The following is a 54,406-nucleotide window of genomic DNA, read 5'->3' as shown; positions in this document are numbered from 1 at the left end:
GCCCGGCCAATATCAAAAGCTACATGGCGTTGAAAAATGTGATGTGCGTGGGTGGCAGTTGGATGCTCGATCCTGAGTGGATCAAGAACGGCGACTGGGCCCGCATCCAGGAAGTCACCGCCGAAGCGCTGGCACTGTTGGATTGATCTGATTTATCGAATCGTTGTTGCTGTGCTTAACGGCATTTTTGCGGTGCACTTGGTCGGTGTGCCGCTTTTTTTTGCCTGCAGAAAACCTCAAGAACACTGATGTTCAGATGTGGGAACTGGCAAGCCAGCGCCCATATTTTTAATCTGCGTTCAGTTGGGTAATTGCTTGGACCAACACATTGATATCTGCCGATGAAGTCAGCAACCCCGGCGTCACCCGGATACAGGTGCCAAATGTTGCGCCGGTGCGGGTAGTGGTAAACAAGTCATAGTCCTTGAGTAGCCTATCCACCATCACCTGCTGATCCCGCCCGACAAACTTGAACGCCGTAATCCCGCAATACAGCCTCGGATCATCCGGTGTCAGCACTTCAATCCCCGGCAACGCCCGCACCTGGCTTACCCACCGATCCCGCAGGTAGTTCACCCGCGCACCCTTGGCCGCCGAGCCACCCAACTCCCGGTGCTCTTCAAACACCAACGGCAAGGTCATCAGCGCTGGAAAGTTCGGCGTGCTGTAGGACGTGCGTGCGCGTACGTCGGTAGCCGGGTAGTGAAACTCGCCCATGTCCGTGTCGATATCGCCCAGGCGCTCCGGGGCGATGTACAGAAAGCCCAGGGTCAACGGCGCGCCGATCCATTTGTGCAAGTTGAAGCCGGCAAACTGAATGCCCAATTCGGCGAGGTTGAACTCGATCTGGCCCAGCGCGTGGGCGCCATCCAGGATCACATCGATTTCATGCGCGCGCGCCGCCTGGGCAATCGCTGCAACGGGCATGACCAGCCCGGTGCGGTGGGTAACGTGGGTCAGCGCCATCATTTTGAGGCGTGGGTACTTAACGAACGCTTCGCGATAAGTGTGCACCAGACTGTCGAAACTGGCCGGGTGCGTGTGGGACAGTTCGATCACCTCCACGCCACGATAGCCTGCCAGCCAGCGCATGGCGCCTTTCACGGTGTCGTACTCCAGGTCACTGATGAGCACTTGATCGCCCGGTTGCAGGCGGTTGTAGTTGCGGATCAGCGATTGCAGGGCTTCAGTGGCGTTACGGGTAAAGGCCACTGACGCTGGGTCGACATCCATTAGCCCGGCCAACTGCCGACGAATCTCGACGTTTTCGCCTGTTTCGAACGTCTGACGCACATAGAGCGAGTTGCTGCGGTTGATAAACGCAACGTGTTCCAGATACTGCGTTTGCACCGCTTGGCTCATGTGGCCGAAGTAGCCGTTTTCCAGATTGATCGGGCCGGGTTCCAGGGCGTAGCGCTGGGCGATGGTCAGCCAGTGACGTTCGTTGTCTGCACTGCGTGGCATAGGGCGCTCTTAATGACGAGGGGCGGGTTTACCGTGTTTAGCGCGCAGCGGTTCAAGCAATTCAGACAATCCGTTGCTGTCAATTTCCTGCATCAATGCCAGCAACCCGCCCAATTCGCCGTGAGGGAAGCCTTCACGGGCAAACCAGTTCAGGTAGGGGCCTGGCAGGTCGGCGATGATCCGTCCCTTGTATTTGCCGAAGGGCATTTCGCGGGTGATCAGTAGTTCGAGTTTTTCGGGGTTCATGGGCGCTTCGTGAAGGTCAGTCGTAGCAGTGGAAAATACAGGCATTCTGCATGAAGGCCAAATGACAGATCATGCAAAAAACGCAAATACAGAAGGTTCAAGAATTTTTAAGCTGTTGATTTACAAGGATAAATAGTTTTTAAAGAAGCTGGCACGGACGCTGCAATTCTTATTGCAACCTTCTAACCTGCCAAAGGAATTGAAAAATGACTGACATCAATAAAGAATCCATCTCCGTACTCAACGACCTGATCGAGACCAGCATTGACGGTCAAAAAGGTTTCAAAGAGTGCGCTGAAGACATCAAGCACCCAGAACTCAAAGCACTGTTTGCCAAACGTTCCACCGATTGCGCGACAGCTGCAGCTGAACTGAAAACCGCCGTACGTGCCCTGGGTGGCGATCCGGAAGATTCCGGCAGTGTTTCTGGCGCCCTGCACCGCGGCTGGGTCGATGTTAAATCGATGGTGACTGGTAAAGACGAAGAAGCTGTGCTGAATGAGGCCGAGCGCGGTGAAGACCACGCACTGAAGGCTTATCGTGAAGCGATTGAGAAAATCAACAAGCACAACCTGCTGGGTATTCGTGATCTGGTTGAGCGTCAGTACCACGGCGTACAACGCAACCACGACCAAGTAAAAGCCCTGCGTAACCAGGCTCGCGCTCAGTCGTAAGCTTCGGGCTGTAAATGCTGTAAACAATGTGGGAGCGGGCTTGCTTGCGAATGCGGTTTTTCAGTCTCATCTTTATTGACTGAACTATCGCTTTCGCGGGCAAGCCCGCTCCCACATTTGTATTGCGTGAATCTTAAGATCTGGGTCAGCCGATGCTGATTGGCGGCAGCTCGGTCAAAGTAACAACCTGCTGCTTACGCGGCGCCAAAATCTCCGCCTCACCGTCCACCACCAATTCATCACGCTGGTTGAACACACGGGTGGCAATGCGTACACGAAACTTCGGCAACTTCTCGAGAATTTCCAGGCGCACGGTCAGGGTGTCGCCGATCTTCACTGGCTTCTGGAAGCTCATCTGCTGGCCAATGTAGATCGTGCCCGGCCCAGGCAACTCGCAAGCAACCGCCGCGCTGATCAGGGCGCCGCTGAACATGCCATGGGCGATACGCTCCTTGAACATGGTGGCCTTGGCGTATTCGGCGTCCAGGTGCACCGGGTTGTGGTCACCGGACATGGCGGCGAACAGCTGGATATCGCGCTCTTCCACCCGCTTGCTGTAGCTGGCGGTCTGGCCGACTTCGAGGGCTTCGTACGGGGTGTTGGTTACCTGGGTCATCTAAAGGTGCATCCTGTGGCTAATCGGTAATTTAATTGGCTGATTTTAAAAGGCTGATTTTCACAAAGAGGTCATTCGCAGCGAGTTGGCCTGCGTAATGTCAGGGCCTGGTCGAGCCACGTCAGCACATCCGCTGTAACGTGATCACGGTTGGTTTCATTGAACACTTCATGGCGCGCCTGCGGGTAGATATTCAGATGCAGGTGCTGGCAGCCGGCTTCACGCAACGCATGGGCCAGGCTTTTGAGACGCTTGCCTTCACTCACCGGATCACATTCGCCGCCCATCACCAGGATCGGCAGGCCCGGATCGATCTGCGCGAGATTGGACGCTTTGCTGATTTGCTGCAAGCCGCCGAGCAGGTCGATCCACAGTTGGTTGGTGCAGCGGAACCCACACAGCGGGTCATTGATGTAATTGTCAACTTCCGCCGGGTCACGGCTGAGCCAGTCGAAAGCGGTGCGATTGGGTTTGAACGCCTTGTTGAACGATCCAAACGACAGGAATTCGATCAGCGCACTGCGCCCGCGCAAACCCTGGCGCAAGCGTTCGGCCCGGGCAATCACGCGTGCGGCGCGATACAGCGCCACCGGCTGGAAATTCGAACCGCTGAGAATCACCCCATGCAGGCTGGCGCTATGGTGCAGCAAGTACGCCTGGGCGATATAACTGCCCATGCTGTGGCCCAGCAGAATGATCGGCAGCCCCGGCTGCTGTTGGCCGATATGCTGGTTGAGGCTGGCGAGGTCGCCCACCACTTTGTTCCAGCCGTCCTTTTCGGCGTAGAGGCCCAAGGAGCCTTCATCGGCAGTACGGCCATGGCCCCGCTGGTCCAGCGCATATAAACCGTAGCCGGCGCCGCACAAGGCTTCAGCCAGGCGTGCATAACGACCGCTGTGCTCGGCCATGCCATGGGACAGCATCACCACGGCCTTGGCGCAGCCGTCGGGCATCCATTGGTTGACGTACAGGCGGCTGCGGTCATTCGCGGTCAGCCAGAAGGTGCTGTGGTTCATGGCGGTTCCTTTGCTCACGTTCTGCTCAAGGTCTGCGTTGCAGTGTATAGCTCATCCCACGCAAGCGTCTGATCAGTGCGGGCACGTGTAGGAAGATTCACGCAATCAATGAAGCGCCGTCCTGTATTTGCCTGTTTGGCCATAGCTGCTAACGTCCCCAAAGCTCCGCTTTTTATCGCTGTACACTTTTGCAGCAGCAGCGGCCGGACACACTCAGGTAAGAGGACAAGAATAATGCAACCTGATTTCTGGAATGACAAACGCGCGGCGGGCGTTCCCAATGACATCGACCTGGGGGCCTACAAGTCGGTGATCGAAGTCTTCGAGCGCTCGTGCAAGACTTTTGCCGACCGTCCGGCATTCAGCAACATGGGCATCACCCTGACCTACGCCGAGCTTGAACGCCAGAGCGCGGCGTTTGCCGGCTACCTGCAACAGCACACCGACCTCAAGCCGGGCGAGCGTATCGCGGTACAAATGCCCAACGTGCTGCATTACCCGATTGCCGTGTTCGGCGCACTGCGCGCCGGGCTGATCGTGGTCAACACCAACCCGCTGTACACCCCGCGCGAGATGCGTCACCAGTTCAAGGACGCTGGCGTGCGGGCGCTGGTCTACCTCAACCTGTTCGGTTCGCGGGTGCAGGAAGTGTGCAGCGACACCGAGATCGACTACCTGATCGAAGCCAAGATGGGCGACTTCATGCCCGCCGCCAAGGGCTGGCTGGTCAATACCTTGGTCGATAAGGTCAAGAAGATGGTCCCGGCCTACAGTCTGCCGCGCGCCGTCTCCTTCAAGCGGGCGTTGCGCATGGGCTCGGGCCTGGGTCTTACCCGTCACCCGATGACCCTGGACGACATCGCCGTGCTGCAATACACCGGCGGCACCACCGGCCTGGCCAAGGGCGCGATGCTCACCCACGGCAACCTAGTGGCCAACATGCAACAGGTGCGCGCCTGCATGTCTCAGACCGGCGAGGACGGCCACCCGCTGATCAAGGAAGGGCAGGAGGTGATGATCGCGCCGCTGCCGCTGTACCACATCTATGCATTCACCGCGAACTGCATGTGCATGATGGTCTCCGGCAACCATAACGTGCTGATCACCAATCCACGGGACATCGGCGGCTTTATCAAAGAGCTGAAGAAGTGGCGGTTTACCGGGTTGTTGGGGCTAAACACGCTGTTTGTCGCGTTGATGGACCACCCGGACTTCAAGACCCTGGATTTCTCCCACCTCAAGCTCACCAACTCCGGCGGCACTGCGTTGATCAAGGCCACAGCTGAGCGTTGGGAGCAAATCACCGGCTGTGCGATTGGTGAGGGCTATGGCCTGACGGAAACCTCCCCGGTGGCCAGCACCAACCCGTACGGCAACAAATCCCGGCTGGGCACCGTGGGCATTCCGGTGCCGGCCACGGCGATGAAGGTGATTGATGATCAGGGCGTCGAGCTGCCGTTGGGCGAGCGCGGCGAGCTGTGCATCAAAGGCCCGCAGGTGATGAAGGGCTACTGGCAGCAACCGGCCGCCACCGCCGAGGCCTTGGACGCCGAGGGGTGGCTGAAGACCGGTGACATCGCGGTGATCGATGACGATGGCTTCGTGCGCATCGTCGACCGCAAGAAAGACCTGATCATCGTCTCGGGCTTCAACGTGTACCCCAACGAAATCGAAGACGTGGTGATGGCCCACCCGGCCGTGGCCAACTGCGCGGTGATCGGCGTGCCGGATGAGCGCACCGGGGAGGCGGTGAAGCTGTTTGTGGTGGCGCGCGCGGAGGGTGTGAGCCTTGAGGAGTTGAAGGCGTACTGCAAGATCAACTTCACGGGGTACAAAGTGCCTAAGCATATTGTGTTGCGCGAATCGTTGCCGATGACGCCGGTGGGGAAAATTCTGCGGCGTGAGCTGCGCGACATCGCCTGATTTGAAACAGGGTAAAAGATGCGGGAGCGGGCTTGCTCGCGAATGCGGTGGATCAGTCACCAAATGTATCGACTGAACCACTGCATTCGCGAGCAAGCCCGCTCCCACATTCTTATTTGTCGCTCTGTAGCGCGCATTCCAGAGCCATTTTCTAGCTTATAGAATCTTTGCTCTAAAAATGACCACTGGCTATTCTTGAGTCATGTTTATGACCGTAGGGCCCTCGTTTGGCTCTAGGCGGCCCTTGGCAAAGCTGCTACTCTCGGCGCGCTTTGTGACGTCTCGGCCTGCTTTAAAGCGCCAGATTCACCTAAAAACACACACCAATAATAATTGCATCAAATGCGATGATGAATTCGCGTCGCTGAGGAGTGGGCTTCCATGAACGAAGACTTTTGGAAGGATAAGTACCCCGCCGGGATTGCTGCAGAAATCAATCCAGACGAGTATCCGAATATTCAGGCGGTACTGAAGCAGTCCTGCCAGCGCTTCGCCAACAAACCGGCTTTCAGCAACCTGGGCAAGACAATCACCTACGGTGAATTGTACGAACTGTCCGGCGCCTTCGCCGCCTACCTGCAACAGCATACCGACTTGAAGCCCGGCGATCGAATCGCCGTGCAACTGCCCAACGTCCTGCAATACCCGGTCGCGGTGTTCGGCGCCATCCGTGCCGGCCTGATCGTGGTCAACACCAACCCGCTGTACACCGCGCGGGAAATGGAACACCAATTCAACGACTCCGGTGCCAAGGCCCTGATCTGCCTGGCCAACATGGCGCACCTGGCGGAAAAGGTCGTGCCCAAGACCGCCGTCAAACATGTGATCGTCACCGAAGTCGCCGACCTGTTGCCGCCGCTCAAGCGTCTGCTGATCAACAGCGTCATCAAGTACGTTAAGAAAATGGTCCCGGCTTACCACTTGCCACAGGCGATCAAGTTCAACGACGTACTCGCCAAGGGCCATGGCCAGGCGGTCAACGAAGTCAGCCCGGCCAGCAGTGATGTGGCCGTGCTGCAATACACCGGCGGTACCACCGGCGTGGCCAAGGGCGCGATGCTCACCCACCGCAACCTGGTCGCCAACATGCTGCAATGCAAGGCGCTGATGGGCTCCAACCTCAACGAAGGCTGCGAGATCCTCATCACGCCGCTGCCGCTTTACCACATCTATGCGTTCACCTTTCATTGCATGGCGATGATGCTGATCGGTAACCACAACATCCTGATCAGCAACCCGCGTGACCTGCCGGCGATGGTCAAGGAACTGTCGAAGTGGAAGTTCAGCGGCTTTGTCGGCCTGAATACCCTGTTCGTGGCGCTGTGCAACAACGAAGCGTTCCGCAAGCTGGACTTCTCTGCGCTGAAAGTCACCTTGTCGGGCGGTATGGCCCTGCAACTGGCGGCGGCCGAGCGTTGGAAGGCCGTGACCGGCTGTGGCATCTGCGAAGGTTACGGCATGACCGAAACCAGCCCGGTGGCGACGGTGAACCCGATCCAGCATATCCAGCTCGGTACCATCGGGATTCCGGTGCCGTCCACTGTGTGTAAAGTCATTTCCGACGACGGCACCGAGCTGGCGCTGGGCGAAACCGGCGAGCTGTGCGTCAAGGGCCCGCAAGTCATGAAGGGTTACTGGCAGCGCCAGGACGCCACCGACGAGATGCTCGACAGCGAAGGTTGGCTGAAGACCGGCGACATCGCGATCATCCAGCCCGACGGCTACATGCGCATTGTCGACCGCAAGAAGGACATGATCCTGGTCTCGGGCTTCAACGTGTACCCCAACGAGCTCGAAGACGTACTGGCGGGCCTGCCGGGCGTGCTGCAGTGCGCAGCCATCGGCGTGCCGGACGAGAAGTCCGGGGAGCACATCAAGCTGTTTATCGTGGTCAAGCCGGGCGCAACCCTGACCAAGGAGCAGGTGATGGAGCATATGCGCGCCAACGTCACCGCCTACAAAGTGCCCAAGGCGGTGGAGTTCCGTGATGCGTTGCCGACCACCAACGTGGGCAAGATCCTGCGGCGTGAATTGCGCGATGAAGAGTTGAAGAAGCTCGGTCTGAAAAAGTAACCCATAAAAAACCCCGCAAATGCGGGGTTTTTATTGGGCTATCGCAGGCAAGCCTGCTCCACATTTTTAATCCGGTGTTTACAGGGCGAACGGGGCGAAGCTCACGCCTGCACCCGCCGGGCGCACGTCCTTCAAGAACGAATCCTTATCCGCACTCAGCTCCAGGGTGATCTCCGGGCTACGCTTGCCCGCATTACGCACCACCAGGCCTTCGACCTTCTCACGCAAAAACACCGTCGGCACCTTCAGGTGCAGCAACTGGTCAGTCTCGGCGTTGTGCATCAACAAGTGAATCCACTCGTACTGGCCCACGGCGATACGGCCCAGCGGCAGGTCGAACCACCAGATGTTGCGTTTCTGGTCCAGTTCGGTGAAGTGGCAGTTGTTGACGCCGAGTACGGCACCGCCCAGTTCAGTGTTTCTGCGGGCGATAGCCTGTGCTTTATTGAGTTTCATAACCTTCCTACGGGATCTGTTATTCAGCGTTGTAGCCTGAATGTGCCGGGCATTCTCGTGGGTTGGCCACAAAACATAAAGCCCAACCTGCGGATGGCGATGAAATGCACAGGCAAAAATAATTGAAACTCTGCCAAACCGCCTCGGGTCAATCTTTACGTGATGACCAAAAACCATCGATTGTTCCAGGAGAAATACCATGAGCAGCACATCGGATAAGGTAAAAGGTGTAGCGAACGAAGTGGCCGGCAACGTGAAGCAAGGTGTCGGTAAAGTGACTGGCGACGACAAACTGCGCGCTGAAGGTCTGGTACAAGAAAAGAAAGGCGAAGTGCAGAAAGCGGTCGGCGATACCAAAGACGCTGTGAAAAAAGCGACCCAGTAATTTCGAATCGCTGGCTGGCTTTACGCAGCCCGACGGCCATCCACGGATGGCCGTTTTTGTATCCGCCGTTGCAACTAAACTTTCGAAATTGTTTCAAAGTCGCCAAATGGGCTACTTTGATGTAGAAAACGGCCCCTGAGTCGCCCACGAACTCAACCTTTTGCGGCGAAAGGAGACGCTATGCTTTTTCCGGTATTACAAGGCCTCAAACTGCACAAAGTGCTGGTGCGCACCGTCACGGAATTCGTCGATGACGAGATGCCCACCTACGCCTCGGCGCTGGCCTACCAGATGCTGTTCTCGCTGTTTCCCTTTCTGCTGTTCCTGATCGCGCTGATCGGTTTCCTGCACCTGCCGGATTTCTTCTCCTGGCTGCGCCTGCAGTCGGAGCTGGTGTTGCCGCCCCAGGCGCTGGAGCAGGTCAACCCGGTCATCGACCAGTTGCAGCAATCCAAGGGTGGCCTGCTGTCCGTGGGTATCGTGATCGCGCTGTGGACGGCTTCGGCCGGCGTGCGCCTGATGATGAGTGCGATGAACGCCGCCTACGACGTGGTTGAAGGCCGGCCGATCTGGAAGCGTTTCCCGCTGTCGATTCTCTATACCATCGGTATTGCCGGCATGCTGTTGGCCGCCGCCGCGCTGATGGTGCTTGGCCCGCAGGTGATGGAGTGGATCGCCGCGCAGATCGGCATGCAGGAATTCGTGGTCACCCTGTGGACCATCCTGCGCTGGCCGCTGATCGTGATCCTGCTGATGTTCGCCGTGGCCCTCATGTACTACGTGATGCCCGACGTCGAGCAGGAATTCCGTTTTATCACGCCAGGCTCGGTGCTGGCGGTGGTGGTGTGGATCGTCGCGTCCCTGGGCTTTGGCTATTACGTCAAAACCTTTGCCGACTACAACGCCATGTATGGCAGTATCGGCGCAATTATCGTGCTGCTCCTGTACTTCTATATTTCCGCCGCGGTGCTGCTGCTGGGTGCGGAGATGAATGCAGTGATCGAACACATGTCCGCCGAAGGTAAGGAACCGGGTGAAAAAGAGTTTGATGCGCCGGCTCATACCACTGAAAAACAGCACGTCTCAGGCCTCGGCCGGGACCATTCCAAGCCCACCCCTGACGAAGTCTGATCGATGATCCGTGAAATCCTGAAAATGGGCGACGAGCGCCTGCTGCGTATCGCGCCGCCGGTTCCGCCGGAAATGTTCGACAGCCCCGAGCTGTGGCAATTGATCGATGACATGTTCCAGACCATGGAGCATGTGGGTGGCGTCGGCCTGGCCGCACCGCAGATTGGTGTCGACCTGCAATTGGTGATCTTTGGTTTCGAGTCCAGCGAACGCTACCCGGACGCGCCGCCGGTGCCGCAGACCATCCTGATCAACCCGCTGATCACACCACTGAGCCCAGCGCTGGAGGAGGGCTACGAAGGTTGCCTGTCTGTGCCGGGCCTGCGTGGCGCGGTGAGCCGTTACCAGCAGATTCGCTACGAGGGCTTCGATCCGAAGGGTGAGCCTATCGTGCGTTTTGCCGATGGTTTTCATGCGCGGGTGGTGCAGCATGAGTGCGATCACTTGATCGGCCGTTTGTACCCGTCACGGGTTACGGATTTCAGTAAGTTCGGGTTTATTGACGTGATGTTCCCGGAGCTCGAGCCCACTGCTGACGAATAGCTTTCAGATCCAATGAGGTCCAAATGTGGGAGCGAGCAAGCCCGCTTCCACTTTGAGCCTGCGTTCTGCTCAGGTTATTTAGCAGGCTTTACGAGCCGCAACGTCCTCCCATCCTTTTTCTTCAGGTTTTCTTCGGATGTGCGTGCGTAAGCACTGCTGCTTGCGGCCTGCACGGCGGCGATGGATGGCGATAGCCGTCGCGGGCGCTGTTGGCCGGGTCGCGCCAACTGCCGGCGAGCACGTTCTGGTATTGCTTGGCGCTGATCGGTGCCTCGGCTGCCTGGCTCAAGACCGGAGCGAGCAGGGCGGTGAGGGAGAGAACTGCAAGCGTCGTGTTCATGATCATCCTGTAAAGCGCCACTGTGCCACCGAGGCTAGCATGGGGCTCGCAGGCGCTGATCACACATTATCCGGGGTCGACGTCACCAAACGATCCAAGCCCATCGCGATCATGGGTTTGTTGCGTTTGTAGCGCACCAACCGCTCGCTAAGCGATTGCGGCAGCAGCGTGTCCTGAGTGAATCCCATGCGCTGGTATAGCCCTTCCAGATCCGGATGACACAACAACCAAACGGTTCCCTCGCAAGCAGTCAGCGCCGTAAGAATCAATCGCGCCGCCAACCCCTGGCCGCGATACGCGGGTGCCACACACACACCGCTCAACCACTGCCCACCCACCACCGGCGTGAGGCACAGCCCCGCGACGATCTCACCCTCCCGGGCCACCCACAAACGCCCGCCCTTGAGCGCCTTCATCGGCGAATTATGGCTGCGGTAAAACTTGTTCAGCAGCGGCCACAACGGCTCTGCCAGCGGTTCGATGTGTAATTCGGGCATGGTGTTCAGGCAGCGTTATCAAGGGCTGGGGATTATAAGCGCCTTCTACGTCGTAATAGGTGGTATACCCAGTGCTACATCCCCTGTTCAGTGGAGCACGCATCATGGCCAAAGGTATGGATTCAAAGAAAGCCGCGAAGAAAAAACCGGCAAAGACCGCCGATGAAAAACGCGCTGACAAGAAAGCCAAGAAAACCGAGACAGGTCTGTTCGGTCACTGAGACCCGTTTTTGAATGAACTCAGCTTTCGGGGGATTCGGCGGCCAGCGAGGCAATCACTGCTGGCCGCTCACCGACCCGCTGCTCAAATGCCGCCAGCGCCGGCCACTCGCTCAGATCAATCGCGTGAAAGGCCGCCCAGCGCAGCACCACGAACAGGTACGCATCCGCGACTGAGAACTGCGAACCCAGCAAGTAATCCTGGCGTTCCAGCGTCTGCACCAGCACCGCAAAACGCTTGAACAGCGTCGCCTGGAACATGGCTCGCACCTCGCCCTGAATCGCATCATTGAAGAACACCGCCAACCCACCATGCACTTCGGTGGCGATAAAATTCAGCCATTCCTGCAAACGCACACGCTCCCAGCGGCCATTGGCCGGCGCTAGATTTGCTGTGGGTTTCAGGTCAGCCAGATACTGCAGGATCGCGCTGGCTTCGGTCAGCACCTGGCCGTTGTCCAGTTTCAGCGCTGCAACGTAGCCCTTGGGGTTGATCTGCAGGAAGTCTTCGCCGTCGGCGGTGGTCTTGGCCTGGTTATCGACCCGCACCAGGTCGAACGGCAACGCCAGTTCGCGCAGCACGATATGCGGTGCGAGAGAGCAGGCGTGGGGGAAGAAATACAGTTTCATCTTGAACAGCTCCGTTGAATTTGCGCCAGTCTCGCGGGCATGGCACCGTGCGTAAAATTAAACCTTCAGCCCCCTGCCATAAGGACAGCGAATGCCATGATGAACCTGATGCACTGGCGCCTGCTGGTGGCCGTGGCCGATCACGGCAGCATCACTGCCGCCGCCGAGCGCGTCGGTATGACTCAATCCGCCGCCAGCCAGGCCATGGCCGGCATGGAGGCGACCCTGGGCGCGCAGCTGTTTACCCGTGCACCACGCAAGACCTTGCCCACCGCCCTGGGCTTGAGTGTGATCGAACAGGCGCGGGTGATGCTCAAAGCCTTGCAGACCATTCGCAGCACCGTGGATGAAGCCCGCCCAATGCTGCGCGGGACGATTCGTATCGCCAGTTTTCCCATGGTGCTGGCCAGGTTCCTGACGCCGTTGTTGCAGCGCTTTGCCCAGCTTTATCCGGGGATCGAGGTGACCACCCTGGATGTCACCGACAATGAAGTGCTCACCTTGCTCGACGCGGAGTTGATCGACCTGGGTGTCGTGCTCAACCCCAAGCCCGAGCGCAATGCCACGGTACTGGGCCGGGACTTCTGGATGGCCGTGCTACCGGTGGCCCATGCGCTGGCGCAACGCCCGGCCGATGCCAGTGTGTCGCTTGAGGCGTTACTTGAGCAGCCGTTCGTGCTCGCCACCGGTGGGTGTACCGCGAATGCGCGCAGCCTGGGCGCCGCAGCGGGGCTGACGCTGCGCGATATCCGCGTGGAAGTGCGCGAATGGAACAGCGCGTTCAGCCTGGTGCGCGAGGGCGTGGGCGTTACGCTGGTGCCGGAAATGGCTCTGCCGGCCCAGCGCAAAGGCTTGCGCGTGATGCCGCTGACGGTGCCGCTGCACCGTGAGTTTGCCTTGGTCGGCTCGCCCACCCGTGACCCTTCAGCCGCTGCCCGCGCTTTATTAGAAATGCTGGCTGATTAGTGGCCTTGCATAGTGCCTAGCCCTGTCTATGCTCACCCATAACCGTTGATGACGCTTGGCAGATAAAGCGATTTGGATGGTTATTCCCCATGAAGGTGTACCAGCACTACCCAACATATGAATGGAACGCGCCTTCCGTGCGCCGGGAATCCAGGGTGATCTGACCATGTTCAACCGCCATCACAAATCCGACCTGCTTGAAATCCAACGCTTTTCCTGCGCACTTACCGAAACCAACGCCAAACTCGCGGCCATCAGCCGCTCCATGGCCATGATCGAGTTCGACGCCAGTGGCGTGATCCTCGACGCCAACGACAACTTCTGCAAAACCATGGGCTACAGCGCCGAGGAGATTCGCGGCAAGCATCACCGCCTCTTTTGCGACGAGGCCTACACCCACACCGACGGTTACGCCAAGCTATGGCGCGACTTGGCGCGGGGCGAGGCGCTGAGTGGCACCTTCATGCGCTTGAACAAGCACGGCCAGGAGGTGTGGCTGGAAGCCAGCTACATGCCGGTGCTGGACAAGGACAATCAGGTGCAGAGCGTGATCAAAGTCGCGTCGGATATTTCTGCGCGGGTTCACCACGAACATGAAAACCAGAGCCTGATCGACGCCATCGGCCGTTCCATGGCAGTCATCGAGTTCACGCCTCAGGGCCAGATTCTCAATGCCAACGAAAACTTCCTGAAGACCGTGCAGTATTCCCTGGATGAAATCGTCGGCCAGCACCACAGCATGTTCTGCCACCGCAACGAAGTGGAGTCGCCGGCCTACACTGCATTCTGGGCTTCCCTCAATCGCGGTGAATACCATTCACACCGCTTCGAGCGCAAAAACAAATACGGCAAGACCCTGTTCCTGGAAGCCTCCTACAACCCGATCTTCGACCCCAATGGCCGCTTGTACAAAGTGGTGAAGTTCGCGAGCGACATTACCGACCAGGTCACCACCCTGCGCACCGCTGCCGACTCGGCCCACGCCACCTCGGTGCAAAACGATGCCTGCGCGCGCAAGGGCTCGGAGGTGGTGCAGCAAACCGTGCAGATCATCGAACAGATTTCCCACGACTTGAACCAGGCCGCCGAGAGCATTGATGCGGTCAACAAGCAGTCGGACATCATCGGCGCCATCGTCCAGACCATCAGCGGCATTGCCGAGCAAACCAATATGCTCGCGCTGAACGCTGCGATTGAAGCAGCGCGGGCCGGTGAGCAAGGGCGCGGCTTTGCAGTGGTGGCCGACGAAGTGCGCAGCCTCGCGGCGCGCACCAGCCAAGCGACGGTGGAGATAGTGGGTGTGGTGCGCAAGAACCACGACCTGTCGCTGAGCGCGGTGTCGAGCATGCAATCGAGCTTGAGCCGCACGGGGCTCGGGGTGGAGCTGGCAAATGAAGCGGGGCAGGTGATCCTGGAGATTCAGGAAGGATCACGGCATGTGGTGGATGCGATCGGGCAGTTCAACTCGACCCTACAACTTCAGTAACACTGAGCAGGCTTGTAGTGAGCGGGCGGTGCGACGACTCGACAAGCCCGCTCATTACAGGTCGAACAAGATTAGATCGCGGCCAAGGTTTCTTTCACGGTTTGCGCCTGAGGCTCAGCCGTCTTCGCCGCTATCTGCTGCTCTTGTTGCTGCTTCAAACGGTCAGCCACTTGCTTGGAAATAGCGTCCTGCTTTTCCTGCGACATGTTCTGCACATCCGCCTCGGTCAAACCCTGTTCCTTGAGCAATCGCTCACGGATACGCTCGGCCGGCGTCTTGCTCATGTAGTCGGTAAAATCCGCCCGCGCGCCGGAGGTAGCGCTGGTCGCCGGCACATCGGAGGCCGAAGCGGAGGCCTGCAGTTGCACGCGGGTCTTGGCGAAGGCCTCGTCGATACGGTCGGTGGCCTTGTCCAGTTCCTTTTGCGCGGCCGGCATGGTCACGCTTTGCTGCGTCGCCTGCAGGGCACCGCTGTACAGCGCGCTGGCAGCGGCGTTGGCAGGGTCCATATCAGGCCGTTTGATCTGTTGAACGGTCGACACGGCTTGGGTGTTGTTGTTAACCAGCATGATCGGTCACCTGTGGAGTGTTCGGTGCCACAGCTGGAGCAAATAGCGTGCCGGGTGCGAAGCGCCCGGTTTTATTGGGGATGATGTCGCCGCCGCGGCAAGTAGTGTCCCGCAGGCGGCCAACCGTTGCCGTCAATGGGCGATATTTTCCAATGCCAAGTTACGCGTACGCGGCCCGAACCAACTGATGGTGATCATCACGATCAACATGCTGCTGGCAATAAACGCCAACACCCCTGGCGTGCCCAGGTGTTCAAGGATAAAACCGATCAACAGGCTGCTGAATACCGTGGACAAGCGGCTGAACGAATAACAGAACCCCACCGCCCGCGCGCGGATGTTGGTGGGGAACAGCTCGCTCTGGTACGAGTGATAGCTGAAGCTCAGCCAGGCATTGCAGAACGTGATCATCACCCCGCAGATCACCAGCCCCACCGCCGTGGTTTGCAGCGCGAACAGGCTGCCGAAGATCACCGCGCCCATGGCTGAGCCGACGATCTGCCATTTGTTTTCAAAGCGGTTGGCCACTTTCACAAACAGCAACGGCCCCAGCGGGTAGGCGAGTGTGATGATAAAAGCGTAGAGCAAGCTGTGGGTCACGCTGACGCCCTGGCCCGAAAGCAGCGCCGGCAACCAATTGCCAAAGCCGAAAAAGCCGATGGCCTGAAACACATGAAACACAATCAGCATCAACGCGCGGCGACGGTACGGCGGTTGCCAGATATCGGCAAAACGGCCACTGCCCTGAACGCTGACGGCTTGCGGCTCGGGCTCCTCCAGCGGTTTGCCGTGATCTTTCTGACAGCGCGCCTCCAGGTTATCCATGATCGCACCGGCTTCTTCGAAGCGGCCCTTTTGCGCGAGCCAGCGGGGTGATTCCGGCAGGCGTTTGCGAAGTTGCCAGATAAACAACGCAAACACCGCGCTCGACAGTACCACCCAGCGCCAGCCGGACACGCCGAACGGCGCTTGCGGCACCAGCCACCACGACATCAATGCCACGGCCGGCACTGACAGAAATTGGATAGAAAACGCGAAGGCAAACGCCGAGCTGCGCATGCGCTTGGGCACCAGTTCCGAGAGGTAGGCGTCGATGGTCACCAGCTCAATGCCCAGGCCAATCCCCACCAGAAAACGCATGCAGATGATGCCCACGGCGGAGGTCTGGATACCCATTAACACGGTGGCGACGGTGTACCAGATCAGCGCAAAGGTGAAGATCGCCCGCCGACCGTAGCGGTCGGCGATGGGGCTGAGCAGGCTGGCGCCGAGGAACAGGCCAAGGAAGGTTACCGAGGCGAACGCGGCTTGGTCGGAGAAACCGAATACGCCCGCGCTGCCGGTATGGAAAATCCCGTCGCTGATCAAGCCGGGGCTGATATAGGCGGTCTGGAACAGGTCATACAGCTCGAAAAAGCCGCCAATCGACAGCAGTGCCACCAGGCGCCAGACCGTCGCAACGGCGGGCAGGCGGTCGATGCGCGCGCTGATATGGGCTGCACGGAGGGGGTCGATGCCGTCGGCGGCAGAGGCGGTGAGTGTGGACATGGGAGGAGATTCCAGGGGCAGTGACCTGGAATCTTAGCGGGCTAACGGAAATCGGTGCTTGTGAAGTTGTGCATGTTTGGCTGCATATTCACCGATTTATTGCGCCAAAACTTCATATTTAAAGGTTTATGGCGCAGAGCCTCCGTAGGCTATGGGTATTTCAAACGTCTGGAAGGCGTCGTCCACCGGTTGGTAACCCAGCACGCGTGTGGTTTCGCTCAGGTCCAAGCGCTTGAAGCGGTTATTGGATATGCCATGGGCGATCAGGTGCTTCACGCCTTCAGCCTCTACCGAACGCTGCAGCAACTGCACCGCATCACGCGGGCTGAGCCAGGCGCTGAGGTCGCGGGCGTTGTTCAGGTCGTGGGTTTCGGGGAATTCAAAGGCGCCGATGCGCAGGGCGATCGTCGAAAGTGGCGTTTTGGCTGCGTAGTAACCACACAGCGCTTCGCCATAGCATTTGCTCACGCCATACAGGTTGGCGGGCATGACCTGCATGCCAGGCGTGATCTGGCGGTCTACCGGGTAGCCTTCGATGGTCTGGGCGCTGCTGGCGAACACCAGGCGTTTTACCCCGGCGGCCACGGCGGCTTCGAACAGGTAGGTGGTGGCGAGGATATTGTTGGGCAGCAATTCGTCGAATGAGGCGCTGGCGTGCGGAATACCTGACAGGTGCACGATAACCTCGATGCCGTCGAGCAGGGCGACCAGGCTGGATGGGTCGCTGAGGTCGGCGTGCACAAAACGGTGCTCGGCCAGGTCGAAATTCGGCGCGATACGGTCCGTGAGGGTGAAACGGTAGCGGTCTTTCGAGGCTTCGAAAAACGTCTTGCCGATTCTGCCGCAGGCGCCAGTGAGCAGTACGTTGAGGCCTTTCACGGTGGAGTCCTTATTTTAGTTATGGCCGTCAAGTGCGAAAGTCTGGAAGCCTTTGTGCTGGCTCAGCCGCTGATAGTACGCGGCAATAGCCGGGTAGGGCGGGCGTGCCATAGGCGTCATCTGCCAGCGGTGCACCGACAGCCCGATCAGGATGTCGGCGAGGGTGAATTCATCACCGGCCACGTAAGCGTTTGTGCGAACGAGCTGTTGTTCCAGAATGCCCATCTTGTCGTTCCAGACCTGCACAGCAGCGGCGATCTGCGCGGCGTCCAGACCATCCGGGTTATTACGCACCAAGGCCGTGAACGCATCGCCCCAGGCGCGGTTGAGTTCGATGGCTTGCCAGTCTATCCATTGCTCGACCCGGGCCCGCGGCGCAGGTTCGGCGGGCAGCAGGTCATGCCGTTGGTAGAGGTTCACGAGGTAGCGGCAGATGGTATTGGACTCCCACAGCACGCCGTGGTCGTCGATCAGTACGGGTATTTGAGCGTTGGGGTTCAAGGCGAGGAATTCAGCGGACTGAGTGGGCTTGAAGCCGATGCCCCAGTCTTCGCGCTGGTAGTCGATGCCCAGTTCCTGGCAGGTCCATAGCACTTTGCGCACGTTGATGGAGGACGTGCGGCCGAGGATTTTCAGTGAGTGTCCCATGGTGCTTCCCTTGCGATGGAGAGCAGCCAATCTAGCAGGGGCAGGAAGCTACGGCGATATTTCAACGCGGGCACGGTAAAAAATGTGGGAGCTGGCTTGCCTGCGATAGCGGTGTGCCAGGCAATGAAGTGTCAGCTGACCTACCGCCATCGCAGGCAAGCCACAGTGGAGGGTGTGCTGCATTACAGGTCAGGTACTCTCCCGCACCTGCAATTCAAACCCCATATCCACCACCGGCTTGGCGATCTTGTTACCCGCCATGATCGTCAGCAAATGCTCCGCCGAACGCCGGCCAATCGCTTCACGCGGCGTGCTGATGCTGCTCAGGCGCGGCACCATATAGGACGAGGCGGGCAGGTCGTTGAAACCCAGCACCGCGACGCGCTCCGGCACCTTGATGCCATGGCGCATGGCTTCCAGCAGCGCGCCTTGGGCCAGGTCGTCGTTGCCAAAGAAGATCGCATCCACATCCGGATGGGCGGCCAACAGTTGCAAAAACAGCTCGCCACCCAAGCCAACCGAAGAGGGCCGCGGTGTCAGCAATTCCAGCGCCGGGTCATACAGGCCGGCCTGTTGCAGCGCCCGGCGGAAACCTTCGCCACGCAGCAAGGTGCGTTGGTCCAGTTGCGCGCCGATATACGCCAATCGTTTGTACCCACGGGACAGCAAATGCGCTGCCGCCGTTTCACCCGCCGCCAGCTGCGAGAAACCCACGCAGTTCACGCCGGCATTCGGGTCCAGGTCCATCATGTACACGCAGGGCACGTTGCTGGCCTCGACCATCCGTCGGGCGCTTTCGGTGCGATCGAACCCGGTGAGTAGCAATCCACGTGGCTGGTAGGCCATGTAGTTGCGCAGCAGGTTTTCTTCTTCATCACGCGAATAGTGGAAGTTACCGATCAACACTTCAAAGCCCTTGGGCCGCAGCACCTGGTGGATGGCTTCGAGGGTTTCGATGAACAGCAGGTTGGACAGCGACGGCACCAACACCACCACCGAATGGCTCTGGGCCGAGGCCAGGGCGCGGGCGGCGGGGTTGACCACGTAGTTGAGTTCGGCGGCGGCCCGCTGCACTTTTTCCACCAACTCGGTGGCGACGGTGCTGATGCCACGCAGGGCGCGCGACGCGGTAATCGGGCTGACGCCGGCCAGGCGGGCGACTTCGTTAAGGGTCGGGCGACCCGTAGTGCGCAATTTTTTATCGTTCTTAGAGGTCATCAGGCGGCTTGCCAAACAAAAATCGAGGCACTAAGGTAGCGCTGTCTCCAAACGGCTGCAAATGCTTGAACGTTGGGTTGCCTGATCCCGTTCGAATGATTGAAGCGGATGCACGCGTCACTCCATAAAAAAAGACAAGACGGCGCGGGAAAAGCCTGTTTTTGCACTAGCCTTACAGCGTGCAAAGGTAGCGCTATCTGCGTCCTGAGGTGTTTCATGAGTCAACCTGTTACCGCCCTGGTTATCATGGGTGTTGCCGGCTGTGGCAAGACCAGCGTCAGCGAGGCCCTGTGCCGGCTGAACGGCGCCACTGCCATTGAAGGCGACAGCTTTCACCCCGCCGCGAATATCGAAAAGATGAGCGCCGGCCACCCCCTCGACGACGACGACCGCGCCGGCTGGCTCGACATCCTGTGCGATGAACTGCGCCGTTCGCTCAAGGCAGGCGAGCACCCGGTGCTCACCTGCTCCTCACTCAAGAAAAAATACCGCGACCACCTGCGCGAAGCCGCGCCGGGCCTGGGGTTTGTCTTTTTGGAGCTGACCCGCGAAGTGGCCGCCGACCGCGTGTCGCATCGCCCCGGCCATTTCATGCCGGCCAGCCTGATCGACAGCCAGTTCGCTACCCTCGAATCGCCGATAGGCGAACCGCTGACCCTGGCCCTCAACGCCAGCGAAGACAGCATCGAGGAACTGGCCGAGCAGACCAACACCTGGTGGCTGCAACACGGCTTTGAACCAACCCGATAATTTTTTGCCGGAAAGATAGCGCTATCCCCGGCGAAAGATTCAACACCCGCTTTAATAACAACAACAAACAGGAGAGACCCCCCATGTTTGGCATGTCCCACGAGTCCTACCTGCTGCTAGACGCAGTGGTCACTATCATCGGGTTGATCGTTCTGATCACCAAGTTCAAGGTGCACCCGTTCATTGCACTGATCATCGCGGCCGGCTTCCTCGGCCTGACCTCGGGCATGCCCGTGGACAAGATCATCAAGGCGTTCCAGGACGGTTTCGGCGGGGTGCTCGGCTTTGTCGGCATCATCCTCGCGCTGGGCACCATGCTCGGCAAGATGATGGCCGAATCCGGCGGCGCCGATCAGATCGCCCAGACCCTGATCCGCGCCTTTGGCAAGGACAAGGTCCAGTGGGCGATGATGTTTGCCGCGTTCCTGGTGGGTATCCCGCTGTTCTTCGAGATCGGTTTTGTCTTGCTGATCCCGCTGGTATTCATCGTCGCGCGACGCACCGGCGTGTCGCTTATCAAGATCGGCATCCCGCTGCTGGCCGGCCTGTCGGCCGTACACGGCCTGGTGCCACCGCACCCGGGCCCGCTGCTGGCCATCGGCGTGTTTGGCGCGGACATCGGCAAGACCATCCTGTACGGCCTGATCGTCGCACTGCCGACTGCCATCATCGCCGGCCCGATCTTCGGTACGTTTATCGCCAAGTACATCCCGGGCAACCCGTCCCAGGAACTGGTCGACCAACTGGCCCGCGATACCGATAACAAGTCGTTGCCGAGCTTTGGCATCACCCTGGTCACCGTGCTGCTGCCGGTGTTCCTGATGCTGCTCAAAACCTTTGCCGACATTGCGTTTGCCGAAGGCAACGTTGTGCGCAACTGGATGGACATGATCGGTCACCCGATCACTGCGCTGCTGCTGGCGTTGCTGCTGTCGCTGTATACCTTCGGCCATCGCCAGGGCATTCACTCCAAGCAAATCCTCAAGTTGCTCGACGCCAGCCTTGCGCCGACCGCCGCGATCATTCTGATCATCGGTGCCGGTGGTGGCTTCAAGCAGATGCTGGTGACCAGCGGTGTGGGCGACGTGATCGGCCATATGGCGGTGAACGCGCAGATCAACCCGATCCTGCTGGCGTGGCTGGTGGCGGCGGTGATTCGCGTCGCGACGGGCTCGGCCACCGTGGCGACCATTACTGGCGCGGGCATTGTGGTGCCGGTGGTAGGCATGATTCCAGGGGTTAACCGTGAGCTGCTGGTGTTGGCGACAGGGGCGGGTTCGTTGATCCTGTCTCACGTCAACGATGCGGGGTTCTGGCTGGTGAAGCAGTACTTCAACATGACCGTGGCTGAGACGTTCAAGACGTGGACGGCGATGGAGACGATTCTGTCGATCGTGGCGTTGATCTTTATCATGCTGTTGTCGTTGGTGGTGTGACGTACACACCCTGAAGCTTGGGTGAAAACCCGATGCAAATGTGGGAGCGGGCTTGCTCGCGAATGCGGTGGATCAGTCGCCAACTCCATTGACTGACATTGCGCTTTCGCGAGCAAGCCCGCTCCCACAGTTTTAATCACATCCCAACAGGTGAGTCGGGTCAGGGCTTGGTGACCAGGCCATCCGCCCGGAACATCCCGCGAATCCCCCGCACTGCCTGGCGAATCCGGTCCTGGTTCTCGATCAGCGCAAAGCGCACATGATCATCGCCATACTCGCCAAACCCAATCCCCGGCGACACACACACCTTGGCTTCCAGCAGCAGTTTCTTGGCAAACTCCAGCGAGCCCATGGCAGCATACGCTTCGGGGATTTTCGCCCAGACGTACATCGACGCCTTTGGATTCTCGACCATCCAGCCCAGCTCATGCAGGCCCTTGACCAGCACGTTACGCCGCTGGCGATACTGCTCGGCAATGTCCTTCACGCACTGCTGATCGCCTTCCAGCGCCGCAATCGCCGCCACTTGCAGCGGAGTGAAAGTGCCGTAGTCGTGATAACTCTTGATCCGCGCCAGGGCGTTGACCAGTTCCGGGTTACCCACCATGAAACCGATGCGCCAGCCGGCCATGTTGTAGCTCTTGGACAGGGTGAAAAACTCCACCGCAATGTCCTTGGCGCCCGGCACCTGCATGATCGACGGGGCTTTCCAGCCGTCGTAGACGATGTCGGCGTAGGCCAGGTCGTGCACCACCAGCACGTCGTACTGCTTGGCCAGCGCAATCACACGCTCGAAGAAATCCAACTCCACGCACTGCGCAGTGGGGTTGGACGGGAAGCCCAGGATCATCATCTTCGGTTTGGGGATCGAACCGCGAATCGCCCGTTCCAGTTCAGCGAAGAAGTCCACGCCAGGAATCAGCGGTACCGAGCGGACCTGGGCGCCGGCAATCACGGCACCGTAGATGTGGATCGGGTAGCTCGGGTTCGGCACCAAAACAGTGTCGCCCTGGTCCAGGGTGGCCAGCATCAAGTGCGCCAGGCCTTCCTTGGAACCAATGGTCACGATGGCCTCGGTTTCCGGGTTGATGTCCACTTCATAGCGGTCTTTGTACCAGCGCGAAATCGCCCGGCGTAGGCGCGGAATGCCTTTGGAGGTGGAGTAGCCGTGGGTGTCTTCACGCTGGGCGACGGTGACCATTTTCTCCACGATATGCGGTGGGGTCGGGCCGTCAGGGTTACCCATGCTCAAGTCGATGATGTCTTCGCCGCGCCGACGCGCAGCCATCTTCAGCTCGGCAGTGATATTGAACACGTAAGGGGGGAGTCGATCTATGCGCGCAAAGCGGCGCGGCAAACCTTGGTCAGCCATTGTTGCCTCGAGGGTACGTAAGCGCCCGGAACCGTCCGAGCGACGTCGGCCACTGCGGTGGCCTGCGGAGCAGACAATACGGTCGGTGATGGCCAGTTGTCCAGATGCGTAGGAAAATTTTCTGCATGGAGTCCAATACGGATATGCCCCTATACTCGATGCGGGTTTGTTCCCTCATAAGAAGGAGACTGTTCGTATGGATCAGCAGACAAAACAACCGTTAGAACCGCGCATGGAAGCGGGCAAGGCTCTGGTGATTGCCGGTGTACAAGGGCGTTATTCAAAGGCCACCGTGGGTGATATCCCCAAACTGTGGGAGTTGTTTGATACCTGCATCAAGGACATCAAGCAGCGCGTTGGCGGGGTGACGTATGGCGTTTGCCATAACTCCCATCACGGCGAATTCGATTACATGGCCGGTGTTGAAGTCCCGAGCAAAGCCGAAGTGCCGGGCAATTTCGAGTCTATCGAAATTCCGCCGCTCAACTATGCCGTGTTCCCGCATTACGGGCCGGTGCAGGCGCTTGAGCAAACCTACGAGCGCATCATGTTCGAATGGCTGCCATCTTCGGGCTATAAGGTGATAGGCGCGGATTTCGAGCGCTACAGTGCGGATTTTGATGGGCGCAAAGGCACCGGCACGGTGGAGATCTGGTTGCCGGTCGGCGAAAGAGGCTGAAACTGCTGCCCATGCCACGTAAACAGGACATGCACGTGCGAACGTCCTGTTTACGTGACATTCCGCTAAGGATTAAATGCCCACCTCAACCGGCGCTCATACCCAATTCGCCCCTTGTACGCCTCCCCACTGTCCACCCATCCAGCCGCCAGATACAGTCGCATCGCCGGCACATTTTCCGCGTCCACCGACAACGCCAAGCCCTTGATCTGTGGCCACGCTTGCAATGCCGCCGCCGGCAACGCCTGCAAACATGCCTTGCCGAATCCGCGCCCTTGCTGGTGCCGGTCCACCTGCAATGCATGCAGCGTCGCGCTGTGTTCATCGGCCCAATGGGGCAGGCAAGGTGGGCGTTTGAGCAACAGGAAGGCCACGGGCTGGTCGTCGGCGAGCAGGGCGAAGCCTTTGATCGCGTCGGGATTGGGATTGACCAGCAGGCTGTTCAGCGCACAGTAGATATCACCGGAATACGCCAGTTGCTCGGGATGCACTTGCAGGGTGTCGAGTTGCTGTTTCTGTACAAGGCTCAGCGTCTCATAGGAGACGAGGCGGGTTTCCATGGGGGGGCGCATCCGAAATCCTACAAAGAGGCGTGATTCTAGCGGGTTTGGCGTCTGTCGGGTCGACCGGAAACCTTGAGCGACGCGAACTATAGTGAGTCCCGTGCGCCCATTGAATCTCTGAACACAACACTCATAAGACTCAAGAGGTTTCATGACAGAGGGGGTCAGAGCCTGGATCGGTTGGTGACGCTGGTCACCGAAGGCATGCGGGATCGAGCGCACGGTAGGTGATCAAAATGTGAGCGCAGGCTTGCTCGCGAACGCGATGTTTCCAGCCACACATAAGTTGACTCACCCCCCCCCCGCTCTCGCGAGCAAGCCCGCTTTGATCTTCATTGTCTGGCCGGGATCACTCAAGCATCTTGCCCAACAACCAACTCCCCGCCGGCCCCGGCGGGTGCTGCCGCGACCACAGCGCATCCACCGCCACCGAGCGCGGCCAACTGCGTGCTTTGAGCTCGACCAATTGGCCGCCATCAAAACGCTCGACCAACCAGCGCGGCAGCGGTGCCCAGCCGAAGCCCAGTTGCGCCATTTCCATCAACATCAAGTAACTCGGCGCCGACCACACGCGGCCGCTGGGGCGGGTTTCAGTCGGGTTGATGATGCTGGCCAGGCGCAGTTCGCGATGCTGGCGCAGCGTGTCGGCGGGGATGTTTTTCAGGTTGGCCAGTGGGTGTCTGGCCGCGACGAACAGTGAGATTTCCGTGCTTTCTGCTACCGGCGCGCCGGTGAGGTCGGGCGGGTAGTTATCCTGTTTTTCAATAAAAGCGAGGTGCGCGCGGCCACTTTGTACCAAGGCAACCAAATCCTCGCACTCAGCGATCAGGCATTCCAGTTCAAGGTCCGGGTAACGCTGCTCAAAGGCGCTGAGCGCGACCTCGAAGCGATCGGACTGGTAAGTATCGGACATGGCGATGGTCAGTTTCGGCTCCAAACCCTGGGCCAACTGGCTCGCTGCCAGCTCCAAACGACTGCTGGCCTCCAGCACCTGCTCGGCGCGTTGCAGCAACACATGGCCGGCCGGCGTCAGCGTCGGCTTGCGGCTAGTGCGGTCAAACAGCACCACATTCAGGTCAATCTCCAGGCTCGCCACTGCCGCGCTGACGGTGGACTGGCTCTTGCCCAGCTTGCGCGCCGCGGCGGAAAACGAGCCCTGGGTGGCGGCCTGCACAAACGCCTGCAGCACTTCATGGGAGGCCATTACTATCGCCTTGGTCGATGGTTATTGGTTATGAAGTATCGAGTCAGAGAGTGATCATGGCAACCCTCGTCACTCACGGAGCCCAGGTTATGAGCCCTACCAAGTCGGTTACTGAACGTGTTTGCCAAGCCATCGGTTTTGAGGGATTGGCATTGTTGATCTGCACCCCATTGCTGGCGTGGATCATGGACAAGCCCGCCCTGGAAATGGGCATGGTCACCCTGGCGATCAGCCTGATCGCGCTGACCTGGAACGTGATCTTCAACGGCCTGTTCGACCGCCTCAAGGTGCGCCTGCAACTGGCCAACACGCCGTGGACGCGGGTGTTGCATGCGTTGCTGTTTGAAGGCGGGCTGATTCTGGTGTGCGTGCCGCTGATCGCGGCGTGGCTGAACATCAGTCTGATCCAGGCGTTCATCCTCGACATAGGTGTACTGCTGTTTTTCCTGCCGTACACCTATGTGTATCACTGGGGCTATGACGTGCTGCGCGAGAAGCGCCTGGGGCTTAAAGAAACATCCCCCCCGAAGCCTCAATGCGCTGACCGGTGATCCAGTTGCTGCCGCCACCTTGCAAGCCCGGCTCTAGCGTCGCGCCGACAACTGCTGCGGCGCCAGGAACGCGTCGTGGAAGTAATCGCGCACCGCCTGCATCGCCGGGGTAAACGCACGCTCGCGGTGCCAAGCCAGGCCGACGCTCATGGGCGTTACCGGGTCGGTGACGGTCAGGGTTTCGATGCGTTTGCCTTCCAATGACCAAGGCCTGTGCACCAGGTCTGACAGGATCGCCACACCACTGCCATTGGCAACCATGCTGCGCACTGCCTCCACCGAACTGGTGCGCAGCCGCACCTCTGGCGCTTGCCCGGCCTGCTCCCAGTAGCGCATGGCGCTGTGCTCGGCCTCGTCGACGGTGAGCAGGATGTAGGGCTCCTGGGCCACATCCGCCAGGCTCACGGCGCCGCGTTCGCACAGGGGGTGATGGCTGGGCAGCCACAGGCGGCGTTCCGAATTGAACAGGATTTCCGAGACGATATCCGGGTGGGTGAGGTTGGCGGTGAGCACCACCGCCATGTCGAACTGGCCGTCGAGCAAACCTTGTTCGATGGCTTGGCGCTCCTGCTCAAAGACCTCGATGGTCACGTCCGGGTGCCAGTGTTCCATGCGTTGCAAGTGGTGGGGCAGGAAGTAGCCGAGCACCGTGTAGCTGGCCGCCAGGCGCAACACGCCACTGGCGCGGTAGTCGGGCAACGGGCTGTTCAACGCATCATCGACACTGCGCACAATCACATAGGCGCGGTTGAGAAAGTGCCGGCCGGCGTCGGTCAGGTTCATGCCCTGGGCCGAGCGTACGAACAGTTGCACACCCAGCATGGCCTCCAATTCCTTGATCGCCGTGGTCACTGCCGATTGGGAGATATTCAGGTGAATCGCCGCCTGGGAAATCTGGCCAATCTCAGCCGTGGCGACGAAATAGCGGACTTGGCGCAAGGTCAGGGACATCTGCCTCTCCAAAACGTAGGGCTATCTGATTTTCAGAAGATGGGCCATCTGATAATAGATCTTCCCAAGGGGTCAAGCTGCAGCCTACTTTCCAGCATCACCTTTTGGCGGAGCGACCCTGATGCAGGCAGTGGATTTCAACTCAGACATGGGCGAAGGCTTCGGCCCCTGGACCATTGGCGACGGCGTCGACGCGGAGCTGATGGCTTATATCAGCTCGGCCAATATCGCTACCGGCTTTCATGCCGGTGACCCCGGCACCATGCGCCGTACCGTCGAGCGTGCCAAGCAACTGGGCGTCGCTATCGGTGCGCACCCTGGCTTTCGTGATTTGGTCGGCTTCGGCCGGCGCCACATCAACGCCCCGGCGCAGGAACTGGTGGACGACATGCTCTATCAGCTCGGCGCGCTGCGTGAAATTGCACGTGCCCAAGGTATGATCCTGCAACACATTAAGCCCCATGGCGCGCTGTATATGCACCTCGCCCGCGACGAAGAAGCCGCGCGGCTGCTGGTGCAAAACCTGCAAATCATCGAGCCGACATTGCTGCTGTACTGCATGCCCAACTCGGTGATCTGGCGCGTCGCCCAGGAACTCGGGCAGCCGGTGGTGCGCGAGTTTTATGCCGACCGTGAGTACGATCTGACGGGCTCCATCGTGTTTACGCGCAATGTGCGGGCGCTGGATCCTGCGACGGTGGCGGCGCGAGTCCTGCGTGCGTGTCAGACCGGTCTGGTGCGCACCGTTGAAGGCGAAGACTTGTTTATCGAATTCGATTCCATCTGCCTGCACAGCGACACGCCCGGCGCGCTTGAACTGGTGGAAGCGACCCGCGAAGCCCTGGACCGAGCGGGCATCACCGTCACAACACCCCAATAAGATCGAAACATTATTTTTTTCGCCTGCCTTTCTACAATGATTCCAAGAGGAACAGACATGGCTGAAACGTCTCCCATCCGCTACAGCTTCGGCGGTGATGAACACCTGTTTGCCGAGGTCAGCGAGAGCATGTCCCTGGAGGCCTTTTTCAAAGGCATGGCCGTGACGCGTGCGGTGGAACGCCTGGCGCTGGAGGGCGTGCTGGACGTGTGCCTGGCCAATGCATCGTTCCAGATTCGCTTCGACCCCGACCGCATCGCGCCCCATGCACTGCTCGATGCGGTGCAAACCGCCGAATCCCAGGCCGTGGCCGAACGCACCCTGCACACGCGCATCATTGAAATTCCAGTGCTCTACAACGACCCCTGGACCCATGAAACCCTGATGCGCTTTCGCGACCGCCATCAAGACCCCAGCGGCACCGACCTTGAATACGCGGCGCGCATCAATGGCCTGGCCGATGTGGATGCGTTTATCGCCGCCCACAGTGGTGCGCCGTGGTTTGTGTCGATGGTCGGCTTTGTCGCGGGCTTGCCGTTCATGTTCCAGATGGTCGAGCGCGAGCGGCAGTTGCAGGTGCCCAAGTACCTGCGCCCGCGCACCGACACGCCGAAACTCACCCTCGGCCACGGCGGCTGCTTTGGTTGCATCTATTCGGTACGCGGTGCCGGTGGTTACCAGATGTTCGGCGTGACCCCGGCGCCGATCTACGACCCGGCGCAGCAATTGGCGTACCTCAAGGAACACATGGTGTTCTTCCGTCCCGGCGATATCGTGCAATTCAAACCGATGGACCGTGACGCCTACGACCTAGCGGTGGCCGAAGTGGACGCAGGACGTTTCGACCTGCGTATCCGCTCGGTGGAGTTTTCCCTCGACGCCTTTCTCGCCGACCCCATTGGTTATCCGAAATCCCTGCAGGAGGCGCTGGCATGATTAAGGTCCTCAAACCCGGCCTCGCCACCTCCGTGCAAGACCTTGGCCGCGAAGGTTATTACCACTTGGGCATCCCGCCGTCGGGCGCGTTGGACCAATATGCGTTGAGTGCGGCCAATCACCTGGTGGGTAATCCGGTCGGCGCGGCGGGGTTGGAATGCACGCTGATAGGCCCCGAACTGGCGTTTCAACAGGACGCGTTGGTGGCACTCAGCGGTGCCTTGATGTCGCCGCGCCTGGACGGTGAAGTGGTGCACCAGGACACCGCGTTCCAGGTGCGCGCCGGGCAGGTTTTACGCTTTGAATTTCCCAAGGCCGGCGCGCGGACCTATCTCGCGGTGGCCGGTGGTATTGATGTGCCGCGGGTGCTCGGCAGTCGTTCGACCTACACCCTCGGCGCACTCGGTGGGTTTCACGGTCGGCGCTTGCAGGAAGGCGATGAATTGCCCATCGGTGAGGCCAGCGGTACGGGCCGTGCGGGCAACAGTTTGCCGATGGCGTTACGCCGTTCGGTGGGCGGTGATGTGACCCTGCGTGTGGTGCCAGGGCTGTATTACGAGCGCCTCACGGATGCGGCCAAACGCAGTTTTTTTGCCGAGCCCTGGACGGTGGGTTCCGAAGCCGACCGCATCGGCTATCGCTTCAAAGGCGGCAGTGCACTGAGCTTTCAGCCAAGGGAGCAGCCGTTTGGCGCGGGCTCCGATCCTTCGAATATCGTTGACAGTTGCTACCCGATTGGTTCGATCCAGGTGCCGGCCGGGTTGGAGCCGATCGTGTTGCATCGGGACGCGGTGTCGGGCGGTGGGTACGCAATGATTGGCACGGTGATCAGTGCCGATCTGGACTTGATCGGGCAGATGCAGCCGAACCAGCGGGCCGGGTTTGTGGCGGTGACGCTGGAGGAAGCATTGGAGGCGCGGCGGGTGTACAAGAAACGGCTCAACGCGATGGCTGGACTCTTCAATCACTGAAGAAATACACAACCAAATGTGGGAGCGAGCAAGCCCGCTCCCACATTTTGTCCTGAGTTGTGTCAGAAGAGTTTAGTGAACAGCCAGTAAAGGCTACCTGAAAGAAGAATGGCCGCTGGCAATGTGAGCACCCACGCCATCAGCAAATTACGGATAGTCCGCCTCTGCAACCCACCGCCATTCGCCACCATGGTCCCCGCCACACCCGACGACAGCACATGCGTGGTCGACACCGGCAACCCGTACATGTCCGCCGCGCCGATGGTCAGCATCGCCACCATCTCGGCCGAGGCACCTTGGGCATACGTCAGGTGCGTCTTGCCGATCTTCTCGCCGACTGTCACCACGATGCGCTTCCAGCCCACCATGGTGCCCAGGCCCAGGGCGATGGCCACGGCGATTTTCACCCACAGCGGAATGAAGCGTGTGGAGCTGTCGATCTGTTGCTTGAACAGTTGCAGCTTGCCCTGGGTGTCGGCGTCGAAATGGCCGACCTTGCCCTTGTCCATCAGGCGAATGGTTTCGCTGGTCAGGTACATGTCGTTACGTACGTTGCCGACGGCTTCGGCGGGCACTTTGGCCAGGGAACCGTAGCCTTTGACTTCGTCCCCGATCTGTCCGGCGAGCGCGGCGAGGGCGGGCACCAGTTCCGGCGTGGCTTCCTTGGTGCGCACGTAGGTCGAGAGGATCGGACGCGGGTCGCCTGTCAGTGCTTGCGGCGCGCTTTTTAGCAGGGCGACCTGGGTGACTTCAGCCACGGCCGCGAACTGCAACGACTGCTCGGCGGGCATCGCGCGGTTCAGCGCGTAGGCCATCGGCAGCGTGCCGACCAGAATCAGCATGATCAGGCCCATGCCTTTCTGCCCATCGTTGGAACCGTGGGCGAAGGAGACGCCAGTGCAGGTGGCGATCAGCATGCCGCGGATCCACCACGGCGGTGGCGCGTCGCCTTTCGGCGCCTTGTACAGTGCGCGGTTCTTGACGAAGGCGCGCAAGGCCAGCAGCAACATCGCGGCAAACGCAAAGCCGATCAGCGGCGAGAGCAGCAAGGCGTAACCGATCTTGATCGCCTGGCTCCAGTCCACACCGCTGGTACCGTCGCGCCCGTGCATCAAGGCATTCGCCACGCCAACGCCGATGATCGAGCCAATCAGAGTGTGGGAAGACGACGCCGGCAAACCCAGCCACCAAGTGCCGAGGTTCCACAGGATCGCGGCGATCAACAGCGCGAAGATCATCGCAAAACCGGCAGATGAACCCACCTGCAAAATAAGCTCCACCGGCAGCAGCGCAATGATGCCAAACGCCACCGCACCGCTGGAGAGCAGCACGCCGAGGAAGTTGAAAAAGCCCGACCACACCACCGCAAAATACGGCGGCAGCGAGTGGGTGTAGATCACCGTCGCCACCGCGTTGGCGGTGTCGTGGAAGCCGTTGACGAACTCGAAACCCAGGGCAATCAACAGCGCCACGCCCAACAGCAGGAACGGTGTCCAAGTGGTGAGTTGCGCGCCCATTTCGCGCATGTCATGCATCAGGCTGTAGGCGGTAAACAACAGGCCCATGGCGAGCACGGCGACGAACATGATCACCGTGACCAGGCTGGGTTTCTTGTCTAGCCGGGGTTTTGGGGCTGCGGGTGAAGCGTGGGTTGAGGCAGTCAGGGAGGGGATGGCCATGCCGGAGCATCCTGTGTAGGGAGGATGTCGTGCATAGTCATTGCAAAGTATTACAGAGATGCTGCGGTAGGTCATTGTTTAGGGAATTGGATTTGCCGCCGGTCCATAAAGCACCGCAAAACCAATGTGGGAGCTGGCTTGCCTGCGATAGCGGTGTATCAGGCCCTGCAAAGGGCACTGACAAATAGCTATCGCAGGCAAGCCAGCTCCCACGGTTGATCTCATTTCAGCTCGAGAATTTGCGGAATGCCCAACGTCCAGCGATTAACGTGAAGGTCGCCACCAACGCCACCAGAATCCAAAACCCCTCCGGATCCTGGGAGAGTGGCACACCCCCCACGTTCATCCCAAAAAAACCGGCAATGATGTTGATCGGCAATGCCAGCACCGTCACCACCGTAAGGGTGAACAACGTGCGGTTGCTTTGCTCGTTGAGGTTGGCGGCGATCTCTTCCTGCAGCAGCTTGATGCGTTCGCCCAAGGCCATCAGGTCGTTGATGATCAGCGCAAACTCTTCGGTGGATTTACGCAGTTCCTTCACGTCTTCCTTTTGCAGCCACTGCGGCGGGCGGTTGAGCAGACGCAGTAGCGAGCCCGGCTCCAGCGCCAGCAGGCGTTGCAGACGCACCAGCACCCGGCGCGCGGCACCCAGTTCGGTGCGGTTGGTGGACAAGCGCGAGGACAGCAACTGGTCTTCGATATGGTCGACGCTGATGCTGGTCTTGCGCACGATCTGCGTCAGTACTTCACCCTGGTCGCGCAGCAGGTGCACCAGCAAGGCCAGCGGTGAGCGAAAGCTCTCACCGGCCTTTACCGACGAACGTAATTTGTCCACCGAGTGCAGTGGTTGCAGGCGCGCGCTGATCAACAGACGGCTGCGGGCGCAGACCCAGAGCGTGGAAATATCCGACGAGACCATGCTGCTGAAGTTGAACACCACGTCGTTGACCACTGCCAGCAAGGCCGAGTCGACATGTTCGATACGCGTGGAGCGCGAGCCTTCATGCAAGGCTTCGAAGAACTCTTCCGGCAGGTCCAGGTGTGCCTGCATCCAGCGTTCGCACGCCGCGTGGGCCAGGTTCAGGTGCAGCCACAAAAACACTTGCGGGTCGGCTGGTTGCTGCAGGGCCTGAAGCGCCGTGGCCGAATCTATCTGCTCGCCCTTTTCACCGGGCCGAAAACGGAAACCGTAGAGCAAGCCAAACAGATCGGGGTCCTGGTGGCTGTGATCAATGCTGTGGTTCATGGGGGCTCGCAGAGAAATGGCCTGTAGGACGTTTCACAGGTCGCGGGGGCGATCATTGCAAGGTGAAATGACAGTTTTGTGACGATTTTGTAATTATTTCGTCGTGGTGACATTTATTTGACCGTTTGTCAGCAGCCGTTCAAGAAGCCTCCAGCTCGGCCGATTCAGGGCATATGAGCCGCCGTGGATGGGCGGTGCTTTGACGACAAGGACGTTAGGCGTGCACGCACCAATTCCTTGTATCGAGGCTTTTCCCCGATGAATGTTTTGCGAACCTCCTTGAGAGCACAAATCCTGTCGCTGCTCGGTGGCAGCCTGTTGGCGATCTTGCTGATCGCCCTGGCGTGTTTCAACTTCCTGTCCAACGGCGTGCAGAGTTATCGCAGTTTGATTGATGGGCCGTTACTGACTTCACAGATGATTGACGAGGCCAACCTGCAATTCAAAGTGCAGGTGCAGGAATGGAAAAACGTCCTGCTGCGCGGTAAGCAGCCTCAGGACATGGAGAAATATTGGGGCCAGTTCCAGGACCGTCAGCGCGATGTGCAAGACATCCTCACGCGGCTGGTCACCCAGACCACTGGCGACCCGACCGTGAGCCGGCGTATCGAAACCCTGCGCCAGGAACACGTGCAACTCGGCGTGGCCTACCAGAAGGGCCGCGATGCCTACGTAGCGGCGGGCGGCGATGCAACCGCCGGCGACACGGCGGTCAAGGGTGTGGACCGCGCTACCAGCGAGCAGATGAGTGCACTGGTCAACGACCTGCGTGCGCAGGGCAGCCAGCAATCCAAAGCCATCAGCGCCTACGCTGAGCGCACCGTGTTGGTGGGCCTGGCGGTTATGTTGCTGTCCGGTGTGTTGATCGGCCTGTTCAGCCTCTGGCTGATCAACCGTAACCTGATCCTGCCGATCCGCAGCCTGATCGATTACGTGACGCAACTGAGCCACGGTCGCTTCGCCGAGCGCGTGGCCAGCCGTCGCCAGGATGAGCTGGGCCATCTGGCCGCAGCGGCGAATACCTTGCGCGATTTTCTTGCCGAAACGTTCAGCCGCCTGCAGCGCAGCGCCACCGACCTGGTCAGCTCCAGCGGCGAGTTGAATGCGATCGCCGGGCAGATGGCGAACGGTACCAGCGATCAATTCAACCGCACCGACCAGGTGGCCACGGCGATGACGGAAATGTCGGCCACCGCCCAGGAAGTCGCGCGCCACGCCGCCAGTGCCTCCCGTGCTGCTGATGAGGCCGATCATTCGGCCCGCGAAGGCGGTGAAGTGATGAAGGTTACCATCGCCACCATCGGCCAGATGCGCAACGAGATCCTCAACACCGGCACCATCATCCGCCGCCTGGAAACCGATAGTGTGCGCATCGGCAAGGTGCTGGAAGTGATACGCGGGATCGCCGAGCAGACCAATCTGCTGGCGCTCAACGCCGCCATCGAAGCCGCGCGCGCAGGCGACGCCGGCCGTGGTTTCGCGGTAGTGGCCGATGAAGTGCGCAGCCTGGCGCAACGCACGGCGGCGTCGATCATCGAGATCAACGGCATTATCGAGGCCGTGCAAACCGGCGCGGTGGACGCGGCCGAAGCCATCCTGAGCGGCCAGTCGTGCAGTGATGACAGTGTGGAGAAGGTGACGCAGGCCGGTGCCATGCTGGCTCACATCACCCAGGCGGTGGAGGCGATCCGCGACATGAACCGCCAGATCGCCACGGCTGCCGAGGAGCAGACGTCGGTGGCGGAGGATATCTCGCGCAATATCACGCAAATCACCACTGTGGCCACGGCCAACCTCGACAACGTCAAGCGCACCGAAGCGGCAAGCCACAACCTGCGCGGGTTGTCGAGCGAGTTGAATGAGGTGACGGCGCGTCTGGGCGCCTGATCGGGCATAAAAAAACGCCACCCCCTAGGGTGGCGTTTTTTTTTGCGTATTCGACTCAAGTATCGAGTTTGTTTTCCAGGACTTCGCTGGTTTTGGCGTCGAGTTTCAGGTCCCACTTTTTGCCGGTGGTGTCGGTCAGGTCCACTTCGTAGACCAGGCGACCGGCTTCGTTGTCCAGCTCGGTGTCATTGATGGTGGCGCCGGGGTGTTTGGCCAGGGCGTCTTTGTTGAGCTGCTCGAAAGGCTTCACGGCGCCGGACTGCAACAGGCCTGGAATCTGGTCTGGGCGAACGTCGGCCTGAGCCAGGCCAGCAGTCAGGGTCAGGGCGGTAGCGGCGAACAAAACGGTCAGGTTTTTCATGGTGTGTGTCCTTGTCTGGTGAGCTGTTTAAGTGGGATCAGGTTATCCAGCGCAACTTAATTCATCCTTAATTATTTCAAGCGGTTGCGCAGTTTGTTCAATCCGACGCGCGCGGGGGATTTCATGCTGGGGGCTCACTTCAAAGGAGACTCGGCATGAAACGCTTAGTGAGTTGGATCTATGCGCCCGCCTTTTTGCTGGGGTTTATCAGTTGCGGACTCTGGCAGCCGAACAGCTTGATTCTGCTGTTCGTGATTGCCGTCGCAGTGTCATTCCTGGCAGAGCAGTGGCTGCCCTATGAACCTCAGTGGAATCGCAGCCTGGGCGATCGTCGGCGCGACACCTTGCACGCCTTGGTCAACGAAAGCCTGAATGCCGCTGGATTGTTGATCCTGCCGGGGCTCACGGCGCTGTTGGCGTTTGAAGGTATCTGGCCGCGTGGCTGGCCGCTGTGGGAGCAACTGCTGATGGCGATTGTGCTCGCTGATGCCGGTATTACCTTGATGCATTACGCCAGCCACCGCATTAGGCCGCTGTGGCGTTTGCATGCGGTGCATCACAGCGTGCAGCGGCTTTACGGTTTCAATGGGTTGATGAAGCATCCGTTGCACCAGATGCTGGAAGCCACGGCGGGGCTGCTGCCATTGATCCTGCTGGGCATTCCCTCTCCGGTGGCGCAGTTGCTGGCATTGGCCATCGCCGTTCAATTGCTATTGCAGCATTCCAATGTGGACATGCGCCTGGGGCCGTTGCGGTGGGTGTTCGCCTGGGCGCCTGTGCATCGGTTTCACCATATGAAGTACGGTCGCGCCGGGGATGTGAATTTTGGGCTGTTTTTCAATCTGTGGGATTGGTTGCTGGGCACGGCGTTCTATCGCGACGGGCATCGCATGGGGCCGGGAGACCTGGGGATTGGCAGTCGACCGGATTTCCCGGTGGCGTATGGGGAACAGTTGCGTGACCCGTTCAGGCCGGTTGCCTTGAGCAAGGAACCGGCACTGCCATACGATTCACGCTAATAGCTGCACCTCCAGCCGGCGCAATGAGGCTGCCGCCGTGACGCCAAACAACTGCTTCATGGTCCGTGAGAAGTGCGCGGAATCAGCAAAACCCGCACCGTGCGCAGCGTCGGTCAGCGTGCCGCCGGCGAGTGCCAATTGCAGGGCGATGCGCAAGCGTCGCCACAGCACCAGGCGGCGCACGGGCAAGCCGAGTTGATCCGAGAACAGCCGCTCCAGTTGGCTCAATGACAGGTGCGCCGCTTCGGCCAGGGCGTGGGCAGAAACCTTGCCGCTCAACTGCTGATCCAGTGCAGCAAGGGCACGCTCCACGCGTGGACCATCCAGCGTGCGCCGGGGGAGTTGGCGTAACCCCTCCAGGGACAGCTGTTCGTGGATCAACAGGTGTTGCAAGTGGGCGGTATCAAACACGGCGGGTTCGGCATACAGCACCTTCACCTCACCCTCAGTGTCGAGAATGGCGTGTGTCTGTCGCGAAGGGATAAACAGGCGATGCGCTGTGGTGACCTGGCCATCAAGGCTGACCGTGATTGGCCGGGCGCAGAGCATCAACTGGTGGGCGTAATGCGCATGGGGCGCGGTGCGCCCCAGCTCGCCGAGGATCAGGCCGTAGTCACGCCCCAACCACAGGCGGCCTGGCCATTGGGCCTTCACTCAGTACTTATAGTCGTTCAGCAGGTCCTGCACGCTGGACGACGGCCAGCGTTTGTAGAACTTCAGCAGTTCGGCGGCGCGGTTGGTGAAGATGCCATCGACGCCCGCTTTCATCACCTTCTCGAAGTCGACCGGCTCATCCACGGTGTAGACGTGTACCAGCAAGCCTTTGTCGTGGGTCAGCTTGTTCATCTCGGGTTTGACCAAGTCCGAATAGCTCTGGTCGCCGTGGTTTGTCAGCTCAGCCGATGGGCCGGTGCCGATGGCGCCGAGGTTCTTGGCTTCGTCGACCCATTTTTCGAACTCGGCAGCGTCCTTAGGCGCCTGCTTGGCGTAGTAGGCGGCCTTGGTCGGTTCGCCGGATTCGGCGAAGGTCTGCTTGTTTTTCGGTTCGATGCTGCCTTCGCCCACCCACAGCAGGAGGATTTTCGGGGTGTTGGGCATTTCGTTCTGCAGCGCTTTGAGGCTCGCCACTTCGAAAGTTTGCAGCACCACGCGGCCCTTGCCCTGGCCGACGCCGGTGTTGCTCTTGCCCAGCTTGGAACCGGCGGAACTCAGCCAGCCTTTGTCCAGCAGCTTGTTCTTCAGGTCGGCTTCGATGCCCGGGAATTGCTTGGGCTCCTTGGTTTCGATGTAGAGGCCGGGTTTGTGCTGCGGGTTGCCCTCGGCGATCTTGATGATGTCGTCCAGGCTCTGGATTTTCAAGCCGACGAAACCCGGGCGCGCACGGTCCGGGTAGGCGGCGTTGAACCAACTGCCGGCGTCGAGGGTTTGCAATTCTTTCCAGGTGAATTCGTTGGCCGGGGCGTCCTTGCGGTCGGGAAACTTGGTGGCCACGTCGGTGGTGCGCTGCAGGTTGTTGTCGTGCAGGGCGAACAGCACGCCGTCCTTGCTGCGCTGCAGGTCCAGTTCCAGGTAGTCGGCGCCCAAGTCACGCGCAACCTTGTAGGCGGCGGCGGTGGACTCAGGCGCGTCGTATGAAGCGCCCCGGTGGGCGATCACGGCAGGGTAGGGGATGCCTTCGTTAGTCGCCAATTCAGCCGGGCTGATCGGGTCGGCAGCCTGTGCTTGGCCAAGGCCGAGCACCAGGGCCAGCAGCAGGGCGCTCTTGGTAAACGTGACAGGCATATGCGAAGTCCTTTCTTGGGGGAGGCTTTGAGAAGGCCTCCTTTTTAACAATTGATGGCGAAAGGCGCTATCACCAAACCGACATTAACGTGCGCATGGGCAAAATTTTCGGGTTTTTAGGGGATGCATTGCAGTACTCTTGCCCGAAGCTGCCCCATTAGAGGACGCTACTTTTTGCCACGCGTGTAAACCATCTTTCCAGTCCATATAGGACTTTTCAGTGAGGTTTACCATGCGCATCACCTCCGAGCTTATCTGCCAGGCCGCCGACCAACTCCACGGGTTTGTTGGCCTCAACCGCAAGACCGGCCAGTACATCGTACGTTTCAGCGAAGACGCCTTCGGTATGGACGTGGCCGATGACGGCATCATCCCCACCGCCGAGTTTGTCTGGCTGCCGGCCCCGGAGCAGACCATGACCCTGTCCCGCGAGCGCCTCCAGTTGTTGCTGGATCAGAACATCGACGACCGCATCAACATCACCGAACCGCTGCGGGTGTACATGCGGCGGGCGGAGATTGCGCAGATCAGTGCGTTGCGCAGTCTGGTGAGCTGAATAACGAGGCCGATCAACTGTGGGAGCACGCTTGTCGAATCGCAGCATAGCTAACTACACACTTTAAATATGATCGTGCGTAGCAGCTGTCGAGCCCTGGCGAGGCTGCGTTTGCGGCCTGTCTGACACAACGCTGACGCAGCCACGCCGTGGCTCGACAGTTGCTACGCAGAAAATGTATAGACCTCTGGCTATCGTAGCGATGCGGCGATCCGACAAGTCAGCTCCCACAGCGTTTTTGTGCTGCTCTTCAGGCACTATTTCAATGGTGGAATGTGTAAGCCCGCTCTACTTTGCACACCCGGGTCTGAAAGGCCGAGTACCAAGTGGCGCGCCCCTGTTCGCGCACCGCTCGATGCTCGGCGTGCTGCTTCCACGCCAAAATCGCCGCCTCACTCTCCCAGTACGACACGGTAATCCCCAGGCCATCTTCCCGTGCCGATTCCACACCGAGAAACCCCGGTTGTTCGCGCGCCAGTTCCAGCATGCGGTTGGCCGCCTGGCCGTAACCTTGATCGCCCTCGGTGCGCAGTGAGCTGAAAATCACCGCGTAGTAGGGCGGGGCAGGCGTGCGCGCGATCATGCCGACACCGCCTGACAGGCTTTGAGCAGGGCAATCGCCAAGGGTGGGGTGATGCCTTTTAATGCGTTGCGTTCGGGTTGGAACAGGGTGGCCACGAAGAACGGGTGGTCGAGCAGTTCCACCGCGCGCAGGTCACCTGCCGAGTCATGGCCACTGGGGATCAGATCGCCTTCCAGCAGGGCATTGAGAAACTCAGGGTTCACGCCATAGCGGCAACGATAACCTTCCTGTACATCAAGAGTCCCGTAGGCTTCGGCGATGCGGGTGTAGGGCGCCAAACGCACGGTGTCGGTGGCTTCCACCAGTGTGCAACTCAGCGGCGTGATCACCGCGCGCTTTGCATGCGGAGCGAGTTCGCCATGCTCGGCGTCCTTCCAGCCCAGCACATTGCGGGCATATTCCAACACCGCGTGTTGAAAACCGCCGCAGGTGCCGAGAAACGGACGCCGCTGTTCGCGGGCAAAACGGATCGCTCGCAGTGCGCCATCGGTGTCGCGGTAGGGACTGCCGGGCACGCACCAGAACCCGTCGAAGCCATGCAGTGACTGGGGCAGCGCATCCGTGTCGAGCCACTGGGTATGAACGATCAGACCCAGGGTGTCAGCTGCTTGTTGCAACGCCACGGGTATGGCCTGGTGGGCGATAACATCGGGGTTGTAATCGCCGATCAGGGCGAGGTGCAAGGGTGTGGCGTTCATCGTTTACGTCCCATGGCTTGTGGTGTCCTGGGGTGCACTATAGATTGGCGCCAACGCAATCAAAATTGGCATTTGCCCACATGTTCAATGCAGCCACGCACTATTCAATTGACTACCCTGACCTGTCGCTGATCCTCGCCCTGGTGCGCGGCGGCACCCTCGCGCGGGCGGCGGCGTTGTTGCGGGTGGACGTGTCCACGGTGTTCCGCGCAGTGCGGCGCCTGGAGGCGGCGCTGGGCCAGACACTGTTTGAAAAGAGCCGCACGGGCTACTTGCCCACCAGCCTGGCAAGCAACCTGGCCCAGCAGGCGGAGCGCGCTGAACAAGCACTGGAGGCGGCGCGTGTTGGCGTGGAGCAGGGGGGTGAAGTGATCAACGGCACGGTGCGCCTGACCTGTACCGATTCGGTGTTGCAGGGTTTATTGCTGCCGGCCCTGGCGCAATTCATGCCGCAGTACCCTGCGCTGATCCTGGAGCTGAGCACGTCGAATGATTTCGCCAACCTCAGCCGCCGCGACGCTGACATCGCCCTGCGCCTGACTCGCACGCCGCCGGAGCATCTGGTGGGCCGTCGCCTTGGTAGCGTGGCCTATCAGGTATGCGCCAGCCCTGGTTTCGCCCGCCAACACGCGGGCCGTGAGTTGGCCGACCTGCCCTGGATCACCCCGGATGACTTCCTGCCCGACCACCCTACGGTCGCCTGGCGCCGCGAGCACCTGCCCGGTGTGCGCCCCAGTTATCGCTGCAACAGCATGTTGTCGGTCACCGAGTTGGTGCGGGCGGGGCTAGGGGTGGCGGCGTTGCCGGACTTTCTATTGGATGCAGGCCTGCAAACGCTGGGTCCCGCGTTGGCCGGGCACGATACGGCGTTGTGGTTGCTCACGCGCGCGGACTGCCGGGCGTTGCGCTCGGTGGTGACGTTGTTCGATGAACTGGGGCGGCATATTGGGATGAAGTGTGTTACCGCCGCTCCCACCGGGGATCACGGGTGTTCTTGAGGTTTTCGGACAAAGTGCTCATGCATTTCACACGTCAGGCTTTCGATGTGTTCTGTCAGTTGTTTGGTCATTTCCGTAAGCCGGGTATTTTGCTCCAGCCGTTCCAGTAACCGCCTGGACCGCCTTGCTGGTGCCTTCGCGAATCTGCAGGATTACCGTGCCGGCGCGATTCGCCAGGTCGACCCCTTGCGCAGCGCGGTCGCGGGTGCCGTCCATGCTGTGGATAGCCTGGCGGGTTTCATTCTGGATCATCGCGATCATGCTGGAAATTTCCGTCGTGGAACCGCTGGTGCGCGCCGCCAGTTGGCGTACTTCATCTGCCACCACGGCAAACCCGCGACCTTGTTCGCCTGCACGCGCCGCCTCAATGGCGGCGTTGAGTGCCAGCAGGTTGGTCTGTCCTGCGATGCCGCGAAGGGTGTTGACGATGGTGGTGATCTGCTGCGAACGCTCGCCCAACTTGGCGATCAGTTGCGAAGAGCTATCGATGTCCGCGGCAATGTCGCGCATGCCACTGGCCGCTTGCTGGATTACCTCGGCGCGTTTTTCGGCGATGTCCCGAGTGGTCAGGGAGATGTGGTACGCCCGGGCCGCGCTGGCGGCGTCGGCGGCATGTTGTTGCACCATAGCGGTGACGTCGGAGGCGAACTTGACCACTTTGCACAGGCGCCCGCGGGCGTCGTACACCGGGTTGTAGTTGGCTTCGAGCCACACGGTTTGGCCATTTTTATCCACCCGCTCTAACTGGCCGCTGAACAATTCGCCCTGGTTCAGGCGCTGCCAGAAATCACTGTAGGCCGAGCTTCTGGCTATCTCTGCGGTGCAGAACATGCGGTGATGCTGACCCTTGATCTGCGTCAGGTATGTAGCCCATGCGCGGCAGGAAGTTTACGTTGGCAGTGATGACGGTGCCGTCGAGGTTGAACTCGATCACCGCCATGGCGCGCTCGATAACGTCCAGCAGGCTGGCCTGTTGGGCAATGGTGTGTTGCAAGGTGTTGATGCTTTTTTTGTGGGCGTTGAATAACATGTTCGGGGGCTTGGGCAAGCAAACCTCTAGGGTTTCCGTGGGTATGCGCCTGCCCCCGTAAGGCATCCGCCATACGGTTGACTTGCTCATTCTCAGCTTCCTTGTGCTGACAGGGGGGGGGGACAACGGGTTCAGAGTGATCAGCCTGGCAAGAAGTTCGCCCCAGGGGCAGGACCTTTTTTGGATAGCTGACCAGTCGTGGCATTGTGCTTTCTCTCGGGTGCTGAGAGGAAGATTCACACGAAGAGTCGTAGGACAATTTCAGGCGGAATGGGCGATCATTTCTTCGCTGACATTGACCCGGTTACGCCCGGTGTCCTTGGCGGCGTACAGCGCCCGATCCGCCGCATTCAGCCACATCGCGGCATCGGTGAAGAAGGGCTGGAAATCTGCCAGGCCGATGCTCAGGCTGACACGCAGCTCTGGGATCTGCGGGTTGCGATAATTGCAGACGGTTTCGCGCATGCGTTCCATCACCTGTGTCGCCTCTTCCAACGGTACTTGCGGAAGAATCACACAGAACTCATCGCCACCGTAACGCCCCGCCAAGTCGTTTTCACGCAGATTGCGCCGCAGTTCCAGGCTCAATTGGCGCAGTACGGCATCACCGACGATGTGGCCGTGGGTGTCGTTGATCTGTTTGAAATGATCGATATCGATCAAGGCAATCGTGGCGTGGCTTTGTTGCTGCTGGCACTTGTGGAACTTGAGGTGCAGCAGGTCTTTCCATGAACCGTGGTTAAGCAGGCCGGTGAGGCTGTCAGTGCGGCTGAGGGCGCCGAGCGCGCGCTTATGCTCCGACAGTTTGATCGCCAATTGGTAGCAGACCGCGCCGATGGCCATGGGGTAGAAGGTCAACATCGGCAGGCAGGTGTAAACCTGAGTGAGGCTGACATTGGGGTTGAACGTGAAGCCGAACAGCGCACCTGCGACTCCGATACCGGCGGCTTGCGCCAACAACCCGCGCAGGAACAGACGCTTGCCGCCCGCAGCGACGTTGTTCATGGTCATCATTGAAAGGATCGTCACGGTTGTCAGGGGCGTGAACTGCGTGGCCGCGGCCCAGAATCCACCACACAACGAGTCGTACAGCAAATTGCGCTGTTCAGCCTGATAGGGGAATTGCGAACGAGTCGAGAGTTGGTACGCCAGATGCGCCCAGGCAAAACCGTGGAACAGCAGGAATGCCCAGACCCAGCCCGGCATCGCGAGCGGATAAAGGGCGCCTGCGACACTGATGCAGCCGATACCAAAACCGATAATCCTTGGCTTGTAGATACGCCTGGCAAATGAAAGCCCTTTGCCTCGTCTGTTTTCCATAAATTCCTGGGGCCGTTCTTTTTCTGCGGGTGCAGCAATGTGCGTCAGCGGGTTGAACCGTTGCTCGGATAATTGTGAATATTGTCAGTGATTCGCGTGGGAATAATCAGTGTCCTTCCAAGCCATTTGTGCAGGACAGCGTGCGAACACGTCAAAAACGACCAGGAATGTCGCTTAAGCAATGGTTTGTTACTGATGACCGGGAGGCGGGACCGCGTAGCCGGCCAGGAACAGGTCAATGGCTGACTCGATAACGCTGGCCTGATTGGCCGCGTCGAGTACCGGCTGGCCCAAAGTGATCTGCGGCCAGAATGCAAAGGCTTTGAGCAGGCTCTGGATCTGGTGCGCGGCAAAGGCCGGGTCGCTGCAGTTGAGCCGGCCGTCCTCTTGAGCGGCGCGTACCCATTGGGTGAAGCCTTCTTCACGTTTGCTCAGGCGGGTGACCATGTCTTGTGCGCGCTCCGGTGAGTGGATGGTGGCGGCGATCGCCACCCGGGCCAGGTCGAGGAAATTGGCGTCCGACATCATCTTCATCTTCGCTTCCAGCAACCCACGCAGTTGTTCACGCAGCGGGCGATCGCTGGCGTAGCTGACGTCGAGTTGTGCGACGCTGCTGGCCCAGAGTTGATGGAGTATTTCGGCGAACAACTCTTCCTTGCTGGGGAAGTGGTTATACACCGTGCGCTTGGAAACGCCGGCGGTGGCGGCGATCTTGTCCATGCTGGTGACCTCGAAACCGCAAACGCGAAACTCGGCGATGGCCGCTGCCACGATGGCTTCGCGTTTGCGGTCGGTGAGGCGTTGAGGGGCAGTCATGGGTAGCGCTCGGCTCTTCAGGGGAAATTACACTCGGTAGTTTACTTGCTCCGGATTTTGTTGCAATCTTGAAACTACACTGTGCAGTGTAACTTATACCGATCCGTAGGAGTCACCCGGTAATGGCCACGATCTCGTCCCGTGTCGATTCTTCGCCAGCAGCGCCTCGGCAAGACCAGGGCCACTTCAGCAATGATGCCCCTGTGCAGCAGGGTGGTTTTGGCAAGACCTTGCGTATTTTCTGGAACATGCTGTTCAACAAGCCTCGCAGCACGCGACCGGTGGGACAGATCCCGGTGCAACCGCTGACCCGCGAGCAGTTACTGGCGGCTCCGGATCACAGCGTGTTCCGCCTCGGGCATTCCACCGTACTGCTGAAAATGCGCGGTAAATTCTGGGTGACCGACCCGGTGTTCGCCGAGCGTGCGTCACCCTTCCGTTGGGCCGGCCCCAAGCGTTTCCATCAGCCGCCCATCAGTCTTGAGGAATTACCGCCGTTGGAAGCGGTAATTCTTTCCCACAACCACTACGACCATCTCGACCGCAAGGCTGTCGTCCAATTGGCTGACAAAACCCGCTATTTTCTTGCGCCCCTGGGCGTGGGCGACATCCTGGTGAAGTGGGGCGTGGAGGCAAGCAAAGTGCGGCAGTTGGATTGGTGGCAAGGCACCGAGGTGGATGGCATTCGCTTTGTCGCCGCGCCTGCGCAGCATTTTTCCGGGCGCGGCCTGTTTGATGCCAACCAGACTTTGTGGTGTTCCTGGGTGATGATCGATGGCGCGCGGCGGATCTTTTTCAGCGGAGATACCGGTTACTTCGATGGCTTTAAGCGTATTGGCGAACAGTACGGCCCGTTTGACCTGACGTTGATGGAAACAGGTGCTTACAACGTCGATTGGCCCCATGTGCACATGCAGCCGGAGCAAACCCTGCAAGCGCACATCGACCTCAAAGGCCGCTGGCTGCTGCCGATTCACAACGGCACCTTCGACCTGGCGTTTCACGCGTGGCACGAACCGTTTGACCGCATCATGGCCCTGGCTTGGGAGCGCAGCGTTTCGATTACCACGCCGCCGATGGGGCAGGCATTCAGCTTGAATCAACCCGAGCGTGGGTATGCATGGTGGTTGGAGGTGGAAACCCGAGGCGCACAGGAACACCTCGCCAACTGACGAAAGAGGTATCGGAAAAAGGAGTTATCAAGCTGTTTCAGAGCTGCGACAGGTGCCAGGCAAGGGTGCGATGATTCCCGGGAAGTCATTTCTCGGGGGCAGATCTTATGGAGAGTAAGTGTGGGAAATATTGGCAAGCGGGTATGGCGTGTCCGACAGACCAACCCGCACCTGTGCTCGCTGAACGTCCAGGTCTGGCAATTACGTCCAAGGATCATGCGAGCCTGAGAGGCATCAATTTTGGTGTCGATCCCCGCGCTCATGATCAGCCTGTGAGCAGCGTTCCGGTCCCGGGGTATGACGCCCCAGGACTTCCTCTTAAACCCCTGCGCGACCCGTCGCTGTCTCTGATTGCCTTGAGTGGTGTCGATCCTTCTGGGCCGGTGATGGTGCAAGTGCCCCTCGTCCAAAATAACAGCCCCTTTACGCCAGCCCAGGCGTTGAGCGGCAGGCGCGTGGGGTTTGCCGAGCGGTTTGCCGGCGGCCATGAACATGCGTTCATAGACCACAGCCCATCCTTCCTGAGAGCGCTGGACATCCTGTCACGGGCGGGGGCTCAGCCGGTGCCGGTGCTTGCACACCAAGGCAATAGCCCGCAGTACACGCGCAATGAAATCGATGAGCTTGTGCATGAATATCAACTGGACGCGTTGGTGTCCGACAGCCGCAGCGCCGCGTTCCATAGCGCTTGCAGGAGTGGGTATCCGGTGCTTGGCGAACCACTGGGGGATGGTGCGACACTTTGGTTCTACGGTGCGCAATGGTCGAGGGATTCGCTGAAAAGCCTGGTACAGGGGTATCGGAGCGTTCGGGATCTGATGGATGCAGGAGTGGCTACCCACAGCGTTGACTAATCCTACGTTGTAAATGACCTGCGTCGCGCTGCTGAACGGGGGATGGGTTTTTAGGCTGGGGCACGGATCAATCTGGGTCCTTCGTCATTTCTTACCCCCGAAGAGGTCTTATGTTAGGTATCGCATATGGTATGGGCTCCATCGTTCGGCAAGTCGTGCAGTCTTTTGCTGGCGACTACGCGCCCGTAGCTCCAGGTACCGAGTACCTGAGTGTCAAAGAACTCGGCACGCAAATGGCCCGGTCGGACGGGCTCACATCGGCCGATCTGGTCACTTACCTGCAGGAACGGATTCGCAAGGTGGACCCGCAACTGAGCTCCGTCATTGAACTCAACCCTGAAGCACTCGAGACCGCACGCGAGTTGGATCGTGAGCGAGCCAGCGGCAAAGTGCGCGGGCCGCTGCATGGCATTCCTATTTTGCTCAAGGACACCATTGAAACCTCAGGCATGCAAACCAGTGCAGGTGCGTATGGAATGGTCGGCGCAACGGCCGGCAAGAACGCGCCGTTGGTTGATCGCCTGATTCAGCAGGGCGCGGTGATCCTGGGTAAAACCAATATGACCGAACTGGCTGGGTTTCGAGGCGGCCCTGACGGCTGGAGTAGCCGGGGTGGGCAAACCCGCAACCCTCACCATCCTGATGCGGACGTCGGCGGTTCCAGCTCCGGTTCCGCCGCCGCAATCGCCGCTGGCCTGGCACCCTTGGCGGTGGGGGCTGAAACCAATGGTTCGATCATTGTGCCGGCAGCGTTCAATGGTGTTGTCGGGCTCAAGCCCAGCGTCGGTCTGCTGGATCGCAATGGGATTATCCCCGCGAGCCAGCGCCAGGACACACCGGGCCCGATGGCTCGCTCGGTGTTCGACGTAGCGCTGATGCTCAACGCCATGTCCGGCAGCGATCCTCAGGACCCAGCGAGTGTAGGCGCGCCCCAAGGTATTGATTACACCGAGCTACTGGTTTCGGGCGCCTTGAAAGGCAAGCGTATTGGATATCCCGCGACGTTCTCCGTACATGGCGAAACCCTGCCAGTGGTGAATAGTGTGCAATTTGGCCGGACACTTGAGGTGCTTCGCGAGCAGGGTGCGGTATTGATGCCGGTCAACATGCGCCTGGCCGATGCTTCACGCTACGACGAGTTGCTACTTTCGGATGTGAAAGAGGAGTTGAATGGTTACCTGGCCAAGCGCTCGGGCTTGCCGGTCAAGTCACTGACCGAACTGATCAAGTTCAACGATAAACGCGATGGCTCCGACGCGGATCATCAGCCAGTGCTCAAGCAAATCAGCGCTTCAACCCTGACGCTGGAGGAGCGCAAGCCACTGTGGGACGCGCTCATCCAGGATTTTCGCAGCACAGTGGACGGCCCGATCAAGTCGGAAAAACTCGACGCCATGGTCTCGGATTTCGAGACCAACAGTTACTTCGGTGTCGCAGCGGCCGGCTACCCAGGGATCGCCGTACCTTCCGGGACGAACGAGGACGGGCTACCGACCAGTGCCTACTTTTTTGGTACCCGCTGGTCCGAGCCCACTTTGTTGGCAGTGGCCCATGGGTATGAGCAGGCAGCCCAGGCGGCAATCAAGCCTGGGCTTTGACCGGGCACATAATTTCACATCGCAAATGGGGCGTCGGGTACTGCAACCGCCGTCCTGAGGTTCCCGGCGTCTTCACTCAGTGCCATGGAGGGCCGCCATGGCCTACAGAATTTACAGCCTCGGTGCAGCGGGCGCCGGTACCACGACGTTGGGCAAGGCCTCGGCCGAACGCTTGAACGTTGCCTATTTTGATTCGGACAACGTTTACTGGCAGCAGACGCCAAACTATTCCACCGTCGCACGCCCCAAAGATGAACGCATCCGCCTGCTGCAGGACCCGACCACCGATCTCGAAGGTTGGGTGCTGTCCGGCTCACTGTGCCGCTGGGGCGACCCCGTGATCCCGCACTTCACCCACGTGGTGTTCCTGCGCCTGGATTCGGAAGTACGCCTGCACCGTCGGCTCCTGCGGGAAGTGCAGCGTTACGGCGCTGAAATCCTCCCAGGTGGCAGCCGACATGAAAATAGCGTGGCCTTTCTGGCCTGGGCTGCCCGCTATGATGGCGGTAACCACAGCCTGGGTAGCTTGCGTCGGCATGAAACCTGGTTAAAGGCGCTGACGTGCCCGGTGATAGGGCTGGACTCTACGCACCATTCGGTTGAGGGGTTGGTGAGTCAATTGATGCCGTTGTTGTGCCGATCAAGCGGGAGATGATGCCTTGGGGTGTGGGCTCGGTTGAGGTCGTGTCAAACCGGCGCACACTCATCCCCCACCCGGGCGCAAACCCCGGGAAAAACACCAACCCCTCGGCCTCCAACCGAAACGCCAATGCCAGGCGGGTTTCATCACCCACATCGCGCTGGCGTTCAAACTGTTGAACCGCCTCCACCGACACACCTGCCAGGCGGGCCAGGTCTTCCCGGCTCCAGCTCAGCATCGCGCGTGCCTGTACGCTGTGTTTGGCGGTGAATTGATGCAGGACGATCTGCTGTTCTACGAAAGAGCTCATTGCCAGAGAGGACATGGGGTTTCTCCAGGGTTCGACGGGGAGGACAAACTATACTGTGTTTTTGTACAGTTGTTTTGACCGCTCATCAACTGGATATTTTTCAGCGCTTGCTTTGGACTATTTTTGAGGCTTGCAACATCGTGCCTTCGAACTGGATCTCCGCTCGGCCGAATTGACCGCGTGGATTGCGATATTCAAACTCTGAGAGGGACGCAGGAGGGGGTGAGGGCTATTTCCGAAAGCGACTGGAAGAAATTTAAAGCGCTGAGAAAAATCGCGCTGGAGCGGTTCCACCTTGGCGTACTGAGTGACGCCAAGTCTGTCAGTGAGAACGTGCATTGTCTCCGGTCAACCGCTACAGAACGCTCTACTGCGTGGCTCATGATTTGTTGACGGATACTGAGCTTGCCGTGCTCAGCGAGGACGCTCGGGATGGCATTAGCTATGCGGTCAGGCAGCCTTATGAAATCAATTGGGTTGATGAACCTGAATCAGCCCCCTGGGTATTGGCTTAGGCGCCCTGTTTAGTCTTTAAGGAAAAACGGTGACATTGACGTTCAATTGTTCACAAGCTGCCTGTGATTTCTTCAGCCGCATTCATAAGGGCAAAAAAATCACAACGGTTCACCAAGCGCCTCCGACGCAAGCTTCAGGGGAGGATCTGCATACCAACCCCGATCAGTGGCTGGTACACGCAGCAACCGTCCAGCGTAAACATGTACTGCTGGCGATTCACTTGAAAACCCGTTATTGCATGCTGTTTTTTGACATGAAAAAAGCTGATGCCGAAGGGTTTGTGCAGACGTTTATCAACCGCTGGACAAACGGTGTCATGGATTTGGCCATGAAGGGCGGGCTACTGGACTTTGTTGATCCGCAAATCATCGAGCACTTATCGAACGATTTGCGCCAATCCTTTCTTATGCTCCAGCGCGGCGATCGCAGTGGCCAAACACACATCAATGAAGTGCTTCGATTTTTCAAATGGGATGCTGAAGATTTTGATTTTGTAAACCAGCCCTGGAGCGCTGTTCGCTACGACGCTCTTACTAATCAAAGACCTAGAAGCATCAAGCAGCAGAAGGGTTACATCTACCCCGCTGAGGAGATGTTGATTCACTGGTTGATCACCGTAGGCCGCGTGCCTGTTTCGAAAGCGGAACAGGTTCGTGAGATCTATCGGCACGCGTTACGTGCGCAGGTTGATTAAAGCCCTTCCACCCCCGGCGCCTCACGAATGATCAAGTGATCCAGATTTTCGATATTTGCGCTGAACACCCCAAATGTCTGCTCGGGATTTTTCTTGCTCGGCACCTGCTTCAACTCCGGCGTCACCCCGTAGAAGAAGCAATACAATGCCCGCTCACTGTCCACCGCAGCCTTGATCTGCTCCAGGAACGCCGTGCGCTTGCGGTAGTTCTCAATGAGTTTCTTGCTCAGGTAGACGTTGACCGAATAAGGCTTTTTATCGAGCCACAGTTTTTTCTCGAAGTCGATGCGAAAGCTACTGGTGTAGTGCTTGATCGCCTTGATCTTGCCCCAGTAGATCAAGCCCTTGTTGTCTTGCAGGTATTCGATCTTCTTGAAAAACGTCCAGTAGGTTGCCGTGTGCTCGCCGATCTTCAACGGCATGCTTTTGAGCTTGTCCTTGTCGTTGATGTTGGACACATAGCATTCCACTGGGTGGGCAAAGACGCTGGTTTTGTCTGGAGTGCTGTCGTTGGTGCTATGGGATGTGGACACACGAGTTGAGGGTGTTTTCGCTGCATCTTGAGGGATGTTTCCCTCCGTGCCAGTCAGGGGCGCCTTGCGCTCGTACTGACGCCGCGTAAGCACAAATTCCGATGGGAAATTTTCCTCGCGCTCGTCGTCACCTTCACCCGTAGTGGTTTTGTGCGTGCTGGCGTAGCGGCAGCCGTCGATATGCTGGGTGCTGGTCTTGTTCTTGAAATGCGGCGTGCGCTGATAGTTAATGTTCTTCGCGTTGAAAGTGCTCAGCGTATTGCCGCCCGTATCAAACGTCGCGCGGCAGGCATCGTTGGGGCACAGGAAGCTGTCCTTGTCTGAGTCGAAATCAGCGGTTTCGTCGAAATTCAGGTCTCGTACGTCGTAAATCGATAGCTTGTCGTCGAGACTCAGGCTGTAGGCCGTGTCGAATTTCATGGGGCTCGGGTCCGTGAGATGAGTAGCGCGATACTACGCAAATATCAGCCCTATGGAGATCAAAAATGTGGGAGCGAGCCCCTCCCACATTAGATGTGTAGTGTTGGGGGCGGCGGGTTCTCAGCCACGCGTCGCCCACTCATGAAGCCCAAGGTGCCACCGATTGCTGTGAGTGCACCAAGGGTATAGAACATGCTGGCAGGCTGCGCACTCCACGCCATCCGGCCACCCGTTCCACGCTCATCCGGCCAGGCACTCCGAGCGCAGCGACGCAGGTTTGCATTGTTAGTCTGAAGTCCCTGTCGTCGTCAATTTCGTTGCGCGTCTGCGCATCGATTCGCCCTTCAGTTCTATCCGATAAGCGTTGTGCACCAGCCGGTCGAGGATCGCGTCGCCCAAGGTCGGATCGCCGATCAGCGCGTGCCATTTGTCCACTGGCATCTGGCTGGTCACTAGCGTCGAGCGGTTACCGTATCGGTCGTCCAGCAGTTCAAGCACGTCCACCTCACCACTGCTTTCAACCTGATCCTGCGCCACAACGCGCCGAGAAACCCTTTGGTAAAAGCCTTTGCCAGAGCCCTGGGCGTAGACCTCAAAGCCACTATCTGACGCTACTGCCAAGCACCTTTCCACCTAGCGACAGAGATCAAATGTGGGAGTTGTCGACCCCATCAACCTGTATCCCTCTATACGAGCCGTTATCGTTTTCAACGTGAATGGTGGATTTATTAGCAAATTTGAGTATGCATTAGCGTTTTCGTGGTCACGAAATTATCGTTTTCGCCTACTATCTCCTGATAGTTATCGTTTTTTAGTTCTCGTTAGGGGATTCGACAATGCAAGTAGGCTTCAAGGCACTCGCTGACCGCTACCGTATCGCCCTTGCACAGCCGCTACGCGTCGAATCGGTAATTGGTACGACACGTATGACCCACGAGAGCAATGGACATGTCGAACGCAAGTACCCCATCAGCTACCAGCCGTCGGACGACTTTGCGGGGCATTTCGAGTTCGGGCTCAAGTATGAAGAAATTCATCTTGAATTTTTCGCTCGCTTATTTGCTGCCGCCGGCCCCGAACCCGTTGAAGCCTGGTGCCGGCAAACGCCCTTTGGTCAATATGCCCGCCGCACCGGATTCCTTTACGAATGGGTAACCGGACGGCAGCTTGATGTGCCAGACGTCACCAATGGCGGCTATGTCGATGCTGTTTCATCGCAGCATTACCTGACCCGCGTTGAGCCTCTAAGGATACGACGCTGGCGCATCAACGATAATCTTCCCGGCGTGCCAGCGTTCTCCCCTCTGATCCGCCGTACCGAAGCTGTACAAGACGCGCTGCAGTTTGATCTGGGTGCAGCACTGCGAGAACTGAACCAGACCTTTGGCGCCGATATCCTGATGCGCACGGCAAGTTGGCTGACGTTCAAGGAGTCGCGTGCCAGCTTTTTGATAGAGAGAGAGGCAGACAAAGCCGACAGGATCCAGCGGTTTGCCCACGTGATCGCCAAATACTGTGGCCATATCGAGGATCCGTTGAGCAACGAAAGCCTGCACACGTTGCAAGCCGGTATTTTGGGAGACGAGGCTCTCGGGCTGGGCTTGCGGCGCTCGCCGGTCTTTGTGGGGCAGGCGACCATGCGCGAGGACATCGTGCACTACATTGCGCCGCAATTTGAGGTGCTGACGCAACTGCTCAATGGCTTGAAAGCATTCGAGCTGGCAACACGAGGTTCTGAGTCGCTGGCCCGGGCAGCTGTAATCGCTTTCGCCTTCGTGTATATCCACCCCATGCGGGACGGCAATGGTCGGATCCATCGCTTTCTTATCAACGATACCTTGATCCGTGATAATGCGGTGCCTGATGGCGTGATCCTGCCGGTATCAGCCACGATTACAAGTTCGATTGATTTTCGGGCGCGTTACGATCGCACGCTGGAGGTGTTTTCGCGACCATTCATGCAACGCTACGCCGCGTCTTATCGGTTTGGCGAACTCGTCGTCTACGATGACGGCAACCGCAGCAACCTGGTCTTTGATGACTATGAAGATGCGCAATTCGCGTGGCGCTATCCCGATTTGACTGAGCATGTCCTGTATACGGCACAGGTTGTGGCGCGTACGGTCCGTACAGAGATGGCTGATGAGGCGCGTGTATTGGTCATTTTTCAGCGCGCTCAGGAGCAGCTCAAAGAAGTGCTGGAAATGCCGGATCAGGACGCAAACCGCGTCATTCGCTCGCTAAAGGAAAATGGCTGGCAGATATCGGCGAAATTGAAAAAAGCGTATCCGCAGTTGGAAGTTGCTCACTTAGCCGAACGGGTAGTGGAAGCGGTGCGATCCGCATTTGAAGAACAAGAATCGGGTAGCGTTAACGAGTGATCGGGATGGGCCTATGCGGCCACTCTCACCCCAGGCACCCCATGCTAGTGCGTTACCCAGTCTGACACCGATCAAACGGTGGGAGCTGTCGAACCCCAGCCATGCTGCGATGGGATCACCTCGATCCCCCCGCCAACCCCAACCCCCCGCATCACCGCTTCAACCGACCCCGATTTTTCTTCTTCGCATGAAAATGCCGAAAATGCGCATCCTGCGCCGCCGCCAACAATTCTCGATCTCCGCGCGTATCGCCCCAGGCCCTGAGCCGATAATTCCCCAGGTCTCCGTACACTGCCTCAAGGCGCAGCACCTTGTTCTTACACCGACAATTATTCCCGGTCAGGCGCCCGGTCAGCACCCCGTCGACCACCTCAAGCTCAGTCCCGATCAACTTGATCCCGAGCCGATTGGCAAACGGCTGCAACACCAACGCCGGCGAAGCCGAGCACAACGTCACCTCAGCCCCGGAGCCCAACTCCTGCTCCACCGAAAGCACCCCGGACGGCCGCATCAACCGCGCCCAATTGCGCTGGCAATACTCCTCGGCCTTCTGCTGCACCCACGCCTTCTCCACCCCGGTCATAAAGGTGCGGATCAACTGCGCCTTCAACTCATCCCGGCTGATCTGCCGCAACAAGAAACGCAGCCCAGGCACGGCCAGTTTTACCATCCGGCCATAAAACTCGCCGTTTCCGAAGGCAAACTTGAGGAAGGGCACGAAACTGTCGTGGTGGGTCAGGGTGCCGTCGAAGTCAAAGACGGAAAGTACTTTGGCGTCGATGGGGCCGGCTTCGAGCATGTCTGGGGTCACGGGTTGGCCTCGGTCCTATCTAATATTTTTAGGTGCGTGTCAGGTGTTACAGCGGGAGATTACTCCCGTGCCAATCTTTGGACTTTTGTAGAGCCCGTCGATGAAGGCTACCTATCACTTTATCGGTGCAACACTGATGGCAATTGGGATGCAAGGCTACAGCATTGCTCGTACGATCCGAACCCTCTCGGCGAGGTGGTTAGCGCGATGTGCTTCAAGCAATGGCGAATCAACGCACATAAAAAAGCCCTGAACAAGTCAGGGCTCCTTGATGTTGCTTGGCTTAGGGATCAATCCCAGCTCAACGCGCCGCCAGTCTGATACTCGATCACACGAGTCTCAAAGAAATTCTTCTCTTTCTTCAAGTCCATGATCTCGCTCATCCACGGGAACGGGTTGGTGGTGCCTGGATACTCTTCTTTCAAACCAATCTGCGACAGGCGACGGTTAGCGATGAACTTGAGGTAGTCCTCCATCATCGCCGCATTCATGCCCAGCACGCCGCGCGGCATGGTGTCGCGAGCATATTCAATCTCCAGTTGCGTCCCTTGCAGGATCATCTGGGTCGCTTCTTCCTTCATCTCGGCATCCCACAAATGCGGGTTTTCGATTTTGATCTGGTTGATCACATCGATACCGAAGTTCAGGTGCATCGACTCATCGCGCAGGATGTACTGGAACT

General features: G+C 59.1%; 57 protein-coding genes and 4 pseudogenes (1 of these 61 cut by a window edge). 28 read left to right on the top strand and 33 right to left on the bottom strand.

The window, feature by feature from the left end:
* Positions 1-146 carry the end of a bifunctional 4-hydroxy-2-oxoglutarate aldolase/2-dehydro-3-deoxy-phosphogluconate aldolase gene (locus AACY36_RS04955; protein ID WP_065873545.1) on the top strand. 520 nt of this gene lie to the left of the window's left edge, so 146 of the gene's 666 nt are visible here — the last part of the coding sequence; the start codon falls outside the window, past its left edge; it ends in the stop codon at positions 144-146.
* A 142-nt stretch (positions 147-288) separates the two neighbouring features.
* Here the strand turns inward: AACY36_RS04955 and AACY36_RS04950 are convergent, their stop codons facing one another.
* Complete coding sequence (locus tag AACY36_RS04950; protein ID WP_339417106.1) at positions 289-1,464, bottom strand: aminotransferase class V-fold PLP-dependent enzyme; 1,176 nt, start codon at positions 1,462-1,464, stop codon at positions 289-291.
* 9 nt (positions 1,465-1,473) lie between these two features.
* Positions 1,474-1,710, bottom strand: a complete 237-nt coding sequence (locus AACY36_RS04945) for a DUF3820 family protein (RefSeq protein ID WP_010208204.1) — start codon at positions 1,708-1,710, stop codon at positions 1,474-1,476.
* Positions 1,711-1,916: 206 nt separating this feature from the next.
* On the opposite strand from AACY36_RS04945, the gene AACY36_RS04940 reads away from it, so the two are divergent.
* Complete coding sequence (locus tag AACY36_RS04940; protein ID WP_339417105.1) at positions 1,917-2,384, top strand: ferritin-like domain-containing protein; 468 nt, start codon at positions 1,917-1,919, stop codon at positions 2,382-2,384.
* Positions 2,385-2,529: 145 nt separating this feature from the next.
* On the opposite strand, the gene AACY36_RS04935 is transcribed toward AACY36_RS04940, so the two are convergent.
* Positions 2,530-3,000 carry a MaoC family dehydratase gene (locus tag AACY36_RS04935; RefSeq protein ID WP_339417104.1) on the bottom strand — a complete coding sequence of 157 codons (471 nt, stop codon included), beginning with the start codon at positions 2,998-3,000 and terminating at the stop codon, positions 2,530-2,532.
* 71 nt (positions 3,001-3,071) lie between these two features.
* Positions 3,072-4,016: an alpha/beta hydrolase gene (locus AACY36_RS04930; protein WP_339417103.1), complete on the bottom strand. Its 945-nt coding sequence runs from the start codon at positions 4,014-4,016 to the stop codon at positions 3,072-3,074.
* 234 nt (positions 4,017-4,250) lie between these two features.
* Here AACY36_RS04930 and fadD2 point away from each other — a divergent pair, with 234 nt between their 5' ends.
* Both fadD2 and fadD1 read left to right on the top strand, forming a co-directional pair.
* Positions 4,251-5,939, top strand: a complete 1,689-nt coding sequence (gene fadD2, locus AACY36_RS04925; protein ID WP_339417102.1) for a long-chain-fatty-acid--CoA ligase FadD2 — start codon at positions 4,251-4,253, stop codon at positions 5,937-5,939.
* A gap of 381 nt (positions 5,940-6,320) precedes the next feature.
* Positions 6,321-8,012: a long-chain-fatty-acid--CoA ligase FadD1 gene (fadD1, locus tag AACY36_RS04920; RefSeq protein ID WP_065873541.1), complete on the top strand. Its 1,692-nt coding sequence runs from the start codon at positions 6,321-6,323 to the stop codon at positions 8,010-8,012.
* A 78-nt stretch (positions 8,013-8,090) separates the two neighbouring features.
* Here fadD1 and AACY36_RS04915 read toward each other — a convergent pair whose 3' ends face one another.
* Positions 8,091-8,468: a hypothetical protein gene (locus AACY36_RS04915; protein ID WP_339417100.1), complete on the bottom strand. Its 378-nt coding sequence runs from the start codon at positions 8,466-8,468 to the stop codon at positions 8,091-8,093.
* Between the two features lie 199 nt (positions 8,469-8,667).
* On the opposite strand from AACY36_RS04915, the gene AACY36_RS04910 reads away from it, so the two are divergent.
* The 3 genes from AACY36_RS04910 to def all read left to right on the top strand — a co-directional run bounded on the left by AACY36_RS04910 (position 8,668) and on the right by def (position 10,527).
* Positions 8,668-8,853 (top strand): CsbD family protein, encoded by a 186-nt coding sequence (locus AACY36_RS04910; RefSeq protein WP_339417098.1) that lies wholly within the window; start codon positions 8,668-8,670, stop codon positions 8,851-8,853.
* 180 nt (positions 8,854-9,033) lie between these two features.
* Positions 9,034-9,984 carry a YihY/virulence factor BrkB family protein gene (locus tag AACY36_RS04905; RefSeq protein WP_339417097.1) on the top strand — a complete coding sequence of 317 codons (951 nt, stop codon included), beginning with the start codon at positions 9,034-9,036 and terminating at the stop codon, positions 9,982-9,984.
* Positions 9,985-9,987: 3 nt separating this feature from the next.
* On the top strand, positions 9,988-10,527 hold the full coding sequence (gene def, locus AACY36_RS04900) for a peptide deformylase (protein ID WP_339417096.1): 540 nt from the start codon (positions 9,988-9,990) through the stop codon (positions 10,525-10,527).
* Between the two features lie 113 nt (positions 10,528-10,640).
* Here the strand turns inward: def and AACY36_RS04895 are convergent.
* From AACY36_RS04895 to gstA, 3 genes and pseudogenes are all read right to left on the bottom strand, one after another.
* Positions 10,641-10,867, bottom strand: a pseudogene (locus AACY36_RS04895) (methyltransferase); the annotation flags it as partial.
* A gap of 59 nt (positions 10,868-10,926) precedes the next feature.
* Positions 10,927-11,364, bottom strand: coding sequence for a GNAT family N-acetyltransferase (locus AACY36_RS04890; protein ID WP_339417094.1), 438 nt, complete (start codon positions 11,362-11,364; stop codon positions 10,927-10,929).
* 240 nt (positions 11,365-11,604) lie between these two features.
* Positions 11,605-12,213: a glutathione transferase GstA gene (gstA, locus tag AACY36_RS04885; protein ID WP_339417092.1), complete on the bottom strand. Its 609-nt coding sequence runs from the start codon at positions 12,211-12,213 to the stop codon at positions 11,605-11,607.
* A gap of 96 nt (positions 12,214-12,309) precedes the next feature.
* Between gstA and AACY36_RS04880 the strand changes: the two genes are divergently transcribed.
* The 3 genes and pseudogenes from AACY36_RS04880 (at position 12,310) to AACY36_RS28170 (ending at position 14,665) form a co-directional block, all read left to right on the top strand.
* Entirely contained in the window at positions 12,310-13,179 is an 870-nt protein-coding gene (locus tag AACY36_RS04880) for a LysR family transcriptional regulator (RefSeq protein ID WP_339417090.1), read from the top strand.
* A gap of 121 nt (positions 13,180-13,300) precedes the next feature.
* A pseudogene (locus AACY36_RS28175) lies at positions 13,301-14,122 on the top strand (PAS domain-containing protein); the annotation flags it as partial.
* The gene (locus tag AACY36_RS28170; RefSeq protein ID WP_370467999.1) at positions 14,096-14,665 is read left to right on the top strand and encodes a methyl-accepting chemotaxis protein; all 570 of its coding nucleotides are present in this window, start codon (positions 14,096-14,098) and stop codon (positions 14,663-14,665) included. The pseudogene AACY36_RS28175 and the gene AACY36_RS28170, both read left to right, overlap by 27 nt.
* A 71-nt stretch (positions 14,666-14,736) precedes the next feature.
* Here AACY36_RS28170 and AACY36_RS04870 read toward each other — a convergent pair whose 3' ends face one another.
* The 5 genes from AACY36_RS04870 to AACY36_RS04850 form a co-directional block, all read right to left on the bottom strand.
* A complete protein-coding gene (locus AACY36_RS04870) occupies positions 14,737-15,234 on the bottom strand; it encodes a hypothetical protein (protein WP_339496789.1) in 498 nt (165 codons plus the stop codon).
* A 132-nt stretch (positions 15,235-15,366) separates the two neighbouring features.
* Positions 15,367-16,782, bottom strand: a complete 1,416-nt coding sequence (locus AACY36_RS04865) for an MFS transporter (protein ID WP_339417087.1) — start codon at positions 16,780-16,782, stop codon at positions 15,367-15,369.
* Between the two features lie 126 nt (positions 16,783-16,908).
* Positions 16,909-17,661, bottom strand: a complete 753-nt coding sequence (locus AACY36_RS04860; RefSeq protein ID WP_339417086.1) for an NAD-dependent epimerase/dehydratase family protein — start codon at positions 17,659-17,661, stop codon at positions 16,909-16,911.
* Positions 17,662-17,676: 15 nt separating this feature from the next.
* On the bottom strand, positions 17,677-18,309 hold the full coding sequence (locus AACY36_RS04855; RefSeq protein WP_339427465.1) for a glutathione S-transferase family protein: 633 nt from the start codon (positions 18,307-18,309) through the stop codon (positions 17,677-17,679).
* A gap of 189 nt (positions 18,310-18,498) precedes the next feature.
* Positions 18,499-19,530: a LacI family DNA-binding transcriptional regulator gene (locus AACY36_RS04850; RefSeq protein ID WP_339417329.1), complete on the bottom strand. Its 1,032-nt coding sequence runs from the start codon at positions 19,528-19,530 to the stop codon at positions 18,499-18,501.
* A 213-nt stretch (positions 19,531-19,743) separates the two neighbouring features.
* Between AACY36_RS04850 and AACY36_RS04845 the strand changes: the two genes are divergently transcribed.
* Positions 19,744-20,277: a gluconokinase gene (locus tag AACY36_RS04845; RefSeq protein WP_339427464.1), complete on the top strand. Its 534-nt coding sequence runs from the start codon at positions 19,744-19,746 to the stop codon at positions 20,275-20,277.
* 83 nt (positions 20,278-20,360) lie between these two features.
* Positions 20,361-21,713 carry a GntP family permease gene (locus AACY36_RS04840; RefSeq protein ID WP_339417083.1) on the top strand — a complete coding sequence of 451 codons (1,353 nt, stop codon included), beginning with the start codon at positions 20,361-20,363 and terminating at the stop codon, positions 21,711-21,713.
* A 160-nt stretch (positions 21,714-21,873) separates the two neighbouring features.
* Here the strand turns inward: AACY36_RS04840 and alaC are convergent, their stop codons facing one another.
* Positions 21,874-23,085 (bottom strand): alanine transaminase, encoded by a 1,212-nt coding sequence (alaC, locus tag AACY36_RS04835; RefSeq protein ID WP_339417082.1) that lies wholly within the window; start codon positions 23,083-23,085, stop codon positions 21,874-21,876.
* Positions 23,086-23,281: 196 nt separating this feature from the next.
* Here alaC and AACY36_RS04830 point away from each other — a divergent pair, with 196 nt between their 5' ends.
* Complete coding sequence (locus AACY36_RS04830) at positions 23,282-23,764, top strand: GyrI-like domain-containing protein (protein ID WP_339417081.1); 483 nt, start codon at positions 23,282-23,284, stop codon at positions 23,762-23,764.
* Between the two features lie 65 nt (positions 23,765-23,829).
* Here AACY36_RS04830 and AACY36_RS04825 read toward each other — a convergent pair whose 3' ends face one another.
* A complete protein-coding gene (locus AACY36_RS04825) occupies positions 23,830-24,324 on the bottom strand; it encodes a GNAT family N-acetyltransferase (protein WP_339428520.1) in 495 nt (164 codons plus the stop codon).
* Between the two features lie 352 nt (positions 24,325-24,676).
* Complete coding sequence (locus AACY36_RS04820) at positions 24,677-25,531, bottom strand: LysR family transcriptional regulator (protein WP_339417079.1); 855 nt, start codon at positions 25,529-25,531, stop codon at positions 24,677-24,679.
* An 89-nt stretch (positions 25,532-25,620) separates the two neighbouring features.
* Here AACY36_RS04820 and AACY36_RS04815 point away from each other — a divergent pair, with 89 nt between their 5' ends.
* Positions 25,621-26,082, top strand: a complete 462-nt coding sequence (locus AACY36_RS04815) for a multidrug/biocide efflux PACE transporter (RefSeq protein WP_339417078.1) — start codon at positions 25,621-25,623, stop codon at positions 26,080-26,082.
* Positions 26,083-26,115: 33 nt separating this feature from the next.
* Here the strand turns inward: AACY36_RS04815 and AACY36_RS04810 are convergent, their stop codons facing one another.
* Positions 26,116-27,033, bottom strand: coding sequence for a LysR family transcriptional regulator (locus AACY36_RS04810; protein WP_339417077.1), 918 nt, complete (start codon positions 27,031-27,033; stop codon positions 26,116-26,118).
* Between the two features lie 121 nt (positions 27,034-27,154).
* On the opposite strand from AACY36_RS04810, the gene AACY36_RS04805 reads away from it, so the two are divergent.
* The 3 genes from AACY36_RS04805 to AACY36_RS04795 are packed head-to-tail and all read left to right on the top strand — an operon-like array spanning position 27,155 to position 29,820.
* On the top strand, positions 27,155-27,913 hold the full coding sequence (locus AACY36_RS04805) for a 5-oxoprolinase subunit PxpA (RefSeq protein WP_339417076.1): 759 nt from the start codon (positions 27,155-27,157) through the stop codon (positions 27,911-27,913).
* A gap of 57 nt (positions 27,914-27,970) precedes the next feature.
* Complete coding sequence (locus tag AACY36_RS04800) at positions 27,971-28,849, top strand: 5-oxoprolinase subunit B family protein (RefSeq protein ID WP_339417075.1); 879 nt, start codon at positions 27,971-27,973, stop codon at positions 28,847-28,849.
* The gene (locus AACY36_RS04795) at positions 28,846-29,820 is read left to right on the top strand and encodes a 5-oxoprolinase subunit C family protein (protein ID WP_339417074.1); all 975 of its coding nucleotides are present in this window, start codon (positions 28,846-28,848) and stop codon (positions 29,818-29,820) included. The genes AACY36_RS04800 and AACY36_RS04795 overlap by 4 nt, the downstream gene beginning before the upstream one ends.
* 62 nt (positions 29,821-29,882) lie before the next feature.
* On the opposite strand, the gene AACY36_RS04790 is transcribed toward AACY36_RS04795, so the two are convergent.
* Positions 29,883-31,499, bottom strand: coding sequence for an inorganic phosphate transporter (locus tag AACY36_RS04790; protein ID WP_339428519.1), 1,617 nt, complete (start codon positions 31,497-31,499; stop codon positions 29,883-29,885).
* 226 nt (positions 31,500-31,725) lie between these two features.
* Positions 31,726-32,745 carry a transporter gene (locus tag AACY36_RS04785; protein ID WP_339417072.1) on the bottom strand — a complete coding sequence of 340 codons (1,020 nt, stop codon included), beginning with the start codon at positions 32,743-32,745 and terminating at the stop codon, positions 31,726-31,728.
* A 258-nt stretch (positions 32,746-33,003) separates the two neighbouring features.
* Between AACY36_RS04785 and AACY36_RS04780 the strand changes: the two genes are divergently transcribed.
* Complete coding sequence (locus tag AACY36_RS04780) at positions 33,004-34,632, top strand: methyl-accepting chemotaxis protein (protein ID WP_339417071.1); 1,629 nt, start codon at positions 33,004-33,006, stop codon at positions 34,630-34,632.
* 55 nt (positions 34,633-34,687) lie between these two features.
* On the opposite strand, the gene AACY36_RS04775 is transcribed toward AACY36_RS04780, so the two are convergent.
* On the bottom strand, positions 34,688-34,993 hold the full coding sequence (locus tag AACY36_RS04775; RefSeq protein WP_339417070.1) for a PepSY domain-containing protein: 306 nt from the start codon (positions 34,991-34,993) through the stop codon (positions 34,688-34,690).
* 155 nt (positions 34,994-35,148) lie between these two features.
* On the opposite strand from AACY36_RS04775, the gene AACY36_RS04770 reads away from it, so the two are divergent.
* Positions 35,149-36,012 carry a sterol desaturase family protein gene (locus AACY36_RS04770; protein WP_339417069.1) on the top strand — a complete coding sequence of 288 codons (864 nt, stop codon included), beginning with the start codon at positions 35,149-35,151 and terminating at the stop codon, positions 36,010-36,012.
* Here the strand turns inward: AACY36_RS04770 and AACY36_RS04765 are convergent.
* Together AACY36_RS04765 and AACY36_RS04760 are read right to left on the bottom strand one after the other, a co-directional pair.
* On the bottom strand, positions 36,004-36,666 hold the full coding sequence (locus AACY36_RS04765; RefSeq protein ID WP_339496787.1) for an AraC family transcriptional regulator: 663 nt from the start codon (positions 36,664-36,666) through the stop codon (positions 36,004-36,006). The genes AACY36_RS04770 and AACY36_RS04765 overlap by 9 nt on opposite strands.
* On the bottom strand, positions 36,667-37,794 hold the full coding sequence (locus AACY36_RS04760) for a glycerophosphodiester phosphodiesterase family protein (protein WP_339436050.1): 1,128 nt from the start codon (positions 37,792-37,794) through the stop codon (positions 36,667-36,669).
* Between the two features lie 232 nt (positions 37,795-38,026).
* Between AACY36_RS04760 and AACY36_RS04755 the strand changes: the two genes are divergently transcribed.
* Complete coding sequence (locus AACY36_RS04755) at positions 38,027-38,350, top strand: DUF2025 family protein (protein WP_339417066.1); 324 nt, start codon at positions 38,027-38,029, stop codon at positions 38,348-38,350.
* A 262-nt stretch (positions 38,351-38,612) separates the two neighbouring features.
* On the opposite strand, the gene AACY36_RS04750 is transcribed toward AACY36_RS04755, so the two are convergent.
* The gene (locus tag AACY36_RS04750) at positions 38,613-38,933 is read right to left on the bottom strand and encodes an antibiotic biosynthesis monooxygenase family protein (protein WP_339436052.1); all 321 of its coding nucleotides are present in this window, start codon (positions 38,931-38,933) and stop codon (positions 38,613-38,615) included.
* Positions 38,930-39,631, bottom strand: coding sequence for a CTP synthase C-terminal region-related (seleno)protein (locus AACY36_RS04745; protein WP_339417064.1), 702 nt, complete (start codon positions 39,629-39,631; stop codon positions 38,930-38,932). The genes AACY36_RS04750 and AACY36_RS04745 overlap by 4 nt, the downstream gene beginning before the upstream one ends.
* 80 nt (positions 39,632-39,711) lie before the next feature.
* Between AACY36_RS04745 and AACY36_RS04740 the strand changes: the two genes are divergently transcribed.
* A complete protein-coding gene (locus tag AACY36_RS04740; protein WP_339496786.1) occupies positions 39,712-40,629 on the top strand; it encodes a LysR family transcriptional regulator in 918 nt (305 codons plus the stop codon).
* Positions 40,630-40,656: 27 nt separating this feature from the next.
* Here AACY36_RS04740 and AACY36_RS04735 read toward each other — a convergent pair whose 3' ends face one another.
* From AACY36_RS04735 to AACY36_RS04725, 4 genes are all read right to left on the bottom strand, one after another.
* On the bottom strand, positions 40,657-41,460 hold the full coding sequence (locus tag AACY36_RS04735) for a methyl-accepting chemotaxis protein (RefSeq protein ID WP_445261921.1): 804 nt from the start codon (positions 41,458-41,460) through the stop codon (positions 40,657-40,659).
* Positions 41,417-41,749 carry a hypothetical protein gene (locus AACY36_RS28165; RefSeq protein ID WP_445261112.1) on the bottom strand — a complete coding sequence of 111 codons (333 nt, stop codon included), beginning with the start codon at positions 41,747-41,749 and terminating at the stop codon, positions 41,417-41,419. Before AACY36_RS28165 ends, AACY36_RS04735 begins: the two co-directional genes overlap by 44 nt.
* Positions 41,750-41,920: 171 nt before the next feature.
* On the bottom strand, positions 41,921-42,979 hold the full coding sequence (locus tag AACY36_RS04730) for a diguanylate cyclase (RefSeq protein ID WP_339417062.1): 1,059 nt from the start codon (positions 42,977-42,979) through the stop codon (positions 41,921-41,923).
* 189 nt (positions 42,980-43,168) lie between these two features.
* Complete coding sequence (locus tag AACY36_RS04725; protein WP_339417061.1) at positions 43,169-43,795, bottom strand: TetR/AcrR family transcriptional regulator; 627 nt, start codon at positions 43,793-43,795, stop codon at positions 43,169-43,171.
* 122 nt (positions 43,796-43,917) lie between these two features.
* Here AACY36_RS04725 and AACY36_RS04720 point away from each other — a divergent pair, with 122 nt between their 5' ends.
* The 4 genes from AACY36_RS04720 (at position 43,918) to AACY36_RS04705 (ending at position 48,074) form a co-directional block, all read left to right on the top strand.
* Positions 43,918-44,967, top strand: coding sequence for an MBL fold metallo-hydrolase (locus tag AACY36_RS04720; protein WP_339470225.1), 1,050 nt, complete (start codon positions 43,918-43,920; stop codon positions 44,965-44,967).
* Positions 44,968-45,239: 272 nt separating this feature from the next.
* Positions 45,240-45,821, top strand: a complete 582-nt coding sequence (locus AACY36_RS04715; protein WP_339417058.1) for a hypothetical protein — start codon at positions 45,240-45,242, stop codon at positions 45,819-45,821.
* Between the two features lie 110 nt (positions 45,822-45,931).
* A complete protein-coding gene (locus AACY36_RS04710; protein WP_339417057.1) occupies positions 45,932-47,419 on the top strand; it encodes an amidase family protein in 1,488 nt (495 codons plus the stop codon).
* A 97-nt stretch (positions 47,420-47,516) separates the two neighbouring features.
* Positions 47,517-48,074, top strand: coding sequence for a hypothetical protein (locus AACY36_RS04705; protein ID WP_339417056.1), 558 nt, complete (start codon positions 47,517-47,519; stop codon positions 48,072-48,074).
* Here AACY36_RS04705 and AACY36_RS04700 read toward each other — a convergent pair.
* Entirely contained in the window at positions 48,004-48,384 is a 381-nt protein-coding gene (locus AACY36_RS04700) for a helix-turn-helix domain-containing protein (RefSeq protein ID WP_339417054.1), read from the bottom strand. The genes AACY36_RS04705 and AACY36_RS04700 overlap by 71 nt on opposite strands.
* Before the next feature lie 529 nt (positions 48,385-48,913).
* Between AACY36_RS04700 and AACY36_RS04695 the strand changes: the two genes are divergently transcribed.
* Positions 48,914-49,579, top strand: a complete 666-nt coding sequence (locus AACY36_RS04695) for a DUF6933 domain-containing protein (RefSeq protein ID WP_339421353.1) — start codon at positions 48,914-48,916, stop codon at positions 49,577-49,579.
* On the opposite strand, the gene AACY36_RS04690 is transcribed toward AACY36_RS04695, so the two are convergent.
* Together AACY36_RS04690 and istB are read right to left on the bottom strand one after the other, a co-directional pair.
* Positions 49,576-50,532: a hypothetical protein gene (locus AACY36_RS04690; RefSeq protein ID WP_339421352.1), complete on the bottom strand. Its 957-nt coding sequence runs from the start codon at positions 50,530-50,532 to the stop codon at positions 49,576-49,578. The genes AACY36_RS04695 and AACY36_RS04690 overlap by 4 nt on opposite strands.
* Before the next feature lie 285 nt (positions 50,533-50,817).
* Positions 50,818-51,033 (bottom strand): annotated as a pseudogene (gene istB, locus AACY36_RS04685) (IS21-like element ISPre4 family helper ATPase IstB); the annotation flags it as partial.
* Between istB and AACY36_RS04680 the strand changes: the two are divergent.
* Both AACY36_RS04680 and AACY36_RS04675 read left to right on the top strand, forming a co-directional pair.
* Positions 51,025-51,141 (top strand): annotated as a pseudogene (locus AACY36_RS04680) (LysR family transcriptional regulator); the annotation flags it as partial. The pseudogenes istB and AACY36_RS04680 sit on opposite strands and share 9 nt — an antisense overlap.
* Positions 51,142-51,368: 227 nt before the next feature.
* Positions 51,369-52,913 (top strand): Fic family protein, encoded by a 1,545-nt coding sequence (locus AACY36_RS04675; RefSeq protein WP_339421351.1) that lies wholly within the window; start codon positions 51,369-51,371, stop codon positions 52,911-52,913.
* A 151-nt stretch (positions 52,914-53,064) separates the two neighbouring features.
* Here the strand turns inward: AACY36_RS04675 and AACY36_RS04670 are convergent, their stop codons facing one another.
* Both AACY36_RS04670 and AACY36_RS04665 read right to left on the bottom strand, forming a co-directional pair.
* The gene (locus AACY36_RS04670) at positions 53,065-53,712 is read right to left on the bottom strand and encodes an HAD-IB family hydrolase (RefSeq protein ID WP_339421349.1); all 648 of its coding nucleotides are present in this window, start codon (positions 53,710-53,712) and stop codon (positions 53,065-53,067) included.
* Between the two features lie 302 nt (positions 53,713-54,014).
* The coding region (locus AACY36_RS04665; protein WP_169922012.1) for a ribonucleotide-diphosphate reductase subunit beta at positions 54,015-54,406 on the bottom strand (392 nt) is incomplete at its 5' end.

The organism is Pseudomonas sp. EA_15y_Pfl1_P101 (assembly GCF_963970835.1).
Classification (GTDB): domain Bacteria; phylum Pseudomonadota; class Gammaproteobacteria; order Pseudomonadales; family Pseudomonadaceae; genus Aquipseudomonas; species Aquipseudomonas tritici.
The sequence above is the reverse complement of the archived record's forward strand: the minus strand, read 5'-3'. Positions and strand labels throughout refer to the sequence as shown.

What these genes read in the sequence shown, in the direction of transcription:
- AACY36_RS04950 (WP_339417106.1), bottom strand. Translation starts at nt 1,464, where the DNA reads ATGCCACGCAGTGCAGACAACGAACGTCACTGGCTGACCATCGCCCAG.
- AACY36_RS04945 (WP_010208204.1), bottom strand. Translation starts at nt 1,710, where the DNA reads ATGAACCCCGAAAAACTCGAACTACTGATCACCCGCGAAATGCCCTTC.
- AACY36_RS04940 (WP_339417105.1), top strand. Translation starts at nt 1,917, where the DNA reads ATGACTGACATCAATAAAGAATCCATCTCCGTACTCAACGACCTGATC.
- AACY36_RS04935 (WP_339417104.1), bottom strand. Translation starts at nt 3,000, where the DNA reads ATGACCCAGGTAACCAACACCCCGTACGAAGCCCTCGAAGTCGGCCAG.
- AACY36_RS04930 (WP_339417103.1), bottom strand. Translation starts at nt 4,016, where the DNA reads ATGAACCACAGCACCTTCTGGCTGACCGCGAATGACCGCAGCCGCCTG.
- fadD2 (WP_339417102.1), top strand. Translation starts at nt 4,251, where the DNA reads ATGCAACCTGATTTCTGGAATGACAAACGCGCGGCGGGCGTTCCCAAT.
- fadD1 (WP_065873541.1), top strand. Translation starts at nt 6,321, where the DNA reads ATGAACGAAGACTTTTGGAAGGATAAGTACCCCGCCGGGATTGCTGCA.
- AACY36_RS04915 (WP_339417100.1), bottom strand. Translation starts at nt 8,468, where the DNA reads ATGAAACTCAATAAAGCACAGGCTATCGCCCGCAGAAACACTGAACTG.
- AACY36_RS04910 (WP_339417098.1), top strand. Translation starts at nt 8,668, where the DNA reads ATGAGCAGCACATCGGATAAGGTAAAAGGTGTAGCGAACGAAGTGGCC.
- AACY36_RS04905 (WP_339417097.1), top strand. Translation starts at nt 9,034, where the DNA reads ATGCTTTTTCCGGTATTACAAGGCCTCAAACTGCACAAAGTGCTGGTG.
- def (WP_339417096.1), top strand. Translation starts at nt 9,988, where the DNA reads ATGATCCGTGAAATCCTGAAAATGGGCGACGAGCGCCTGCTGCGTATC.
- AACY36_RS04890 (WP_339417094.1), bottom strand. Translation starts at nt 11,364, where the DNA reads ATGCCCGAATTACACATCGAACCGCTGGCAGAGCCGTTGTGGCCGCTG.
- gstA (WP_339417092.1), bottom strand. Translation starts at nt 12,213, where the DNA reads ATGAAACTGTATTTCTTCCCCCACGCCTGCTCTCTCGCACCGCATATC.
- AACY36_RS04880 (WP_339417090.1), top strand. Translation starts at nt 12,310, where the DNA reads ATGATGAACCTGATGCACTGGCGCCTGCTGGTGGCCGTGGCCGATCAC.
- AACY36_RS04870 (WP_339496789.1), bottom strand. Translation starts at nt 15,234, where the DNA reads ATGCTGGTTAACAACAACACCCAAGCCGTGTCGACCGTTCAACAGATC.
- AACY36_RS04865 (WP_339417087.1), bottom strand. Translation starts at nt 16,782, where the DNA reads ATGTCCACACTCACCGCCTCTGCCGCCGACGGCATCGACCCCCTCCGT.
- AACY36_RS04855 (WP_339427465.1), bottom strand. Translation starts at nt 18,309, where the DNA reads ATGGGACACTCACTGAAAATCCTCGGCCGCACGTCCTCCATCAACGTG.
- AACY36_RS04845 (WP_339427464.1), top strand. Translation starts at nt 19,744, where the DNA reads ATGAGTCAACCTGTTACCGCCCTGGTTATCATGGGTGTTGCCGGCTGT.
- AACY36_RS04840 (WP_339417083.1), top strand. Translation starts at nt 20,361, where the DNA reads ATGTTTGGCATGTCCCACGAGTCCTACCTGCTGCTAGACGCAGTGGTC.
- alaC (WP_339417082.1), bottom strand. Translation starts at nt 23,085, where the DNA reads ATGGCTGACCAAGGTTTGCCGCGCCGCTTTGCGCGCATAGATCGACTC.
- AACY36_RS04830 (WP_339417081.1), top strand. Translation starts at nt 23,282, where the DNA reads ATGGATCAGCAGACAAAACAACCGTTAGAACCGCGCATGGAAGCGGGC.
- AACY36_RS04825 (WP_339428520.1), bottom strand. Translation starts at nt 24,324, where the DNA reads ATGGAAACCCGCCTCGTCTCCTATGAGACGCTGAGCCTTGTACAGAAA.
- AACY36_RS04820 (WP_339417079.1), bottom strand. Translation starts at nt 25,531, where the DNA reads ATGGCCTCCCATGAAGTGCTGCAGGCGTTTGTGCAGGCCGCCACCCAG.
- AACY36_RS04815 (WP_339417078.1), top strand. Translation starts at nt 25,621, where the DNA reads ATGAGCCCTACCAAGTCGGTTACTGAACGTGTTTGCCAAGCCATCGGT.
- AACY36_RS04810 (WP_339417077.1), bottom strand. Translation starts at nt 27,033, where the DNA reads ATGTCCCTGACCTTGCGCCAAGTCCGCTATTTCGTCGCCACGGCTGAG.
- AACY36_RS04805 (WP_339417076.1), top strand. Translation starts at nt 27,155, where the DNA reads ATGCAGGCAGTGGATTTCAACTCAGACATGGGCGAAGGCTTCGGCCCC.
- AACY36_RS04800 (WP_339417075.1), top strand. Translation starts at nt 27,971, where the DNA reads ATGGCTGAAACGTCTCCCATCCGCTACAGCTTCGGCGGTGATGAACAC.
- AACY36_RS04795 (WP_339417074.1), top strand. Translation starts at nt 28,846, where the DNA reads ATGATTAAGGTCCTCAAACCCGGCCTCGCCACCTCCGTGCAAGACCTT.
- AACY36_RS04790 (WP_339428519.1), bottom strand. Translation starts at nt 31,499, where the DNA reads ATGGCCATCCCCTCCCTGACTGCCTCAACCCACGCTTCACCCGCAGCC.
- AACY36_RS04785 (WP_339417072.1), bottom strand. Translation starts at nt 32,745, where the DNA reads ATGAACCACAGCATTGATCACAGCCACCAGGACCCCGATCTGTTTGGC.
- AACY36_RS04780 (WP_339417071.1), top strand. Translation starts at nt 33,004, where the DNA reads ATGAATGTTTTGCGAACCTCCTTGAGAGCACAAATCCTGTCGCTGCTC.
- AACY36_RS04775 (WP_339417070.1), bottom strand. Translation starts at nt 34,993, where the DNA reads ATGAAAAACCTGACCGTTTTGTTCGCCGCTACCGCCCTGACCCTGACT.
- AACY36_RS04770 (WP_339417069.1), top strand. Translation starts at nt 35,149, where the DNA reads ATGAAACGCTTAGTGAGTTGGATCTATGCGCCCGCCTTTTTGCTGGGG.
- AACY36_RS04760 (WP_339436050.1), bottom strand. Translation starts at nt 37,794, where the DNA reads ATGCCTGTCACGTTTACCAAGAGCGCCCTGCTGCTGGCCCTGGTGCTC.
- AACY36_RS04755 (WP_339417066.1), top strand. Translation starts at nt 38,027, where the DNA reads ATGCGCATCACCTCCGAGCTTATCTGCCAGGCCGCCGACCAACTCCAC.
- AACY36_RS04750 (WP_339436052.1), bottom strand. Translation starts at nt 38,933, where the DNA reads ATGATCGCGCGCACGCCTGCCCCGCCCTACTACGCGGTGATTTTCAGC.
- AACY36_RS04745 (WP_339417064.1), bottom strand. Translation starts at nt 39,631, where the DNA reads ATGAACGCCACACCCTTGCACCTCGCCCTGATCGGCGATTACAACCCC.
- AACY36_RS04740 (WP_339496786.1), top strand. Translation starts at nt 39,712, where the DNA reads ATGTTCAATGCAGCCACGCACTATTCAATTGACTACCCTGACCTGTCG.
- AACY36_RS04735 (WP_445261921.1), bottom strand. Translation starts at nt 41,460, where the DNA reads ATGTTCTGCACCGCAGAGATAGCCAGAAGCTCGGCCTACAGTGATTTC.
- AACY36_RS28165 (WP_445261112.1), bottom strand. Translation starts at nt 41,749, where the DNA reads ATGAGCAAGTCAACCGTATGGCGGATGCCTTACGGGGGCAGGCGCATA.
- AACY36_RS04730 (WP_339417062.1), bottom strand. Translation starts at nt 42,979, where the DNA reads ATGGAAAACAGACGAGGCAAAGGGCTTTCATTTGCCAGGCGTATCTAC.
- AACY36_RS04725 (WP_339417061.1), bottom strand. Translation starts at nt 43,795, where the DNA reads ATGACTGCCCCTCAACGCCTCACCGACCGCAAACGCGAAGCCATCGTG.
- AACY36_RS04720 (WP_339470225.1), top strand. Translation starts at nt 43,918, where the DNA reads ATGGCCACGATCTCGTCCCGTGTCGATTCTTCGCCAGCAGCGCCTCGG.
- AACY36_RS04710 (WP_339417057.1), top strand. Translation starts at nt 45,932, where the DNA reads ATGTTAGGTATCGCATATGGTATGGGCTCCATCGTTCGGCAAGTCGTG.
- AACY36_RS04705 (WP_339417056.1), top strand. Translation starts at nt 47,517, where the DNA reads ATGGCCTACAGAATTTACAGCCTCGGTGCAGCGGGCGCCGGTACCACG.
- AACY36_RS04700 (WP_339417054.1), bottom strand. Translation starts at nt 48,384, where the DNA reads ATGTCCTCTCTGGCAATGAGCTCTTTCGTAGAACAGCAGATCGTCCTG.
- AACY36_RS04690 (WP_339421352.1), bottom strand. Translation starts at nt 50,532, where the DNA reads ATGAAATTCGACACGGCCTACAGCCTGAGTCTCGACGACAAGCTATCG.
- AACY36_RS04675 (WP_339421351.1), top strand. Translation starts at nt 51,369, where the DNA reads ATGCAAGTAGGCTTCAAGGCACTCGCTGACCGCTACCGTATCGCCCTT.
- AACY36_RS04670 (WP_339421349.1), bottom strand. Translation starts at nt 53,712, where the DNA reads ATGCTCGAAGCCGGCCCCATCGACGCCAAAGTACTTTCCGTCTTTGAC.